We start from the raw sequence: 56189 nt of genomic DNA, 5'->3' as shown, positions 1-56189 counted from the left end.
CCGACTCGGGACGCGAGGACACGGCCCGCCTGCTCGACAAGGTCGTCGAGGTGGATCCGGCCTCCGGAACCGCCCGGCTGCGCAAGAACGTCGACAAGGCCGACGCGATCGAGCTCGACACCGGCTCGGTGCGTACCAGCAAGCTGCGCAAGAACGGGGAGGGCAGCTGATGGCGACCTGCCCCCAGGGCCACACGTCGGGCGACGACGAATACTGCGACGTCTGCGGCCTCCAGCTGGCCGCCTCCCCGCCACCGGTCACGTCGTCCGCCGCACCGGCCGCGCCCGTCGGCGCCGACGCCGCGGTGGAGAGCTGCCCCGTCTGCCAGACGCCGCGTGCCGGGCAGTTCTGCGAGGTGTGCGGCCACGATTACTCGGGTGCCGCGCCCACCATGGCGCCGCCGGTGGCCGGAGCGCGCTGGGAGGCGGTCACCGCCGCCGACCGCGCCTACTACGAGAAGGTGATCGCCGAGGGCGGCCCCGATGCCGACGCCGTCGCCTTCCCGCCGTACTGCCCCGAACGGTCCTTCGCTCTGTCCGGCGAGCAGGTGCGCATCGGCCGCCGCAGCCGGGGCCGCGACCTGCGGCCGGAGATCGACCTGACCGGGCCGCCCGAGGACCCCGGCGTGTCCCATCTGCACGCCGTGCTGCTCGCCGGGCACGACGGCTCCTGGACGCTCGTCGACCCGGGCTCCTCCAACGGCACCCAGGTCAACGGCAGGCCGGTCGCGGTCAACGTGCCGGTCCGGGTGGGCGCGGGCGACCGCATCCACGTCGGCGCCTGGACCGTCATCACGATCCGCGAAGGCACGCCATGACCGGCGAGGGGACCGTCATGACCGCCGTCATGACCGCCGTCATGACCAGCGAGAGGGCTGTCACGACCCGCGAGGGAGGACCATGACCATCGTCCAGGCCAGGCCGGCCGGCCAGGTCGGGCTGGCCCCGCCGGGGGCTCCGGCGCGCCGGAGTGTGCCGGGGAGGATCCGGGTCATCTCCGGCATCACCGTGGCCTCCCTGGCGCTGCTCTTCGCCGCGCTGGCGGCCGGGAGCGTGAGCGCGCGCGACGGGCTGACGGTGATCGGCCGCGACGCGGGCCCGCAGGTCGTCGCCACCGCCGGCCTGTATCTCGGGCTGAGCGACATGGACGCGCAGGTCGCCGACGCGCTGCTGATGGGCAAGGAGTACGCCCCGCAGCGCCAGGCCGCCATCGCCCAGTACGAGCGGCGGCGCTCCGAGGCCAACCAGGCGCTGCTGAAGGCGTTCGAGCTGTCCGGCGACAATCCCGCCGAGCGGCAGACCGTCCAGTCCGTGCTCGACGGCCTCGGCCGCTACGAGCGGCTGGCCGGGCAGGCCCTGCTGCTCGACACCCAGTCCGGCCACGCGGCCGGGCCGCCGCCGCAGAAGGTGGTCGAGGTGTATCGGCAGGCCACCGACCTGATGCGGCTGGTCCTGCTACCCCAGGCGTACAACCTGACGCTGGAGAGCGGCACGATCGTGCGGAGCACCTACGACGAGAAGAGCGTCATGGTGCCGATCGTACGGTTCGCGGTGATCGTGGCCGGGCTGCTGGCCCTGGCCTGCCTGATCTGGCTGCAGATCTTCCTGGCTCGGCGCTTCCGCCGGGTGTTCGGGCCGGCGCTGCTGGCCGCGACCGTCGTGACCGTCGTCGCGCTGCTCGCCGGGGTGAACGTGCTCGGCCGGGACACGCAAGAGCTGCGCACCGCCAAAGCCGACGGCTTCGACTCGGTGCTCACCCTGGCCAGGGCCCGCGCGATCAGCAACAGCCTGCACGGCGACCAGAGCCGGTTCCTGCTCGACAAGGGGCGGGCCGACACCTACGAGCACACCTTCCTCGACAAGTCCCAGTCGGTGATCTACCTGGAGGCCGGGAACCTCGACACCTACCAGGCCAAGGTGGCGCAGGGCGCCAAGCACTTCCTCGGCCTGCTGGGCACCGAGCTCGGCGGGAGCGACGGCGAGCGGGCGCTCGAGGCGTACACGCGCTTCCAGGACGCCGACGCCAAGTTCCGCGCGCTGGCGGCCAGCGGCCAGGCCAGCCAGGCCGTGTCGGCCAGGCTGGGGACGGTGCGCGAGTCCTTCGACGCCTACGACCAGGCGCTGCTGAAGCTCGCCGAGCAGCATGAGACGGTGTTCAAGCGGGCCACGGACGCCGGCGAGAGCGCGCTCGACAACCTGTGGCGGCTGCTCCCGTTCGCGATCGGCGGCCTCGGCCTGCTGGTCATCGCCGGGGTGTGGCCACGGCTCAAGGAGTACCGATGAAGCGGCTGCTACCGGCGGTGCTGGTCCTGACCGCGCTGCTGGCCGGGGCGTGCGGCATGGGCGGCCAGGAGTCGATCATGGACAAGGACACGATCGTCATCGGGGTCCGTCCCGACCTGCCGTCGGTCGGCGTGCGCAAGTCCGACGGCAGCTTCGAGGGCTTCGACGTGGACGTGGCCCGCTACATCGCCCAGAAGCTCGGCAAGGACTTCACCTTCATCCCGGTGCTGGCATCCGACCGGGAGAAGGTCCTGCTCGACGGCAAGGCCGACCTCGTGCTGGCGACGTACACGATCAGCCAGGACCGCAAGGCGAAGGTCCTGTTCGCCGGGCCGTACCACATCTCCTACCAGGACATCCTGGTACGGCCGGACGAGCCGTCGATCAAGAACGTCCGTGACCTCAAGGGCCGCAAGATCTGCCAGGTGAAGGGCTCGAACGCGACGCAGCGGGTCCTGGAGGAGCGCAAGGTGGCCGCGGAGGTGGTGCCGGTGGACGACTACGCGGCCTGCCTGGCGGCACTCAAGGACCGCCGGTTGGACGCGATCACCACCAACGACGTCATCCTGGCCGGTCTGGCCGTCCAGGACGGCAGCGGGCTGCGCCTGGTCAACGCCCAGTTCAACGAGCAGCGGACCGGGGTCGGCATGCACAAGGGCGACGTCGCGGGGTGCGAGGCGGTCAACCGGGCCATCACCACGATGTACCAGGACGGAACGGCCTCAAAACTGCTCCATAAATGGTTCGGCAAGGCCGGTCTGAACCTCAGCACCATCGCGGTCCCGCAGTTCGAGGGCTGTTCCTGACCGACCGCCGTTCATGAGCACGGCGGGCCCGGGGAGCACCCCGAGCCCGCCGGGCTACACCGCGCCGGTTGGTGCCGGTCGATGCCGGTTGGTGCCGGTCGGTGCCGGTCGATGCGCATCATCCGAGGTGGCGCGACGGACGGGATCAGTTGCCGGGCGGCGTTGGGAAGTCGACGATCTTGCAGGGTTCGATCGGCCCAGTCGTCAGCCGTCCGGTGAACGTCCAGACGACTCCTCTGGCCGAGGTCGGCTGCACCGGGGTCTGGGCGACCTCGATCATCGCGATCTGTCCGGGCTTGATGTAGCGGGGATAGATGGTGATTCCACGCCTCGGGCGGATCGCGCGGTAGGAGGCGCTGCGCTCGATTCGTTCGCGGAGATCCTCCTTGCCCGTGGAGGGTTCGCCTTCACCCGCGAGGAAGGGTGCGCGATCGCCTCCACACCCCTTGCCTAAGGGCAGGTAGGTGATGTCGGCGGTTACGCCCAGATCGGCCAGGTCGCTCTCGACCCGCTCGGGATCACGGAACTCGTTGATCTGGAGGGTGATCGACCCGTCGGGGTTCTTCGTCAGCGCGTATGCGGGCACTTCTGATCCGATCGCTACGGGTACGATCACGCTCGCCGCGATGGCCGCCCCTGCCAGGACGCCGCCCAGTGCGAGCCGTCGTCCGCCCAGTGCCGAGAGTCCCGGCATCCGAGCATGCCCCCGCTGTGCTCGGCCGGACAGAACAGATGACGTCCAGCGCCTCTTTCGCGGCGTGGCCGATTCCAGCAGCCGGAGTCGTTGCCGGGCCAACGACGGGGGCGGCTCGTGTTCCAGCTCTTTGATGAGAGTGGTCAGTTCATCCATTGGTGTGCTCCTTCAACGGGTTGATGCCGCCCATGGCTTCGCGCACCATGCGGCGGGCTCGGTTGAGCCGTGATTTGACCGTGCCGACCGGGATGTTGAGCGCCCGGGCCGTCTCCTGGTAGGTCATGTCGCTCCAGGCGATCAGGAGCAGCACGTCCCGGTCGCCTCGCGGCAGTCGCGAGAGCGCCTGCAGCAGGACGGGCCGCGACCCCTGGGCGGCGAGCACACGGGTGATCGCCTCCTCTGGCCCGTCCACGGCCTGGACGGGCGCTTGCCGTCGCAGGGCCCGGTAGCGGCTGACCTCGGCCCGGCGGTGCCGGATGATGAGCTTGGTGGCGATGCCGAGCAGCCAGGGCCGGGCATCGAGGTAGGAGACGTCATATGACCCACGCCGGCGAAATGCGATCAGGAACGTCTCTCCGACCAGATCCTCGGTGAGCTCGGAACCGAGCCTGAAGGAGATGTACCGATAGAGCATCGCGGCGTAGCGGTCGAACAGCGTGGCGAATTTCTCCGGGTCATCGAGAGAACTCGTGATGATGTCGGCGTCCACCAGCTGCGACGTGTCCGTCACCATAAATGATCATGTTTCGTCATGAAGACCCCTTCTCCGATGTCGTCCATGTCTTGCCACGACCGCGTCAAGTGTTCACGGGACGCCGTAGGACCGTCTGGTGCGCTCAGCAAGGGTCCACGATCTACAACGTGCAGGGGGGCGGTCGTTCACCGAGGGCGACTCCCGCAAGGGAATGATCGTGTTCGAGGTGCCGGAGCCGGCGAAGCCGGTCAAGTATCCGTGCACGCTGAACGGCGGCTTCGCCGATCAGAAGGGGGCTCGGCGGCAGGAGCCGGGCGAGCGGGTGGCACCTGTCCCGCGCCGGACGGCAAGCGTTAGGGCAGCAGGTGATCTGTCCGTGCCGACCCTGTCACGGATGCGCTCACCGCGTTTGGCCGGCAACCTCTTGCTGTGGTTTTCCGCAGGAGAAGTAGGCGGAGCACCTCATTCTGCCGCGGGTCGGCCTTCCATAGCGTTGGGCCCCATGATGCAGACGATGATGAACGTGCTGGTGGCGGTAACCGTCGCGACGGGTGGTCAGGGCGCCGGGATACGTTCCGAGCTGGAGAAGATCGTGGATGGCAAGGGGGCCACTGCCGCTTTGGCACGGGTCTCCGACCGCGACCGGACCTGGTCCGGCGCCGTAGGGATGCGCGACATCAAGCGCGGCGGGCAGCCCTCGCCCAGCGGGTACTTCCGGATCGGCAGCGTCACCAAGACGTTCGTCGCGACCGTGGTGCTCCAGCTCGTGGACGAGGGCGAGCTGCGGCTCGACGATCCCATTGATCAGTACTTGCCGGGGCTGGTACCGGGCGGAGAACGCATCACCGTCCGTCAACTCCTCAACCACACCAGCCATTTGTCCGACTACATGAGCGAGCCGGGATACTCGACCAACCGGTGGCGCGGCGACGCGCGGTTCCGCTCCTACCAGCCGCGAGAGCTGCTGAAGGTGGCTTTCGCCAAGAAACTGCCCGATGACGGGAAGTGGCACTACTCCAACACCAACTACGTGCTACTCGGGCTGCTGGTGGAGAAGCTGACCGGAAGGACCTACGGCGAGGAGGTCAGGCGCCGCATCCTGCGGCCGCTGGGACTGCGCCACACGGTGGTGCCGGGCGACCGGGCGGGAGTGCCATCGCCGCACGCCAAGGGGTACGAGCCGCTGCCCAACCTCGTGGATGCGACGCGGATGAACCCCTCACTCGACTGGGCGGCGGGCGAGATGATCTCGACCATGGCGGACCTGGAGCGGTTCATGTCCGCCCTGCTGGGCGGCAAACTGACCAGCGCCGAGTCGCTGCGGGCCATGCGTACGACCGTCGACACGAAGGCCGGATTCGCCTATGGGCTCGGCCTGCAGGCGTACACGCTGCCATGCGGCACGGTGTGGGGTCATAGCGGCGAGCTGATCGGATACCTGACGTTCGCGTTTCGCTCCGACTCGGGCAAGTCGCTGACCATGTCGTTCAACCCCTCTACCCGAAACCCGTCCACGCAAGAGGTCATGGGCATCGCCGTCAAGGTGTTCTGCGGGGGCGCGGGCTGAGGACCTCTTCAAGACCGGCCAACCACGACCAAGCAATTCCGCCACCCCCGCCACGGTGTAAGGGTTATAGTCCAATTTTATCGGTTACTAGGAAGAGGGTGAGGCATGCGGATCTCCATCACCGACTATGCCCTGGGGGCGGCTGTGGCCGGCGACCTGGCCAATACCTCACCCACCGTGCAGACCACGGCCGGGGAGGCTCTGCCGACCCCTGAAGCGTTGACGCGGTTCCTCACGGGGCACGGGCTTCGACTCGACGCCCTGGCGGATGGGCGACCGCCGACCGATGACGACGTCCGCGAGGTTCACCTGCTGCGCCGGGAGGCGCGTGGCGTCGTGGAGACCGAGACGGAGGACCAGGCCGTCGCCGGCGCTGCCGTGCTGGCCAGGCGGGCCGGTCTCAGCCCGGTGCTGGACCGCGATGCCGGCGGGCGGTGGCAGTGGCACGTCCCGACCGCACCAGGTGCCTCGCCGGCCGAGGAGTTGGCCGCGCTCATCGGTGTCGGGCTGCTCGGGGCCGTCCGCGCCCTGGGCCACGGCCGGTTCCGCGCCTGCGTCGCGCCGGGCTGCCGCGGTGTGTTCGTCGACACCAGCCGTGGGGGGCGCCGCATTTACTGCATGCCTGACTTGTGCGGCAACCGGCTCAACGTCGCCAATCACCGCGCACGGCACCGGCTGGGCAGCGCTGCCGGGTGAGAGACACTCTGACGGCATAAGGAGAACTCCATGCAAGACCCTAGGGACAGCACAGCAGCTGGCCCGGTCGGTGAGTCACCAAGCGAGCCACCGCTCGTCGGCCCGGTCGGTGGGCCACTGAGCGAGCCACCGCTCGTCGGCCCGGTCGGTGGGCCACTGAGCGAGCCACCGCTCGTCGGCCCGGTCGGTGGGCCACTGAGCGAGCCACCGCTCACAGCCGCCCTCCAGCTCCCGGACGGCTCTTGGATCCGCGGCCGCGGCCTGCGCCATCCGCTGCCGGAGGGGCCGGTGCCCGACTTCGGCCTGTACCTCGGCTCCGACCGGCTCCGCCGTCGCCACGAGAGCGAGCTGCGGTGGCCCCACGCGTGGATCCAGTGGCCCGACTTCCTGCTGCCTCGCGACCACGATCTGGCCGTGCGGCAAATCCGCGCGCTGCATGAGCGGGCGCGGGCGGGTGCCGCGGTGGAGGTCGCCTGCGGGGGCGGCGTCGGGCGCACCGGCACGGTCGTCGCCTGCCTCGCCGTCCTGGCCGGCCTCGACCCGGCCGAAGCTGTCGCCTGGACGCGCGAGCACCACCACCATCGGGCCATCGAGACCCCGTGGCAACGCCGCTGGGTACTACGCTTCCCACCGTCCCCTCGCGCCGCCTGACGTCGCCCCCGGGACCCTCTTATCCGCGCGACCAGGGTCCTGATCCTGAGACATCACCCTGAGCTTCGCCGGTCAGCAGGTGCGCCATCAGCTGCGAGAGGCGTTATCGCAGTCCGGCGGCATGTTGGTGGGAATTTCCGCATTGATACCGGGATCTCAGAAGGGCGAGTGGACGCTCCCGACGATGTCGAGCGGGCGTGAAAAGCGAGCTGGTGACCTACCGAATCGGCAGGTCACCAGCTCGATCGGTTGAACAGCTCAATCCAGATAGTCACGCAGCATCTGCGCCCGGGTCGGGTGACGGAGCTTGGCCAGCGTCTTCGACTCGATCTGCCGGATGCGCTCCCGGGTGACGCCGAATTCCCTGCCCACCTCCTCCAGCGTGCGCGGATGCCCGTCGGCCAGGCCGAAGCGGAGCTGGATGATGCGCTGCTCACGGTCCGACAGCGTCGCCAGGATGTCGTCGAGCTGGTCCTGCAGCATGATGAAGGCCGCCGCCTCCATGGGCACGACCGCGTCGGCGTCCTCGATGAAGTCGCCGAGGTCGGAGTCTTCCTCACCGATCGGCGACTGCAGTGACACCGGCTCCTGGGCGATGCGCTGGATCTCCACCACGCGATCGACCGGGAGATCCATCTCCTTGGCGATCTCCTCGGGCGCGGGCTCACGGCCGAGGTCCTGGTGGAGCTGCCGCTGCACTCTGACGAGCTTGTTGATCGTCTCCACCATGTGTACCGGAATGCGAATGGTGCGCGCCTGGTCGGCTATCGCACGGGTGATCGCCTGCCGGATCCACCAGGTGGCGTAAGTGGAGAACTTGTATCCCTTGGTGTAGTCGAACTTCTCCACCGCGCGGATGAGCCCGAGGTTGCCTTCCTGGATGAGATCGAGGAAGAGCATTCCACGGCCCACATAACGTTTGGCGATCGAGACGACGAGCCTGAGATTCGCCTCGATGAGGCGCTGTTTCGCCCGAGTGCCCTGCCAGACGAGCTCCCTGAACTCGGGAAAGGCCAGCCGTGATACTCCGCTGGCCAGCTTGTCCTCGGCGAACAGACCGGCTTCGATCGACTTGGCGAGCTCCACCTCCTCTTCGGCTGTCAGCAGCGGCACCCGGCCGATCTCCCGCAGGTAGATACGGACTAGATCGCTGGTCGGCGCCCGCTTGCCTACGTCTTCCTCGTCGGCGCGGGTGGTCTCTTCCTCTCCCTGGGGTTCGAGAACCTCCACGCCGTTCTCCGCGAGCATCCGCACGACGCGTTCCAACGCGTCGGACGGCAACTCTGAGCGGTCAAGCGCGGCTGCGACGTCATCGACGGTTACGCTTCCGCGCTCCCTTCCCTTCGCGACGAGGTCCGCCACTTGATCTACGGATGGCGGTCCACTTGGCAGTACCGATGCACCCACGGGACACAGTCTGCAGTATTGCTTCCGTAAAATGGCAGACCCATTTTTGTAACCGAAGGTAAGGCCGTGGCCCTTACCAAATTGAGATCGCTTAAAGGTTTAGCGGCAGTTTGATCAGGAAAGTAAAGTCAATTACGCGGTCGAGTAAGGAGTGTCCGGGGCGGGGTTGTCGCCGGACACCAGGCGCAGCCTGCCCGGATGCCTTCTGACACCGCTGTCTCGCACGGCCGGTGAAGGATTTCGCCACAGCCATCTGGATTCAACAAGTTCCCGACATCTTGTGCTCGACAACTCTCGAACGAGCCGTTACAGAGGCCATTCGCGGCTCATCATCCGCCGACTGGCGACGCCAAAGCGGATGCGCACGGGCCCGCCGAAACCCTGACCTGGTTGCCGCGGCTGCCCGTGAAAGCGTCCCCAAACCCCTCAGCTGCCCGCAGCCCGGTCCCGGAGCACTCTGCGCTGCTGCTCCAGCGCCACCAGCTCGCCGAACAGCCGGTTGTAGTCCTGCTGCTCATCCACCGGGTTGAGCCGCTGGATGCGCGACTTGACCTGAGCGATCGCCCGGTCGACCGCGATGGCCTCGATCGCCGCCAGCATGGCCGCCCCGTAGCGCTCCTCGGTGTGGGAGTCGGCCCGGATCGCCTCGACCGCGAACCGGGTCACCAGCGCCCGCGTCACGTCGTCGTGGCACTGCTCCAGCAGCCGGTCGACCCACTCCCGACCGCCGTGGCCCGCCGACGCGGCGCCGCCCGCCGCGGTGATCACCTGGTGCACCAGCACGTGGTCGGGCGCGGTGAACGCCCGCGGGTCGAGCGCGTCGAAGCGGGGACCGAGCAGCGCGGGCCGCTGGATGGCCAGCTTGAGCAGCTCGCCCTCGACCCGCACGTTGGGATCGACGGGCGCGGCCTGCGGCGCCCGTCGCGGGCGGCCCTGCTGAGCCCCGCCGACCTCGGCGATGCGCTGCATGACGAACCGCTCGTCCATGAAGCCGAGCCACCGGTCGAGGTCGATCGCGTAGCGCTTGCGCAGGCCGACGTCCTTGATCCCGGCCACGATCGGCGCCGCCGCGTCGAGCGCGGCGATCTTGCCCTCGTTGCTGCGCAGGTCGTAGCGGGAGATCGTGCTGCGGATGGCGAACTGGAACAGCGGCTCGCGGCTGGCGATCAGGTCGCGCACGGCCGCGTCGCCCTGCTTGACGCGCAGGTCGCACGGGTCGAGCCCGTCGGGCTGCACGGCCACGTAGGTCTGGGTGACGAACTTCTGCTCGTCGGCGAACGCCCGGAGCGCCGCCTTCTGCCCGGCCGCGTCGCCGTCGAAAGTGAAGATCACCTCGCCGCGGAACTCCGCCTGGTCGAGCAGGAAGCGCCGCAGGATCTTGATGTGCTCCTCGCCGAACGACGTGCCGCAGGTGGCGACCGCCGTCGGCACCCCGGCCAGGTGGCAGGACATGACGTCGGTGTAGCCCTCGACGATGACCGCCTGGGACCGCTTGGAGATCTCCCGCTTGGCCAGGTCGATGCCGTAGAGCACCTGGCTCTTCTTGTAGAGCGGGGAGTCGGGGGTGTTGAGGTATTTCGGGCCGTCGTCGGAGTCGAGCAGCTTGCGAGCCCCGAACCCGATCACGTCGCCCGTCGCGTCGCGGATCGGCCAGATCAGCCGCCCGCGGAAGCGGTCCATCGGCCCGCGCCGACCCTCCTTGGCCAGCCCGCCCTTGACGATCTCGTCGGCGGTGAAGCCGCGCCCCAGGAGATGCCGTGTCAGCCCCTCCCATTCGTTGGGCGCGTAACCCACGCCGAACATCTCAGCGTCGGCCCGCTCGAACCCCCGCTCCGACAGGAACCGCCGGCCGGGCGCGGCCTCCGGGCCGAGCAGCTTCTCGGCGTAGAACTCGGCGGCGGCCTTGTGCGCCTCGATCAGCCGGGCCCGCTCGCCGTGGTCGCGCCGCGGCACGTAGCCGCCCTGGTCGTATTGGAGCTGGATCCCGGCACGCTGCGCCAGCCGCTCGACCGCCTCGCCGAACGTCAGGTGCTCGATCTTCTCAACGAACGTGATGACGTCGCCGCCCTCGGTGCAGCCGAAGCAGAAATACATGCCGCGCTCGGGCGTGACGTTGAAGGATGGGCTCTTCTCATCATGGAACGGGCACAATCCCTTGAGGTTGCCGCCGCCCGCGTTGCGCAACTGGATGTGTTCGCCGATCACATCGGCGATGGGTGATCGCTCACGAACGAGCGCGATATCGACGTCACGGATCCTGCCAGCCACGCCGGTGAGTCTATTCCTGAGCTACGACAACCGTCCCCACCCGGGCTCATGACTGCCCTCCGTGAGGTGACGGTGACCTGGCGGTAAGAGGATGTCACCGTCGCGTCGCGAAAGGCGGAAATCTGTCGGGAGCACTTCCCCGGTCGGCTACAAAGGTAAATGTTTGCGGTGGACACGTCGACACGGGTGGAGATCATGCGAGCGGGGCATCTCGGATGTTGGGCGGCTTTAGCGGGCGCCGCGCTGCTGGCGAGCGCCTGCTCGCCACAAACCACCGGAGTGGCGGGCGTCAGCGCGCAGTCACCCACGCCCCCGGGAAGCGCGAGCCCGTCCGTCACCGCCACCATCCCCTCACAGACACCCCCCTCGCAGAACTCGACCGCCGATCCCCAGTCGGCCGAGACCCCGCCCAAGGGTGAGGACCCGGTCAAGATCCCGCCGCCGAAGCTGTCCAAGTACACCTACGCCTTCCCCGTCCAGGGCTGCCGGACGACCTACCAGCGCCAGCTGCTCGTGCTGCCGAAGACGGTGATCTGGGCGGGCAAGGGCTGCGCCTTCGTGGCGCCGGTGGACGGCGTGGTCGACGAGGTCAACACCCTGAACAAGTGGTCGCCCACCACCGACGTGGGCGCCTATCGCGAGGGCCGCTTCGTCACGATCATCGGTGACGACGGCGTCCGCTACCTCGGCGGGCATCTCGACGCCGTGGCCGACGGCCTCAAGCCGGGCGTACGGGTGAAGGTCGGACAGATGCTCGGCCGGGTCGGCAACTCGGGCAACGCCCGCGACACCGCCACCAACCTCTACTTCGCGATCTCCTGGAAGACCGGCCCCGCCTACTGGTGGGTGCGCCGGGGCATGGTGAACCCCTGGGACTACCTCGACGCCTGGCAGTCCGGCAACAAGACGCTGTCTCCGAAGGAGGAAACGCTGAAGATGCGCGGCCGGCTGGGCGAGACGCCGCGCTGCGCCGTTCAGTGCGCGTCGAAGACGGTGACGGAGCCCAAGAAGAAAAAGAAGACCCGCGTCAAGCCGACTCCTACGCCGATCATCGTCGACCCGACGTGAGTCTCAACCCTCGACCCGACGTGAGTCTCAACCCTCGACCCGACGTAAGTCTCAACCCTCGACCCGACGTGAGCCTCATCGCCGATCCGACGTCAGCTCCTTCGGGTCCACGGTCACTCCGGAGCGGATGAGCTGCTGGATCTCGCTGACGACGTCCCAGACGTTGACGTTCATGCCGGCGACGACCTTGCCCTCGCGCAGCCAGTAGGCGACGAACTCCAGGTCGGGTACCGAACCCCGGTAGACGACCTCGTCGTAGCCCTGGATGTCGCCGGAGAACTCCATGCCCAGGTCGTACTGGTCGGTATAGAAGTACGGCACGCGGTCGTAGGAGACCTCCTGGCCCAGCATGGACCTGGCCGCGGCGGGGCCGCCGTTCAGCGCGTTGGCCCAGTGCTCGACCCGGATGCGCCGGCCGTACAGGGGATGGAACGACTCGGCGACGTCGCCCGCGGCGAACACGTCGGGATGCGAGGTGCGCAGGGCGGCGTCCGTGAGGATGCCGCTGCCGACCTCCAGTCCGGCGTCCCGGGCCAGCCCGACCTCGGGCTCCGCGCCGATGCCGACGATGACGAGGTCGGCGGTCAGGCGCTCGCCGGAGCTGAGCCGCACGCCGGTCTCGGTGATCTCCGCGGCGCCGGTGCCGGTGCGCAGGTCGACGCCGTTGCGCCGGTGCAGCCCGGCGAAGACCTCGCCGAGTTCGGCCCCGAGCGGCCGATACAGCGGCGTGGGGTCGGGCTCGACGATCGTGACCTCACAGCCGGCCTTGCGGGCCGCCGCGGCGGTCTCCAGCCCGATCCAGCCCGCGCCGACCACGATCACCCGCTCGGCGTCGGCGAGGCGCGCCTTGAGCGCCTCGCTGTCCTCGACCGTGCGCAGGCAGAGGCCCGGTCCGGGCAGGCGCCGCGGCCTCGCCCCCGTCGCGATCAGCAGTTTGTGGTACGGCTGGCGCGAACCGTCGGAGAGCCGGACCGCGTGCTGGCCGAGCTCGAGGCGCGTGACCCGCAGGCCGGTCCTGAGGTCCACGCCGTTGTCGGCGTACCAGCCGGCGCCATGGACGAAGATCTTCTCCCGCTCGCTCTTGCCCAGCAGGTATTCCTTCGACAAGGGCGGTCTCTCGTAGGGGCGTTCGGACTCCGCGCCGATCAGCACGATCTCGTCGTCGGAGCCCTCTTCCCGCAACGTCTGCGCCGCCTTGGCCCCCGCCAGTCCCGCGCCGACGATCACATATGTAGCCATGGCCGCAGTATCCGCCCGCCGGGGGTCATCGGGAAAGACGCTTGTGCCAGGCGATGGCGGACGTGTCGGTGAGAGAGGCGATCTGGTCGATGACCACCCGGACGCGGGCGGCGTCGTCGGGCGCGCCGAGGTAGGTGGGCCGGAAGGCGGGCTCCAGGGTGGCGGGCGCGCCGAGCGTGATCAGCGAGGCCAGCTCGGTGATGAGGTCGCGCTGCCTGGCCTGGTTGGCGTGGTGGTCGTCGGTGGTCATCACGTAGTGGGCGGTGATGCCCTTGAGGATCGCGCACTCCAGCCGCGTGGCCGTGGGGACGACGAGCTCCGCGCGGTGCCGCGAGGCGTACGCGTCCTTGGTGGCGGTCTGGGCGGAGCGGCAGAAGCGGCCGATGAGGCCGCTCGTCAGCGCCTTGAGCCCGGCCAGGTCGGCGAAGGTGGCCTCGAAGCGGCGCGGCCAGAGCGGGGTGGCGATCAGTGCGGCGAAGACGGCCTCGAGCTCGCCGAGGTCGGCACTGGGCGCGTACCAGGTGCGGGCGATCTCACAGACCGCGCGGCGCTCGGCGGCCGACAGGAGCGCCTCGGGCGTCACGTGGCCGGAGTGCAGCGCGTCCTCCAGGTCGTGGACGGAGTAGGCGACGTCGTCGGCCCAGTCCATGATCTGCGCCTCGAAGCTCACCCGGCCGTCGGGGGCGCCGTCCCTGATCCACTCGAAGACCGGCAGGTCGTCGTCGTAGACCCCGAACTTCGGCGATTTATCGCAGGTCCACGGATATTTGATGGAGGCGTCGAGCGCGGCCCTGGTGAGGTTGAGCCCGGCGCTGCGGCCGTCCTCGGTGAGGACCTTGGCCTCCAGCCGGGTGAGCAGGCGCAGGCTCTGCGCGTTGCCCTCGAAGCCGCCGCACGAGGTGGACAGCTGGTTGAGCGCCACCTCACCGTTGTGACCGAAGGGCGGATGGCCCAGATCGTGCGCCAGGCAGGCGGTCTCCACCAGGTCGGGGTCGACGCCGAGCGTCGCGCCCATCTCCCGGCCGACCTGGGCGCATTCGAGCGAGTGGGTGAGCCGGGTGCGCGGGATGTGCTGGCCGCCGCCGAGCGTCTCGCCGGGCCCCACGACCTGCGTCTTCGCGGCCAGCCTACGCAGCGCGGAGCTGTGCAGGACCCTGGCGCGGTCGCGTTCGAATGCGCTGCGCTCCGGGTTGCCGGGAGGTTCCGGCACCCACCGTGCCTGGTCGTGTTCGTCGTAACGGGCCATAAGAGCTGTGATTTTATCCAGTTTCCGGTCTCCGCTAGTGTCGACCCTCGCGAGAACCCCATTCCCCGGGAGCCCCTCCTCCATGACCACAGCGTTCCGGGCCGTGCTGGCCTTCGCCCTGCTTGCCGGCTTCTACGTGCTGGTCGGCCTCGTGCTGGTCGCGGCTGTCTTCTTCGATGTGCTGCTGCTGGTCGACTTCCACGTCAACGGCCTCAAGTACGCGGTCATCCTGACTCTGGCGGGGGCCGCGCTCGTGCGCGCCCTGATCATGGTCAGCCGCCGCAAGGACGGCGAGCAGCCGGGCGTGCTGGTCGCCCGCGAGCACGAGCCCGCGCTCTGGCAGGTGGTCGACGACCTGTCCCAGCGCGTCCGTACGGCGCCGCCCGACGAGATCCGCCTGGTGCCCGAGGTCAACGCGGCCGTCGCGGAGGACACCCGCTTCCTCGGCATGAAGGCCACCCGGCGGCGCATGTACGTCGGGCTGCCGCTCCTGCAGACCCTCACGGTCGACGAGATGCGCGCGGTGCTCGGCCACGAGCTGGGCCACTACAGCGGCGCCCACACCCGCCTGGGCGCGCCGGTCTACCGGGGCCGGGAGGGGCTGATCGCGACCGTCGAGGGGCTCGCCGGCAACCCGTACGTCCAGCGGCTGTTCAAGTACTACGCCAAGCTCTACATGCTCGTCTCCCAGAGCGTGTCGCGCGGGCAGGAGCTGGAGGCCGACCGGTTCGCGGTGGCCATCGGCGGTCGCCAGGCGATGTCGGAGGCGCTGCGCAAGATCCACAGCACGGCGACCGCCTGGAAGATCTACGCCGAGGGCTACCTGTCGATGACCGGGGCGGGCGGCAACCGGCCCGCGGCGGTGTTCGGCGGGTTCCACGCGCTGATGAGCGACCCGGCCAGGCAGGCCGAGGTGGCCAAGCTCGGCGAGGAGCCGCGGGAGACCTCCCTCTACGACTCCCACCCGAGCCTCGCCGACCGGCTGGCCGCCATCGAGCTGCTTCCGGAGCCGGAGCACGTACCCGACCCGCGCTCGGCCCTCACGCTGCTGCGTGACGCCAACGTGGCGGTGCAGGCGGTCGAGCAGTCGATGTGGACGCCAGAGGCGCTCACATCGCTGCGGGCGGTGTCGTGGGAGGAGCTGGTGTCCCAGGGCATGTACGCGGCCCGCAACGCCGAGGCGCTCAACGACCTGGCGCTGGCCGGGCAGCGGGTGCTGGGCGCCACCCGGCCCTACCTCGACGCGGCCTTCGAGGTGATCGCCAGGGGGCGGCGGCCGGAGCTGGAGGAGAAGCTGCGCGAGCTGGGCTGGAACCCGTCGGAGACGCTGCTGGCCGGGGTGCTCGGGCAGGCGCTGGAGGCGGTGCTGATCCAGCACGGCCAGGCCCGGTGGACGCTGTCGTGGGCGGGGCCGGCGCGGCTGCTGTTCGACGACGGCGAGGAGGTGGCGCTGTCGGAGTACGCGGCCCAGGTCGCGGCCAACCCGTCCGCCGTTCCCGGGCTCCGGAAGTGGCTGGGCGACCTGGGCATGCGTCACGACTACGTGCCCGCCACGCTGGAGCAGGCGGAAGCGACCGTCTAGCCCGGTCGACCGCTATGCTCCCCGAGGTGACCCCCACAGGGACACCAGCCACAACGAACGGTCACGATCCCCGCCCCCACAGGAACACCAGCCACAACGGACCGTCTCCATCCCCTCCCCCGAAGGGGGCATCCCACCCAAGGGACCCCCACCACGACGGACCGTCACCACTCCCTCCCCCGAAAGGGGCATCCCACCCAAAAGACCCCACCACAACGGACCGTCACAGGGATCGAGGCGGTCGTGTGATCTCCCTTCGGGGGAGGAAGATCTGACCGGTCCGTCGTGGCTGGCGTCCCTTCGGGAGACCCCCTTCGGCTGGCTACCGAGTGTCGGAGTCGCATTCGGCGAAGGCCGCGCGGCCGGCCTCCAGGCGGGCGACCGGGATGCGGAACGGCGAGCACGAGACATAGTCGAGCCCGGCCTGGTGGCAGAAGTGCACCGAGTCGGGATCGCCCCCGTGCTCGCCGCAGATGCCGAGCTTGAGGTCGGGGCGGGCCGCGCGGCCCTCCTCGACGGCGATCGTGACCAGGCGGCCGACGCCATCGCGGTCAAGGGTCTCGAACGGCGAGACTCCGAACATGCCGAGCTCCAGGTAGCGGGAGAAGAACGCGGCCTCGACGTCGTCCCGCGAGAAGCCCCAGGTCATCTGGGTCAGGTCGTTGGTGCCGAAGGAGAAGAACTGGGCCGCCTCGGCGACCTGGCCCGCGGTGAGCGCCGCCCTGGGCGTCTCGATCATGGTGCCGATCAGGGCCTCGACGCCGAGCTCCGCGAGGATCCCGGCGGCCTCCTCGCGGACGGCCTCCAGCTCCTGTACGGCGGCCACGAGCGGGATCATGATCTCCGGTTTGGCTCCCGGCACCTCCTTGGCCGCCTGGGCGATGGCGCGTACCTGCATGGCGAACAGGCCGGGGATGACCAGGCCGAGCCGCACACCGCGCAGCCCGAGCATGGGGTTCTGCTCGTGCAGCCGCTTGACGGCGCCCAGCAGCTTGCGGTCCTTGTCCGTGCCGTCCCCGGTGGCCACCTTGACCGACAGGTCGGTGAGGTCCGGCAGGAACTCGTGCAACGGCGGGTCGATGAGCCGGACCGTGACCGGCTGACCCTCCATAGCCTGAAATATCCCGACGAAGTCGGCTTTCTGGAGGGGCTCCAGCGCGTCCAGCGCCGCCTGGCGCTCCTCGTCGCCCGAGGCCAGCACCAGGTCCTCGACGAGCTGCCGGCGCTCGCCCAGGAACATGTGCTCCGTACGGCACAGCCCGATCCCCTCACCGCCGAAGCGGCGCGCCCTGGCCGCGTCGTCGGGCGTGTCGGCGTTGGCCCGCACGCCCAGCCGGCGTACCTCGTCGGCCCGCCGCATGATCCGGTCCACGGCCCGGACCAGGTCGTCGTCGGGCTCCCGGCCCTCGAAGTACTCGACCACGGCCGAGTCCACCACGGGCACCTCGCCGAGGAAGACCTCGCCGGTCGTGCCGTCGATGGAGATGAGGTCGCCCTCGTTCACCACGATGTCGCCCGGCGCGGTGAACCTGCGCTCGCCGATCGACACCTCCAGCTCCTCGGCGCCGCAGACACAGGTCTTGCCCATGCCGCGGGCGACCACGGCGGCGTGTGAGGTCTTGCCGCCGCGGCTGGTCAGGATGCCGCGCGCGGCGATCATCCCGGACAGGTCGTCCGGGTTGGTCTCGCGGCGCACCAGGATGACGTCCTCGCCCCGGCCGGCCAGCTCGACGGCGCGCTCGGAGGAGAACACGACCTTGCCGACGGCGGCTCCCGGCGAGGCGTTCATGCCCTTGGCGATCTTCTTCTTCTCGGTGCCCGAATCGAAGCGCGGGAACATCAGCTGGGCCAGCTGGTCGCCCGTCACCCGCGTGACGGCCTCGTCGAGCGTGATGAGGCCTTGGTCGACGAGCTGGATGGCGATGCAGAACGCGGCGGCCGCGGTGCGCTTGCCGACCCTGGTCTGCAGCATCCAGAGCTTGCCGCGCTCGATCGTGAACTCGATGTCGCACAGGTCGCGGTAGTGGTTCTCCAGCGTCTCCATGATCCGTAGGAGCTCGTCGTACGAGCTCTTGTCGAGGCGTTCCAGCTCCTGGAGCGGGATCGTGTTGCGGATGCCGGCGACGACGTCCTCGCCCTGGGCGTTCTGCAGGTAGTCGCCGTAGATGCCCTGCTGGCCGGAGCCGGGGTCGCGGGTGAAGGCGACACCGGTGCCCGAGTCGTTGCCGACGTTGCCGAAGACCATGGCCACGATGTTGACCGCGGTGCCGAGGTCGGCGGGGATGCGTTCCTGGCGGCGGTAGAGGATGGCGCGCGGGGCGTTCCAGGAGTCGAAGACGGCCATGACGGCCAGGCGCATCTGCTCGCGGGGGTCGGCGGGGAAGTCCTTGCCCGTCTGGTCGCGCACGATGCCCTTGAACGTCTCGACCAGGCCCTGCAGCTCGGCCGCCCCGAGGTCGGTGTCCTGCCGGTCGCCCTTCAGCGATTCGAGCGCGTGCTCGAACAGCTCGCCGTCGATGTCGAGCACGGTCTTGCCGAACATCTGGATGAGCCTGCGGTAGGAGTCCCAGGCGAAGCGGTCGTTGCCGCCGGCCTGCTTGGCCAGGCCGTGCACGGACTCGTCGTTCAGCCCGATGTTGAGGACGGTCTCCATCATGCCGGGCATCGAGAACTTCGCGCCGGAGCGGACGCTGACGAGCAGCGGGTCGTCGGCCTGGCCGAGCGTCTTGCCCATCCGCTTCTCCATAGCGGTCAGGTGCTCGGCCACCTCCCGCTCCAGGCCGTCGGGGACCGCGCCCTCGGCCAGATAGTGGCGGCATGCCTCGGAGGTGATCGTGAACCCGGGAGGGACGGGCAGCCCGAGATTGGTCATTTCGGCGAGGTTTGCTCCCTTACCGCCGAGAAGATCCTTGAGATCCTTGTTGCCCTCGGTGAAGTCGTAAACGTACTTGGCCACCACAGCTCCAATCAACGCCTCTGGTTCGGACTCTACCGGCGATAATCATGATGAAACTGCACTCATCGGTTAAGTCAACGTTTCAGCTGGTGAAGGGCCTATCACCGGTCTAATCCAATTTATGTTCTGTTTGACCAAGAATTGGTTTATACCAATTGGTATAAACCAATTCTTGAAAGATCCAGAGGTAAGGTTCACAATCAGGAGTACCCCTAGCAGGAGGCGCCCGATGGCCACTCCTACCAAGCCCCAGCGTTCGGCCCGCCTGGTCGCCGGATCGGCCAAGGCCGCGCAGGGCTCCGCGCGCTACCTGGACGAGCGCCTCGGCCTGGCCGGCTGGCTCGGCCCGAACCTGCGCAAGCTCTTCCCGAGCCACTGGTCGTTCCTGCTCGGCGAGTTCGCCCTGTACTCGTTCGTCCTGCTCGTGCTGACGGGCACGTTCCTGGTCTTCTTCTACAAGCCCAACCCCGACGTGGCCTTCGCCTCGGTACGCGAGCTCAGCCTGGACATCAGGGGCGGCCTGCTGGTGCGCCAGATGCACCACTGGGCGGCGACGATCTTCGTGCTGTCGATCGTGGCCCACCTGTTCCGCGTCTTCTTCACCGCCGCCTTCCGCAAGCCGCGGGAGCTGAGCTGGATGACCGGCGTGCTGCTGTTCGGGCTGGTGCTGTTCGAGTCGTTCCTGGGCGTCTCACTGCCCGCCGACCAGCTCGCCATGACCGGCCTGCGGGAGGCGCAGGGCCTGCTGTTGTCGATCCCGCTCATCGGCGGCTACCTGTCGGCGTTCGTCTTCGACGGCGGCTTCCCCGGCCAGGTCATCCCGCGCCTGTTCGTGACGCACGTGCTGCTGGTGCCGGGCATCCTGCTGGCGCTCGTGCCGCTGCACGGGATCGTCCTGACCTGGCGGCAGAAGCACACCGAGCACCGCACCCCGGCGTCGGACGAGACGCGGGTCACGGGTGGCCCGTTCTTCCCGTACTTCGCCGTCAAGAACGGCGCCACCACGCTGTTCACGATGGCCGTCATCACGCTGCTGGCCACCTTCGTCCGGGTCAACCCGGTGTGGGAGCACGGGGCGTACCAGCCGGGCGGCTGGCCGCCCTCGGCCCAGCCGTTCTGGTATTCCGGCGTTCTGGAAGGCGCGTTACGCCTGACACCGCCCTGGGAGATCACCGTCGGCGGCTTCGTCCTACAGGTCGGCCTCTGGATCCCGATGCTGGTCCTGGCCGCCTTCTTCACGGTCCTGCTGTTCTATCCGTTCCTGGAGCGCCGTTTCACCGGGGACCGCCGCGTCCACAACCTCCTGGACCGCCCCTCGCACGCGCCCGTCCGCACGGCGCTCGGGGTGGCGGTGATCACGTTCTTCACGGTGCTGTGGGCCGGGACGTGGGTCTCGGAGACCCCGCCGGACCCGAAGGCTCCGACGCCGCTGCTCGCGGCACCGCACGAGACCTACCTCTGGATCGTGTACGGGCTGCGCGTCGCGGTCTTCGTCGTGCCCCCGATCGCGTACGCCATCACCCTGGCGGTATGCCGAAGCCGCGCCCGCCGCTGATGCTCCTGCCCCCGGACGGCGTTGACCCCGCCCACGGTCTAGGAAAGACCGCGAACGGGGTCAACAATGCGCACGTCGCGGCGGCCAGCCCCGTAAACCGCAGGAGCGTGCCCCTGGACAGGGCCCGGCCACGTATGGCGGGTGGGGCTGGCCACTGCCGGCCGTAAAAGAAAACTAGTCGTTCAGATGCTGACGGAGGTAGGAGTCGACGGCGTCGAGGGAGATGCGCTGCTGAGCCATCGTGTCGCGCTCGCGGATCGTGACCGCCTGGTCCTCGAGCGTGTCGAAGTCGACCGTGATGCAGAACGGCGTGCCGATCTCGTCCTGGCGCCGGTAGCGGCGGCCGATCGCGCCCGCGTCGTCGAACTCGACGTTCCACCGCCGGCGCAGCTGCGCGGCCAGGTCGCGGGCCTTCGGTGACAGGTCGGCGTTGCGCGACAGCGGCAGCACCGCGGCCTTGACCGGGGCGAGCCGGTGGTCGAGCCGCATGACCGTGCGCTTCTCCATGACCCCCTTGGCGTTGGGCGCCTCGTCCTCGCTGTAGGCGTCGAGCAGGAACGTCAGCGTGGCCCGGTCGACACCCGCCGCCGGCTCGATGACGTAGGGCACGTAGCGCTCGCCCGTGTCCTGCTCGAAGAAGCTCAGGTCGACGCCCGACGCCTTGGAGTGGGCGGTCAGGTCGAAGTCGGTGCGGTTGGCGATGCCCTCGAGCTCACCCCACTCACCGCCGGCGAAGTTGAAGCGGTATTCGACGTCGACCGTGCGCTTGCTGTAGTGGGACAGCTTCTCCTTGGGGTGCTCGTAGAGCCGGAGGTTGTCCTTGTTGATGCCCAGATCGGAGTACCAGCGGAAGCGCTCGTCGATCCAGTATTGGTGCCACTCCTCGTCGCTGCCCGGCTTGACGAAGAACTCCATCTCCATCTGCTCGAACTCGCGGGTGCGGAAGATGAAGTTGCCCGGCGTGATCTCGTTGCGGAAGGACTTGCCGACCTGGCCGATGCCGAACGGGATCTTCTTACGCGCCGACTGCTGCACGTTGAGGTAGTTGATGAAGATGCCCTGCGCGGTCTCCGGGCGCAGGTAGGCCAGACCCGACTCGTCCTCGATCGGGCCGAGGTAGGTCTTGAGCAGGCCGCTGAACTGCTTCGGGTCGGTGAAGGCGCCCTTGTTGCCGCAGTTGGGGCAGGTGATGTCGGCCAGGCCGTTCTCGGGCGCCTTGCCGTTCTTCTCCTCGTACGCCTCGAGGAGGTGATCGGCGCGATAGCGCTTGTGGCACGACTGGCACTCGGTCAGCGGGTCGGTGAAGGTCTCCACGTGACCGCTGGCCTGCCAGACCTCGCGGGCCAGGATGACGCAGGAGTCGAGGCCCACCACGTCGTCGCGCGACTGGACCATCGACAGCCACCACTGCCGCTTGACGTTGTTCTTCAGCTCGACGCCCAGGGGACCGTAGTCCCACGACGCGCGCAGTCCGCCGTAGATCTCGCTCGACGGGTAAACGAGCCCGCGGCGTTTGGCGAGGCTGACGATCGTGTCCATGACGTCTGTGCGTCGTGCCATTTTGGTTGCGTCTCTTTCCAACTGGAGGTCGGCGAAGGGAATGGGTGAGCTCCCAGCTTAGGGGACGCTCACGAGCCCTCGCGCGCGAGTATTTCTACTCGCCGTCTTGAAGATAGACGTCCTCGAACGCGCTTGGTTCGTTGACCATGAGGATCATCAGGGGATACATCGCCATCCGCGCCGCGGACAGGGCCCTGCGGTAGAACCCGGCGCCCTCCCACTCACTGACCAGCGCCCACAGGTTGGGCTCATCAACCGAGCGGGCCAACCGGCCACGCAGGAATCCGGGCTGGTCGGCCAGTGTCTGAAGGATGACATGGGCTTGCTTGACGAAGTCTTGGGACTGGGACTCTGGGACGGTGTAACGGATAACGGCGAGCACGCACACCAGGATGTCAGACGATTACGTACCGCTGGGCGATTCCAGTCCTGACCTGCCCGCACCCACTGACCGATTCGGGCGCTCCGACCGCCCCGCCCGCCGACCGGCCCCCGTGCCGTGACCGCTCGGCCCCCGCGCAGTGACCGCCCCACCTGCTGTCCGATGGGGACGGGGCTAGGCTCGGGCCGTGGCCACCAATGACAACCGCCGCGGGAACGCCCGGCCGCTTCCCGCCGGCGAGCAGTTCTTCACACCCGGCGCGACCGGCCTGCGCAAGGCGGTCGAGGAGCGCAGCGCGACCCCGATGACGTTCCTGTTCACGCAGGTGCCCAAGTGGGCGGCGCCCGCCGTGCTGGTGGTGCTGCTGCTGACCGGGTTCGCCGTGGACAGCTGGCTGGGCGGCGTGGCGGTGCTGCCGGTGCTGGGGTTCGTGGGCTGGCTGGCGTACCTGTCCTGGCCGTCGCTGGGGCTCGGCGGGCGGCTGTTGCGGGTCGTGATGCTGGTCTTCCTGCTGGTCCTCGCGGCCGACCGCTTCGGAGTGTTTTAGCCGGAGATTTTGACAATCATTTTCATTTTCCCCATAATCGGGGGCGTGATGTCCCGAACGCCCCTAATCGGTGCTGCCATCCTCGCGACCACTCTGACGACCGCCGCGTGCTCCAACACCGGCGCGGCCGAGACTGCGGCGCCCGGCAAGCCCGCCGTGATCGCCGCCTTCTACCCGCTCCAGTGGCTCACCGAGCAGGTCGGCGGCCCCGACGTGAGCGTGTCGGTCCTGACCGCCCCCGGTGTCGAACCGCACGACCTGGAGCTGGGCGCGCACCAGGTGGCCGAGCTCGAGGACGCGACCCTGACCGTCTACATCAAGGGCGTCCAGCCCGCCGTGGACGACGCGGTCGACCAGGACAAGAGCTTCGACGCCGCGACCGCGGTCAAGACGCTGCCCGCCGGCGAGCACGCGGAGGGTCACGACATCGGCTACGACCCGCATCTCTGGCTGGACCCGTCCCGCCTGGCCACCGTCGCCGCCAAACTCGGCGAGCGGCTGGCCGCCGCCGACCCCGCGCACGCCCAGGGCTACCGGGACCGCGCGGTCAAGACGGCCGGCGCCCTGGGGACCCTCGACCAGGAGTACGCCAAGGCCCTGACAACCTGCGGGACCAAGACGCTGGTCACCGCCCATGAGGCGTTCGGCTATCTGGCCGACCGCTATCACCTCAAGCAGATCGGCGTCACCCTGGACCCGGAGACGGAGCCCTCCCCCGCCCGCATCGCCGAGGTCGCCAAGCTGGCCAAGGACGAGAAGGTGACCACGATCTTCACCGAGGCCCTGGTCAGCCCCAAGGTCTCCGAGGTGCTGGCCAAGGAGGTCGGCGCGCGGACGGCGGTGCTCGACCCGCTGGAGAGCAAGCCGTCGGGCGACTACCTGTCGGGAATGCGCGACAACCTGAAGACCTTGCAGACCGCATTGGGGTGTACGGCATGACCGGCGCATTGGGGTGTACGAGATGAGCGGCACATTGGGGTGTACGACATGAGCGAGACCGCCTTCGCCATGACCGGCGGCCGGGTGAGCCTGGACCGGCGCGACATCCTGCGCGGCATCGATCTCACGGTCTGCCCCGGCGAGGTCGTGGCCCTCATGGGCGCCAACGGCTCCGGCAAGTCCACGCTGGTGCGCGCCCTGCTGGGCCTCACTCCGCTCTCGGGCGGCCAGACCCTCCTGTACGGCTCACCGCCCGCGAAATTCCGCGAGTGGTGGCGCATCGGCTATGTGCCGCAGCGCCTGGCCGTCGGCGGCGGGGTGCCCGCCACGGTCCGCGAGGTCGTGACCTCCGGCCGCGTGGCCAGGCAGAGCCGGCTGCGCCGTACCAGCCCCGCGGACAAGGCGGCGGCGGCGAGCGCGCTCGAGGCCGTCGGGCTGGCGGACCGGGCGGGCGACCCGGTGCAGTCACTGTCCGGCGGCCAGCAGCAGCGGGTGCTCATCGCCCGCGCGCTGGCCGGCGAACCCGACACCTACGTCATGGACGAGCCCACCGCGGGTGTCGATGCCGACACTCAGCAACTGCTCGCCGATACGCTGGCCACGCTGGTGCTGAACGGCAAGACCATCGTGCTCGTCGCCCACGAGCTCGGCCCGCTCGAGCCGCTCATCACCCGCGGCGTGGTGGTCCGTGAGGGCCGGATCGCGCACGACGGCAGACCACCACGGCCCGAGGGCGACTGCGCCCGGCCGGGACACGAGCACGTGCACCCGCACGCCACCGAGGCGAGCGCGGGACCGCTTTCCGGATGGCGGGGAGAGCCATGATCGAGTTGTTGGGCAAGCAGTTCTTCCAGCTGGCGCTGATCGCGGCGCTGCTGGTGGGGCTCTGCGCGCCCGCCGTCGGCACGTTCATCGTCCAGCGCAGGCTCGCGCTGCTCGGTGACGGCATCGGGCATGTGGCGCTGACCGGCGTCGCGCTGGGCTTCCTGACGGGCACCGCGCCCGTACTCACCGCCGTGGCCGTGGCCGTCATCGGCGCCGTGACCATCGAACTGGTCAGGGCGCGCGGGCGTACCAGCGGCGACGTGGCGCTGGCGCTGCTGTTCTACGGCGGCATCGCGGGTGGCGTCATGCTCATGGGCATCGCGCCGGGTGGCAGCAACGCCAAGCTGAACTCCTACCTCTTCGGCGCCATCGCGAGCGTCACCACCGAGGACATCTGGATCATCGGCGCGCTGGCCGTCGCGGTGATCGCGGTGGTGGTGATCTTCGGCAGGGAGCTGTTCGTGCTCTGCCAGGACGAGGAGATGGCCAGGGCCAGCGGCCTGCCGGTACGCTTCCTCAGCCTGCTGATCGCCGTCACGGCCGCGCTGACCGTCGTCATCGCCATGCGCGTGGTCGGATTGCTGCTGGTCAGCGCGCTGATGGTAATCCCGGTGGCGACCGGTCAGCAGCTCACCAGGGGGTTCCGCTCGACGATGACGCTGGCCATGCTGTTCGGCGTCATCGCGGCGGTGGGCGGGCTGCTCGCCTCGACTCTGTCCGCCAGGGTGCCGCCGGGCGCCGCGATCGTGCTTCTTGCCCTCTGCGGCTTCGTCCTGGCCCTCGGTGTCGGTAAGTTCGTACGGCGAGGCAGACCCCAGGAGTCCACAGTGAGCGAGCGATCCACCATGCGCGTCGAGGAGGTCGCACGATGATGTCCACGAGACGCGACGCCGTGCACGACACCCTCCGCCAGAGCAAGAGCTTCCGCAGCGCCCAGGACGTCTACGCCGAGATGCGCGCCCATGGCGCCAAGATCGGCCTGACCACGGTCTACCGGGCGCTGCAGGCGCTGGCCGACGGCGGTCACGTCGACGTGCTGCGCACCGACGACGGCGAGTCCGTCTACCGCGCGTGCGCCAGCGGCGACCACCATCACCACCTGGTGTGCCGCCGCTGCGGCCGGACCGTCGAGGTGGCCGGTCCCGCCGTCGAACGCTGGGCGGAGACGGTCGGCTCCGAGCACGGCTTCACCGAGATCACTCACACGGTCGAGGTGTTCGGCACCTGCTCCGGCTGCTCGGCCTCGGTGCGGGCGGGCTGAGCGCGCCGCGAGCCGTACAGGACGCCCAAGACGATCACCCCGCACCCGGCGAGCTGGAGCGGCGACGGGTGCTCGCCGAGCAGCACCGCCGACAGCCCGACCGTCGTCATCGGCTGGACGAGCAGGAGCAGCGCGGTGAGCGCGGCGGGCTGCCTGGGCAGCGAGTACGCGATCAGCGACCAGCCGACCACCTGCGGCCCGAGCGCGAGCAGCAGCAGCCAGTCGTGCGCCGGCCAACTCGGGACGAAGTCGGCGCCCCCGAACACCGGGCTCAACGCGGCCATCCCGACCGTCGCCACGGCGGTGGCGTGCGTTAACGGCCTGACAGTACGCCCCGAGCCGCCCTTCAACACCAGCAGGAACCCCGCGTACGAGATCGAGGTTGCCACGCCCGTCACGACCCCGAGCAGCGGGTTCGCCCCATAGGCCGCGCTGTCGAACACCCCCGAGATCAGCACCACCCCGGCGAACACCACCGGGGTGGCCATCATCAGCCGGTTCGACGGCCGCTCACGAAACAGCGCCCACGCCGCGAAGGCCACGATGAAGACCTGCAGATTGCCCAGTACGGTCGCCAGCCCCGCGCCCACGTACTTGATAGCGTGGTGCCAGAACAGCAGGTCGAACGCGAACAGCACGCCCGCCAGCCACGCCAGATTGCGGCTGCGGGCCGGGAGGGGCCCCAGCCTCCGCCGTTCGAGCCAGGCCAGCACCAGCATCGGCGGCAGCGCGTACGCGCACCGGAAGAACGCCGAGGTCGCCGGCGAGACCCCCGACAACCGGACCAGCGGCGCGGAGGTGGAGATGATCAGCGCACCCGCGATCGCAATCAGCACGATACGACGATGTGCACCCACAGAAACCCCCGAGCTCCTTGGAGCGAGATACGCTGCGACCACGCTAGAGCCGGTCGTCGACAGGAGTCAACATGCCGTTTGGCCATGACATGGTGCATTCGCTGGCCACGGTGGTAGAGCTGGTCAACACGTCCCCGTCGACCGGCGGAGAAGACGGCCTGGCCGAGCTGGCCGACCTGCACGCCTTCGTCGAGTCGCGGCAGGTCAGCGGCATCGGCGCGCTCACGGCCCGCGACCTGGGGCAGGTACGGCTGGTGCGGGAGGCCTTCCACCGCGTCTTCACCGCCCCTGACCAGCCGACGGCCGTACGACTGCTCAACGCGCTCCTATCCGAGACCCGCATCACGCCCCGGCTGACGGAGCACGACGGGCATCCGCTGCACATGCACTACTTCGCCCCGGACGCGACACTTTCCGAGCACCTGGCGGCGGACTGTGGGGTGGCACTGGCGCACCTGGTGGTGGACGAGGAGTGGGAACGGCTGCGAACGTGTTCGGCACCTGATTGCGACCGGGTGTTCGTGGACGAGTCCCGCAACCGATCCCGTGTCTACTGCGACAGCCGTACGTGCGGAAACCGGATGCACGTGGCCGCTTATCGGGCTCGGCGGCGGGCCTGACAAAGCTCGGTCATCACGATCGGGGCGCGCTACGCGCGAATGACGCTCAGGCATGCTTCCCAGGGGGCTCCGTCACGGCCTTGCGGCCTGGAGCGACTCATTTTTGCTCCGGCCGCCCGCCGATGTCGGTGCCTTCTGGAGAGCTCCAGCGCGAGCTGGAAACGGCTGCGTGCGCCGTACCGGTCCATGAGAACGCGCACGGTCGCCGTGGCGGCTTGACCTCAGTTGATGTAGCGAAAGTCAGCGTGGGTCTGGTGACATTTGCAGCTGTTGGCTGACGCGCTCCCCGGACATGATGGGCGCCACAACTGATCGACGGAGGAAGCGGAGTGCTTGACATGGCCAAGCTCATTGTCTGCAACATCATGTCTCTTGACGGCTTCTACGCGGCGGCGGACGGCAACCCGCTCGTGCTGCCAATGGACGCCGCGTTCGACGCCTACAACCTGGAGCGGATCCAGGCCGCCGGCTCACTGCTGCTCGGCGCCGACTCGTACCAGATGTTCATGGGGTTCTGGCCCGCCCAAGCGGACAACCCTGAGGCGTCCACGGTGAACCAGCAGTTCGGCGCGATCTACGGGCGGATCGAGGTCAGCGTCGTCTCCGACTCGCTCACGGACTCGGACATCGCATCGTGGGCGGACCGGACGACCGTGGTCAAGCGCGCCAACGCCGAGGGGTGGGTCAAGGAGCTCAAGCAACGCACCAGCGGCGACATCGTCACCTTCGGCAGCCGGATCACCTGGAACGCCCTGCTCCGCGCCGGGCTCGTCGACGAGCTGCACCTGATCGTCGGGGCGAAGGCGCTCGGCGAGGGGACGCCGATCTTCACTCAGCCGGTCGAGGGGCTCACCATCACGGAGGTCCGCAGTCTCGACGGCTCCGACAACGTCCTGCTGCGCTACGCCACGACCGGCTGAGCCGGCGAAGATGTCGGGTCGTCCGAGGGAGATCTTCCGGGCGACCCGGCTTCTGATCGTGTGTCTCACCCGCCCACTGATCGTGTGGCCCGCCCGCCCACCGTGACGCCACTGCCTCGACGTCCCGAATGCCTCGACGCCGGAGACATCGTGTCGATTCGCATCACCCCTCTTATTGACCCGAGCTCACCTCATCCAGCCGGCGCCTCGCCTGGCTGGCCACCCGATCCACCGGCGTTCCCGTCGGGTCGGCTTTTCTGCGCCTGTTCACCCCGGCGGGCCAGGATCATCTGGCCGATCTCGATCTCCATGTCCACCCGGCTGAACAGCGCACCGGTGTTGGTTCTCTCCTCCTGACGACCGCGCTGGCCGCGGCCCGCGATGAGGGCCGACGCTCCGTCATCGCGGAAGCAGAGCCTGGCTCGCCGGGAGCGGCCTTCCTGTCGGCACACGGCTTCCGCAAAGTGCTGACCCTGACGTACACGCGGCTGCCACTGGCGCAGGTCGACCTCGCCGGCCTTCGGGAGATCGTCAGCAGCCCGCACCTCGGGTACCGGTTGGTCGCGTGGGACGGGATGGTGCCCGACGAACTGGCCGAGACGTTCGCCGCGGCCCGCCGCGCCATGGACGACATGCCGATGGACGACACCGACTACGGCAGCGTGCATTGGGACGTCGACCGCGTACGGGAGGCGGTGCGGACGATCGAGAACCGAGGCGACCTGCTTCACACCGTGGGCGCCGTCGCCGAGTCGGACGGTTCCATCGTCGGCTTCACCGAATTGGTCGTCCCGGGAGACGGCAAGGGCGATGCCCAGCACTACGGCACCGGCGTGCTGCCGGAACATCGCGGGCACGGCCTGGCCCGCTGGATGAAGGCCGAGGCCATCCGGCAGGCCCGCGAGCGCTACCCGTACCTCGATGCCCTGCTGACCGACACGGCCGACAGCAACCGTCCGATGCGCGCCATCAATGACGCGCTCGGCTACCTGCCGACCCATCAGAAGGTGACACTCCAACTCGCCCTGTAGCAGCGGTTGAAGCGGCTGTTCGCCGCTGTTGTGGCGGGCGCGCCGGCTTGCGCCGTCTGGTGAGGTGAGCCGGCCGCGTCCTGAGTCGCACACTGGGGTGCCCGTCTTGCCGTTGTCGTCGACCGGCATCGACGTAAGGTGCGCAGCCGCTGATAGCACCCCCGCGACCGTGACGGAACGGACGATCCGGTGAGCGGAAGTGAAGGAGAAGTTTTCCGGAAGCCTTGGCTGCGACGCTTTTCGGCGTACTCGAGGGAAGGCAAGTTTCTCCATGCGGAACAACCACATCCCGGGTTCGCCACGGCCGCGTGTCGGGTCGGATCGGGGCGCCCTGTCGTGACTACTTCCGGTGGATTTCCCGGATCACCCACCGCACCCGACTCAGTACAGCTGCCTCCGGCTTCATCCCACCGCTAAGGCAGCGGGGAGACGGGCGGTCTTTCACCTCTATTCGGCCGAACAGCGCCTCGTGGCGCACTGGCCAACGTGGCACCAGCCGCCAAACAGGATCTGAGCTGGGTGATCGGCTTCCTGGGCTCGGAGCCCACCGCGTCAGGGCGTGATTTGGCCGGTCGTTGAGTACGGCTTCGGGCTCCGCCGATTCTGGGGACAAGATTGAGAACGCGCATGCCCGGCTCTTCCAGGCTGGTCGTTGCGGGCCCGGCCGTGATCGCCATGGCCCTGGGACTGTGGCGGATCGACGGACCCTCCTACTGGGCCGACGAAGGGGTGTCGGTGGCGATCGCCAGCCGCTCGCTGGCCGACCTGCCCACCATCTTGGCCCACATGGACCTGGCTCACGGTCTCTACTACGTGCTGCTCCATTTCGTCGCCGCAGTGGCGGGCACGAGTGAGCTCGCGATGCGTCTTCCCTCGGCGCTCGCCACCGCCGCGGCAACGGCCGTCCTGGGTATGCTCGGCCGCCGTCTGGTCTCCCCGGCGACCGGCCTGTTCGCCGGGCTGATCTACGCGCTGCTACCCGTCGTCAGCCGGTACGCCCAGGAGGCCCGGCAGTACGCGCTGGTCACCGCGCTGATGGTCGGTGCCACCTATCTCCTCGTGGTGACGATCGACGCAGGCCGGGATCGACGGTACCGGTGGCGGCCGTGGGCGGCCTACACGATCATGCTGGCGGTCGCCGGGTGGCTGCACTTATACGCGCTGTTCATCCTGCCCGCCCACGCGGTCATGCTGCTGTGGAGGAGGCCGCCGGCTCCCGGGTGGCGGGAGTGGATCGTCTCGGCTGGAGTCGCGGGCGTGCTGGTGGCGCCGCTGGCCCTGGCGGCCCGTGCCCAGTTCGGGCTGGTGTCCTGGATTCCCCGACCGGATCTCGGCACCGTCCGGCACCTGGGATGGCTCGTCTTCGGGGGAAATCCCGTAGCGATCGTCACAGCCCTCGCGCTCGCCGTCGTGGGGCTGTCCCGGCGTCGGCACGGCGACGGCCTGGCGACACAGTGGGCGGTCCGCAGCGGCACGGCCGGTCCGCCGACGCCGGATATCGTGCCGGGTTCTCGCCTGCCGAGGGTGGCGACACTCGACGTCGCCACCCTCGAGGTCGCGCTGACGCCGCGCGAGTCGGCCCGGCTGACCGTCCGGACGGTGGCCCTGCCGTGGCTGCTGGTTCCCGGCGGCCTCATGGTCGCCATCTCCCTGATCGGTCCGCCCATCTTCTACCCGCGTTACGTGCTGCACAGTGTCGCGGCCCTGGCCCTGGCGGCCGGCGCCGGCATCGCGTACGTCGTCGCCTGGGCGGCTTCCCGAATGCCCCACGCCCGCCTGGTGATCCCCGCGGCGGCACTGGCCGTGCTCATCGTGTTCACCGGACCGGCCCAGGTAGCCATCCGGCAGCCGTTCAGCAGGCCGGACAATCTCCGGGCCCTGGCCCACACACTGCGAGACAACGCCCGGCCCGGTGACGCCGTGCTCTACGTCCCTGCCGGGAACTGGATGTCCACGCTGCCCTACCCAGACTCCATCGCCCGGCTCGACACCCGGAGTCTGAACGCCGACGGATTCTTCGGCGAGTTGTCACCTGAACAACTGCACCGGGCCGCGGGGCGGCTGTCCCGCATCTGGGTGGTGGAGGGCGCGACAAGCTACGGCAATGGCGTACAGATGCGGGACGATCTCCGATTCCGGCGGATCGGCTACTGGTCGTTCCGCACCAGACAACTGTCCTTGTACGAACGCGTGCCGCGCTGAACGAGAACGGTCGATTGACGGTCACGCGCGGCGGTGGTGTGGACAAGGTGATCTTCCACTCGGACCGCGGTTCAGAATGGGCGCGATCGGCGCGCTGCGGCCTCGGCCGACGGCGACCGCCCGAATCGCCGCCTTATCGAGGTTTCGAGCCGTGATGTGCTCAGCGGTGGTGCACTGATGCGACGGCGTACAGGTGCGGGTCGAATCCGTCCGCCAGGGCGGCGGCCTGGCGCATGTGCACCTGAGCGGCCGGGGTGTCGAGCATGGCCCGGAAGGCGTCGGCGCTCTCCCACTGGGCGTAGTTGACCACTCTGGTGCCGTCGTCGCTGGCGTGGATGTTGGCGGCGACGAATCCGGGGAGGTGCCGCATGACCTCCTCGGTGGCGGTGACCAGCAGGTCGACGAGCTCGCGCTGACGGTCGGCCTGGACAGTGAAGACATTGATCAGGGTCGCCACGGGGGCGTCGACGGTGATGGTGGTGGTCGCGGGCATGGCTTCTCCTCATGTCAGGTTCCTTACAAGGAGGATTATGTGTAAGGTTCCTGTCATGAGTCAAATGGATGTCCGTCAGCGCGTCGGCTATCTGGTCAAGCAGGTGAGCCAGGCCTTCCGCAGCGCGTGCGAGGAGCGTCTGCGCGAGCTGGGCCTGTCCATGTCCCAGTACGCGGTGCTGCGGGCACTGGCCGACGCGCCCGGCGCCCCGGCCGCCGAACTGGCCCGCCGCACCTTTGTCACCCGGCAGTCACTGCGGGACGTGCTCGCCGGGCTCACCCGGGCAGGGCTGGTCTCCGTCGCCACGCAGCCGACCTCAGGCCGAGCCCTGCCGGTCACCATCACCGACGCGGGTCAAGCCATGCTCGACCAGGCCCACAGCGTGGTGCTCGACGTGGAGGAACGCATGATCACCGACCTTCCGCCAGGCGAGGTGGAACAGCTGGCCTCCCTGCTCACCGCCTGCGCCCGAAACCTGGCCTGACACCGGCACCGGCAAAGCGCAAATTGGCCTGTGCATTCATGTCGCATCAGTGGTGAGCAGCGCCCTGATTCCACCCTGGCGCTCGCGCGGCCCTCCTTGCGACACCGTGCGAGTCCGTCGAGCTTTGCGCCTGCCGACTACGCTCGGGAGATCATCCGTGCGGCGCTGATGGCCCTTTCCCCGCCCGCCGAGGTCCTACGGCGGGTCGAGGTCCGCATGACCCGACAGTTGCTCCTCCTGCAAGAGGACAGTCCGCTTCGCTTCTGGACCATCATCAACGAGTCGGTGCTCCATCAGCAGGTGGGCAGTCCGGAGGTGATGGCCGCCCAGTGTGCCAAACTCGCGGAACTCTCCGAGCGCGACAATGTCACCATCCAAGTACTTCCATCCACCAAAGCGGCGCATCCAGCGACGGCTGGGCAATTCGCCATCCATAGCGACCGTGGACGCTCGGCTTTTCCCCGTCGATAAGGCACAGACTGTCGATCGACTGTTCCTCATGCGTGATTCCAAAGACCCCGACGGCCCCGTCCTCTCTTTCACCCCGGATGAATGGCGCGCCTTCACCGCGGGCGTCAAGGATGGCGAGTTCGACGAGCTGAGCTGAACCGCAAAGTAAGCTGATCAAGCGCCCGATCGCCTGGCGGCCGGGCGCTTCCCGCGCTAACGATCTTCAGAGAAAGAGTCGAAGGATGGCTCCTCAAGAGCCCGCATCCGCCCCGTGATGTCCCTCGGTCGGCGCAAAAGTCCCTTGGCGTGGCGCGGAGCATCCTCTGAAGAGCTGCCCTGAGGCTGCTGCTGCTCGGATTCATATGAGGATACGACCGGTCCAGATCCGCGGTAGCGACCGACAGTCCTCCCTATCCTGTCAGGCTGTTCAATAGGTGTTTGGCCCTCCAGGGCTTCCATGAGGGTTGAGATCCGCAGGACCTCGGCGAGGACTTCCGCTCGCTCCCGCAAGCCAAAGTAATGCGCCGCCTCGAAGGCGGCCCGGATCTCGGCAGAGGTCCAGACGTCGAACGCGTGCAAGATGCCACCGTTGTACACCAGGCCGTTGAACATCAGCAGAGCTGACAGGTGCCGATCACCCGGATACGCCGCGGCCTCCAAGGGGACATCGACGTGCGAACCGCCCTTTCAGAAGGCAGCGGGGACAGCCGGTACGTCCTCGGCCTGGCGGTAGTGGTCGAATTGGGTCACTCCGTTGTAGCCGTAGCTCTCGGGGTGCAGTTCGTGCAGCGCGACGCCGCACCGGGGGAGCGGGCCAAGGCTGTCCGACAGTAGATCACCGACCTGGGCGATGAAGGCGGCCTTCTCTGCGGCGCTGTTCGTGCCCACGGTGATGCTGGCTTCCACGTGCGCGTCGCGGATGCCCGTCAGGGGCCGGCCGTCGATGTAATAGCTGCTGGCCGGAACCAGGTTGATGTGGACGATGGTTCTCGCGCTGGACTTGTGCAGGACCGAGACCGCCAGCCGGGTCAGATCTTCGGCAAGGGTGCGCTGAATGTCGATGGGCAGATCAGGGTCGGTGATGGTGATCCGGAAGTACGGCATGGCTCTCCTCAGTATGGGCTGGTCAGCCGGGGTTGGCGGCCCGGAGCAAGTGTCACTCATCTGGCAAAATAGATCCAACGCATAGATTTCATGGATATATGAGGCAAACACATGACCGTGAATCTTCCCCAGCTGAGGGCTTTCCTCGCCGTCGTCGATGCGGGCGGCTTCAGCGCGGCCGCCGCCGAGTTGGGCATGAGCCAATCGGCGGTGTCGCACGCCGTCGCCTCTCTGGAACGCGAGCTGACCGCCCCGCTGCTGGTCCGTGTCACCCCGGTGCGGACCACCGCGCTGGGGGAACAGATCCTGCCGTACGCCCGGACCGCGCTGTCGGCGGCCCGGTCCGTGGAGCAGATCGCGGCTGATGCCACCGAGACCATGACCGGCACCGTGCGGCTGGCCTGCACACCAACGGTCTGTCAAGGGCTGATCCCTGCTCTGCTCCTGCATTGGCGCGAGGCACAGCCGCGCATCACCGTGCGGCTCTTCGAGGGTGACAGCAGCGAAGTCTCAGCCTGGCTGGAGGCCGGGACAGCCGATGCCGCCATCCTGATCGACCCGCCGCCCGGCCCTGGCGTCCATCTCGCCATAGACCACTACCGGGCCCTGCTGCCCCGAGACCACCCCTTGGCGAGCGAGCCGCTCATCGACATCCGTGACCTGGAGGACGACCAGTTCCTGATCTCACCCAACGGCTGCGAAGCCAGAATCCGTGCGATCCACAACCTGGCCGGCCTGAGCTTCACCCCCGCTCACCGAGTCCGGGACCTGGCCACCTTGATCAGCATGGTGCAGGCCGGGATCGGCGTGACCGTCCTATCCGAGGTCTCCCGCTCTCTGATTTCCCCTGACTTGGTCCTGCTGCCGCTGGAGCCCCCAATCACACGCCGCCTCGTCCTGACCGGACCAAGTGCCCTCCCGTGGCACCCAGCAGTCCGCACCTTGGCAGAGTCAGCCGCCAGCCATCTAGCCCAAACCGTTTTCCGGTCGTCCACGTCAGCGGAAGGACTCGCATAGATCGCCGCAGCACATGCCATGAACCGCAATGGAGATGGACAGCGCCTGAGCATCAAGCTTGGCGAACCGACGGAATCACCCGTCTGCTACTACGGGTCATGGCGACGCACTTGCCACTGCCCAGCGGGTATCCCTTGCCGCCATCGTTGCCCAGGGTGACCAGACCAGTAGGAGTGCCTCGACTCCCACCTGAACAGTACCCATGACAGCCCTCTGCGAGCACGCGACCTCGATACGCTCCCACGGCAGCCTGATGCTCACCCGGACACTGCTGAACGCCGGCCTGATCGACACCATCGAGGTGACGGTCTTCCCCGTGATCTCCGGGAAGACTGGCGTGGACCGGATCTTCGACGGTGCGGACGACTTCGACCTCGAACTGCTCCAGGCCCGGACCTTCGACGGCCACACGCAGGTGCTGACCTACCGGCCGACCCGACACAGCTGATCGGCGACCGGGCGTCGTTGAGCCATGCCGGGATCGTCATCCCCGCCGCGTGCGTGATGTACGGCGCTGGGCTCCTGACGTCGGCATGTTGACTATGAGCGAAAAACGTACCCGGCGAATGGGACAGAATCGGTGCCGTGCAGTTCGGGATCCTTGGGCCGCTTGAGGTGCGGACGGCCGCCGGTGAAGCGGTCGCCGTAGGTGGGCCGCGCCCTCGGGCGCTGCTCGCGTTGCTGCTGCTCGACGCCGGGCGGCTGGTCAGCGTGGAGCGGCTCATCGACGGTCAGTACGGCGACGATCCGCCCGCCGGGGCGGCCAACGCCATCCAGGCCCACGTCTCCCGGCTGCGCCGGAATCTGCCGGCCGGGTTGGTGGAGTTCCATGGTGCCGGTTACCGGCTGGCGGTGGAGACGGAGGACATCGACGCGCACCGGTTCGAGCGGCTGGCCCGGGACGGGCGGGGGCTGCTGGCCGCGGGGCAGCACGAGCCGGCCGCGCGGGTGCTGAGGGAAGCACTGGGCCTGTGGCGTGGGCCCGCGCTAGCCGATGTGGCCGACGCGCCGTTCGCCGCGCCGCAGGTGGCGCGGCTGGAGGAGGCGCGGCTCGCGGCCAGGGAGGATCTGGCGGAGGCCGAGCTGGCCCTGCCTGGCGGGACCTCGGTCGCCGAGTTGCGCGAGCTGGTGGCGGCCCATCCGCTGCGTGAGCGGCCGCGCGGTCAGCTCATGCGGGCGCTGCACGCCTCCGGACAGCAGGCCGCCGCGTTGGCGGTCTACGACGAGGTACGGCGGCTGCTGGCCGACGAGCTGGGGGCCGATCCGGCTCCTGAGCTGGCGGCCCTGCACCTGGCGATCCTGCGTGGCGAGGAGCGGCGGGAGCAGGCTCCCCGGCGACGGGTGCCCGTACCGCTCAACCGGCTCGTCGGCCGGGAGGAGGAGCTGGCCAGGATCGCCGCGCTCGGCGAGGCCCGGCTGATCACCATCGTCGGCCCCGGGGGCATGGGCAAGACGCGGCTCGCCGTCGAGGCCGTCCACCGGGCGGGTCCGGGCCGGGAGGCGGGGTTCGTCGATCTGTCGTCGGTCGACGACGGGCTTCAGGTGGCCCCGGCCGTGCTGGGCGCGCTCGGGCTGCGCGAGGCCGGGTTGCAGGTGCCCGCGCTGGACCGTCCCGACCCGGTGGACCGGCTCGTCGCCGCCCTCGCCGACCAGCCGTCGCTGCTCGTGCTCGACAACTGCGAGCATGTGGTGGCCGCCGCCGCCGAGCTGGTCCGGCGGTTGCTGGACGCCTGCCCCGGCGTCGCGATCATGGCGACCAGCCGGGAGCCACTCGGGCTCACCGGCGAGATGCTGGTCCCCCTCGCGCCGCTCGCCGTGCCGCCGCCGGGCATCGCTCCCGCCGAGGCCCTTACCTACCCGGCCGTACGGCTGTTCGCCGAACGGGCCGCCGCCGTCCGGCCCGGGTTCACCGCCCGTCCGGAGGCCATGTCCGAGGTCATGGAGGTCTGCGCCGGGATCTGCGCCACGCTGGACGGCCTGCCGCTGGCCATCGAGCTGGCGGCGGCGCGGCTGCGTACGTTCACCCCGGCGGAGATCGCCGATCGCCTGAACGAGCACGGCCGCTTCAAGCTGCTGTCCCGCGGCGACCGTACGGCGGCGGCCAGGCACCGCACCCTCCACGCGGTGGTCGAGTGGAGCTGGAGCCTGCTCACCCCGCAGGAGCAGGAGGTGGCCAGGCGGTTCTCGGTGTTCGCGGGGGGAGCGTCGCTGGAGGCGGCCGAGTCCGTCTGCGGTGACGGCGACGTGCTGGCCGACCTGGTCGACAAGTCGCTCATCGAGGCCGACGGCGGGCGCTACAGGATGCTGGACACGATCCGCCTGTTCTGCGCCGAGCGGCTGGCCGAGGCGGGAGAGCAGCGGCGGGCCCGCGACGCGCACGCCGCCTGGTTCCTGGATCTGGCCCGGCGGGCCGACCCGTGGCTGCGGCGGGCCGAACAGCTCGACTGGCTGGCCCGGCTCTCCGCCGAGTACGACAACCTGTGGGCCGCGCTCCGGCACACCGTCGAGGAGGATCCGGAAACGGCGTCGCGGCTGGTCGCGGCCCTGTCGGTGTACTCGTGGCTGAGCGGGCGGCGCGAACAGGTCGCCTCGTCCGCGATGCGGCTGCTCCATCTGATGGGTGGCGAGCCGGTCGCGGGGCTGGAAGAGGAGTACGTCATGTGCGTGCTGCAGGCCGTACCGGAGGTGTCCCCCGAGCGGTGGGCGCGGGCTGCGGACATCATGACGACGCTGGACGGCGAGCTGCGGCACCCGTTCCTGGCCGTGCTGTGGGGCATGACGGCGGGCCCGGCAGACGCGGTGTCCACCCGGCGCCGCGGGCGGCTGCTCGGCTCCGACCCGTGGAGCCGGGCCGTGTCCATGCTGGGAGAGGGGCTGATTCACCTGCACGGCGGCCAGGTGGCCGAGGGTGAGCGGCGGCTGGAGGAGACGCTGACCCAATTTCGCGCCCTCGGCGAGCGCTGGGGGATGGCGCAGAGCCACGAATGGCTGGCGATGATCGCGAGCCGGCGCGGCGACTGGGCGGCCGCCAGGCGGCTCTGGGGCCAGGCGGTGGACCTGAACGGGCAGCTCGGCGCGGCCGACGAACTGGTGGACCTGCTGTGCCGCCGGGCGGCGGGGCTGATGCGGGAAGGCGACCTGGACGGGGCCCGCGCGGATCTCGAACGCGCCACCGAGCTGGCCCGCCGGACCGGCATGTCGCGCGGGCTGCCGTTGCTGAACATGGCGTGGGGCGACCTGGCGCGATTCTCGGGTCAGTACGACGAGGCGCGGGCCCGCTACACCGCCATACTGGACGCCGCCGTTCCCGGCTCGTACGCGACCGAGGGCATGAGGCCATTCGCCTGTACCGCGCTCGGCCGGCTGGCCGCGGCCGAGGGAGATCTCACCGAGGCCAGGCGCAGGCACGGGGAGGCGCTGGAGCTGGCGCGCACGGTGGTGCCGACGGACGCGGCCGAGATCGCCGAGGGCCAGGCGGGGCTGGCGCTGCTCGACGGGGCGGCTGAGCGGGCGGCGTACCTGCTGGGCGTGGGGGTGGCGCTGCGCGGTACGACCGTCGCGGGTGATCGGGACGTCGCCATGGTCGCCGCGGCGGCGACCGAGCGGCTGGGCGCGGACGTGTTCGCCGCCCACTTCGCCACGGGAGCCGCGCTGAGCGCCGACGAGGCGCTCTCCGCCCTCGTCGGCGGCTGAGGAATCGGCTGAGGAATCGGCTGAGCGGTGACAAGGCGCTGTCAGCCGGCGTCGGTCGAGAGGCCGCACTGTCAGCCGGTTGTCCTCAGGGTGTCAGCGCGCCCCGCGAGAGTCGTGGACATGCAGAACACCAACGTCCTCATCTCCGGTGCCAGCGTCGGCGGCCCCGCCCTCGGCTACTGGCTCGCCCGCTACGGCTTCCGCGTCACGATCGTCGAGAAGGCCCCCGGCCTGCGCCCCGGCGGCCAGGCCGTCGACTTCAAGGGAGACGTCCACATGACGGTCCTGCGCCGCATGGGCATCCTGGACGACGTGCGCCGCCTGCAGACCGGCGGCACCGACCAGGCCTTCGTCGACGCGCGCGGGCGGGCGCTCGCGGTGATGCCCGGCGAGTTCAGCGGCGGCGAGCTGGAGATCCACCGCGGCGACCTGGCTCGCCTGCTCTACGACAGGAGTGTCGAAGCCGGCTGCGAGTACGTCTTCGGCGACTCGATCACCTCGCTCACCGAGACCCCCGGCGGGGTGCACGCCACCTTCGAGCGCTCCGCGCCACGCACGTTCGACCTGGTGATCGGGGCCGACGGCATCCACTCGAACGTCCGGCGCATGGTCTTCGGCCCCGAGTCGGACTACGTCGAGTTCCTCGGCCACTACTACGCCCTGGCCGAGGTGCCCGAGCGGTTCGGCGCGGACGCGCAGATGTACAACGAACCGGGCAGGATGGTCGCCGCCGGCGGTCCCAAGGCGTCGGCCTTCTTCGTCTTCGCCTCCCCGCGCCTCGACTACGACCGCTATGACACCGAGGCGATGAAGCGGGTCGTCCTCGACGCCTACTCCGGGATGGGGTGGCGGACGCCCGAGATCCTGGACGCGGTGCGCCGCACCGGCGACTTCTACCTCGACTCGATCAGCCGGGTGAAGATCGATCGGTACTCCCAGGGGCGGGTGGCGCTGCTGGGCGACGCGGCCTACGCCAACACGCTGGGCGGGTTCGGGTCAGGGCTGGCACTGGTGGGGGCGTACGTGCTGGCGGGTGAGCTGGCGGCGGCCAACGGCGACCACCAGGTGGCGTTCCGGCGGTATGAGGAGGGCTTCCGCGAGTACGCCAAGGTATCGGAGAAGGGGAACGCCGGTCCGTGGCTGGCGCCTCCGTCGAAGGGGCGGATCAGGATGCGCAACTGGATGTTCAAGGTGGGCTTCCTGCTCAAGCTCATGATGAAGATGACGGACGACTTCGCCGAGAACATCACCCTGAAGGACTACCCGTCGCTGGTCCGCGACCTGGCCAGGTGAGCGGCGGCCCGGCAAGATCGCCGTCGGCCACGGCAGGGCCCCGTCGGGGGCCCCAGCCGTGGCGTCCGTCAGCAGCCGGACTGGTCCGTCGCCGTGCCCTTCTCGCAGGCCGACTTCTGGGCCCGGCCGCGGAGCTGCGCCAGCGGGGAGTCCCCGGCGGACTTGAGCTGCGCCTGCCGGCCGTCGGTCCCCAGGAGCTGGGCGGCGCGGTTCTCGTCCGTGAGGGGGGCGACGAGCGCCGCCCCCGGCTTCTCCTCGACGAACACCCCCTGGCCGATCGGGAGGTGCACGGACGCCTGGTACGCCTGCGCCTGCGGCGACGCGGCCCGCCGCTTGACCCGGTCCAGGGCGTTGTCCACGTAGAACAGGCCGCGGCCCGCCGTGCCGATCGACTGGCGCAGGCCGTCGAGCGTCGTGCCGGTGGGCTGCTCGACCCGGAGCCGGATCTGTCCCCCGGTGTACCCGCGGCCGAGCTTGCCGGCGAGGACCTTGTCCACCTTGACCACGACGCTGGCCCAGCGCATCGCGGCCTCCTGGCTCTCGTAGGGCACGACCCGCGGCGTCGGCGAGTCGTCGTCCGAGGCGTACGCGATGCCCGGCTCTACGCCGACGACCGTGCCCTCGACCAGCGCGGCGGCCGGGCGGAAGGCGCCGGACGGCCGGGCGCCGGGGGTGATGTCCTCCAGGGAGTCGAAGAGGTACTGGCCTGTCCCACCCGCGTCCGTGTGGAGCTGGGACCAGAACGAGCGCTGCGGCTGCTGACCGGCCTGCGGGGCGGCCTGCTGCGCAGCCTGCGGGGCGCATCCGGTGAGCACGGCGGTGGCGCAGGCGGCGACGGCCGTGAGGAGTTTGAGGTTTCGCATCGCCGGTCTCCTAGTAGCGGCCGTTGATGTGGGCGACATCATGCGCGCTGTATTTGATGATCTTGTGCGCTCCGGTCTTCAGGCACGACGTCGACTCGGTGGAGTGGTCGAGCCCGACCGTGTGCCCGACCTCGTGACACGCCAGGGCCTGGCGCTGGGTCGCGGTCATCCAGTCGATGTCGGCCAGATCGTAGCGGACCTCGTACTGGTCGCAACGCCACGGCTGGCTGCTGTCGGCCGGGGCGACGGTCTTGACGCACTTCGAGTACGCGAACAGGTTGTAGCCCGTGCTGGAGCCGTCCCAGTCGAGGCCCCAGTGGTCGACGTAGTACTGGTCGAAGGACTCGACGTCGGTGCTCGGGTCCGGGGTGCTGTCGGCGGCCACGGTCATGTCGGTCTGGGAGTCCAGGTTGAGCAGAGCGGCTTTCACGGCGGTCCTGGTACGGGTCTCCAGGGACGCGTAGTTGTACCAGTGCTTGCCGTTGTCGGCGAAGGGGCAGCAGCCGTTGGCGCTGCCGAAGCCGTTGGCGCTGGCCGGAGGCGCGGCGGTGATGGTGACCGCGGCCGCGAGGATGATCGCTGGCAGGAGCTTTCGGTATGACATGTCATCCGTAAATTGAGGGTAAAGGACGTCCGGATATCCTGCCGGGTGCTTAAGTGGGGATCAACTCGGGTCATCCCCTTCGCCGCACAGCACCGGCTGAATGGCTGGTGGGACTCAGCGGCCGAATTTCCAGCCCGGCGGGAAGATGAGCGCCCGCAGGCCGTGTCCCTCCAGCTTGCTCGCCCACTCCTCCGGCGTCGTCATGATCTCGCCGTCGCCGTCCAGGGCGCTCTTGACCGGCGTGTAGCCGAACCCCGAGCCGAACAGCCGCGCCACCAGCTCGCCGCCCCGCGTGGCGGGACCGGGCAGGCCCAGCTTGGCCACGTCGTAGCCGAGGATGTAGCCGGTGTTCCCGGCGACGATCCCGCCGAACTCACCGGCGTTCTGGCCCGCCGACCTCGTCGGCCGGCCGTGGGCGGCGTCGCTCGCCGCGTCCAGCGTGAGCGCACCGGCGGCGTAGGCGGGGCCGTCGATGGCGGCGTAGTTGAGCGTGGTCAGCACGTACTTCGGCAGGCAGATCTGCAGGATCCGGCCGACGTTGACGCCGAAGACGGCCTTGACCGTCTGGGCCAGCTTCACCAGCCGCGCCATCTGGGCGGCGGCCATCGCCTGCGCCACGCCGTACAACATGGTCGTGAACGGCTGAAAGCAGACCAGCCACAGAAGCTGCACGATCGCCTTGTCCAGCTCGGCGAGTTGCTTGCGCACCCCCTCCGCCAGGTCGGCGTACGCGTCGCAGCCGGCGGCGAGCACCCGGCAGTCCTTGGCGAACGCGGCGGGGAAGCCCATGATCCGCAGGATGTAGAGCTGGGCGAAGGCGTCCACCCCCTGGCCGCCGTTGTTGTTCCACACCGAGGCGGCGGCGCTGTCGGCCATCCCGGCGACGCCGCCGGTGTGGCCGTGCGGGGGAGGCTGCTCCGGGCCGTTCAGGTCGTCGGCCAGCTCGCGGAAGGCGGCGGCCGCCTTGCGCAGCTCCGCCGGGTCGATCTCCGGCGCGGTGACCCCGGCGTAGATGCGCAGGGCGACCATCGTCCCGGCGGAGGCCAGCAGCAGGGTCGTCATCAGGGTGGCGGGCGACAGGACCCTGGCCCCGCTCAGGGCCGTCGGCGACAGCATCGGCCTGATGGGGATCACGGAGTGTCCTCCACCGGCCAGCTGTAGACCGGCACATCCGCGATCTTGATGTCGTCGGCTATGCCCCAGTCGACGGTGGCCACGTTGCGGCGCATGGTCAGGATGCCTTCGGCGATGTCCCCGTACACGGCCGCGAAGTCCTCGATCATGCTGAGCATCTCGTCGCGCTTCGGCTTATACCACTCGACGAACGCCTTGTCGGCCGCCTCGTTCACCGGCCAGCCGCCCAGTGCTCCCAGCGCGTCGGCGGCCTTCCCGACGGCCCGCCGCACCGCCGCGGACGCGTCGTCGAAGGCGGGCGCCGCGTGCTTCCTGAGCTGATCGTGATCGATGTCGAGGGGCGGCCGTGACGGCCCGTCAGGAGAGGCTTCTGCCATCGGTCACCGTTAATCGTGAGGACGGGATCGTCATGCGATCATGCTCACGGTCGGATATGTCCGATGTGTCTCTCTGTCATTACGATCATATCTACACATTTCCGACATCCGGCGTTCACCGGGTGTTCGCCCGGGAACGCCGTGTCAGAACTCATATCAAGGGGTCTCAACGGCGGTGAACCGGGCCCCGACCCAGGCGAGGATGTCGGGCATGGCGCCGTCGTCGATGCCCATCGCGGTGCCGTACGTGTCATGTTCGAGACCGTCGTACACGCGGTAGGTGATGTGCGAGCCTGTGGCGCGGAGGCGGGCGGCGACCTGGGCATTGATCGGCTCAGGGGTGACGGTGTCGGCACCGCCTTGCAGGAACAGCACCGGGCCGGCGACGCGCTTCCAGCCGAGGCTGTTGTCGCGCAGGTATTGGGTGAAGCGCGGGTCGCTGGAGTAGCCCGGCTGGACCAGTGCCGGGCCGGTCAGATCTCCGTATACCGCGGTGGCCACGCCCAGGCAACCGTTCCGGGCGGCGTCCAGGCGGGACAGGGCGGCGGGGGTCAGGAGACGTCCGATGTCGATCTTCGGATCGCTGTAGGCGGCACCCTGCGCGAGCAGCGGGGCGAACCCGCCGTACGGGACGGTCGTGGCGACGTGGGCGGCCAGCGCGGGCAGGTCGGCGGCGGGCGAGGTGACGACCACGCCCCGGTAGCCCGGCTCGGGGCGCGTCACCTGGCGTTCGGCGAAGCCGAGTGCGGCGCCGCCGCCCTGGGAGTGGCCCCACAGCACCCAGTCGCCCGACAGGTCCGGAACCGCCTGGCGCGCGGACCGCACCGCCCCGGCGATGTCCTCCGCCTCAGCGGTCTTGTTCACCAGTTCCGGACGGCCGGTCGTGCCCAGGCCCGCGTAGTCCGGGGCGACGATCGCGTACCCCTGCTCCAGGAAGCGGACCATCTGGTTGCCGTGGTACAGGTCGCGCATCAGCGACGGCGCGCAGTCCGCGGCGATGCCGCTGGCGCCGTGCGCGTCCACGACCACCTTCCAGCCGCCCGCCGGGCGCGGGCGGTCCTGCGGCACCAGGACGACACCGGAGACCGCCACGTCCCGGCCCCGGGAGGTACGGGAGTGGTACAGCACGCGGACGGCCTTGACCGGCTTGTTCTCCACCACGTAGTCGGAGGTGGCCGCCGCGCGGATCAGGGTTCCGCTCGGCGCCCACGGCAGTGGGTCGGGGGCGTCGTAGAAGGGGGTGCGAGGCAGGGCGTTCTGCCGCTGGGCGGTCCAGGCCCAGTCGATCTGGCAGGCCTGGTCGCAGGTGTCGGCGTTCGCTCGCGGGCCCGTGGCGGGCGCGGTGGCCAGGACGGCGCCGACCGCGATGACCGCCGAGAGCCGGTGAGCTCCGGCCAGGAAGGCATGACGAATAGACCTCATGGGAGGCTCCTGTTTCAAAAGGGGTGGCTCAGCCGCCGATCCGGCCCGGCGTCGCGCTTATCCGACGGGGCGGCCGTCGACCAGCTTTCCGCTGGGTCCGTAGACGAAGTCGGTGGTGGTGTCCATGATGAACTCCATCGGGAAGCCCAGGTCGATCGAGGAGGCCTGCTCCAGCCGCTGCACCGCCTCTTCGGGCAGTTCCAGGTCGATGGCGGCGAGGTTGTCGGTCAGCTGGTCCAGGGTGCGGGCGCCGAGGATCGGGTGGATCCAGGGCCGGTGCGCCCGCGTCCACGCGATGGCGACCTGCGACGAGGAGACACCGAGCTCGTCGGCGACGGCGTCCACCGTGCGCGCAATGCTCAGGTCACGTTCGGAGATGGTGGCGCGGTCGACCCGGGACGGACCATCGGCACCGGACCGGGTGAACTTGCCGGACAGGACGCCGCCGGCCAGGGGCGACCATGCGGCCACCGACAGCTCCAGAGCGGCGGCCATGGGCAGCAACTCGCGCTCGATATCGCGTTTGACCAGGCTGTAGGGCAGCTGGAGGCCGGCGAACGGCGTCCACCCGCGGAACTCGGCGATGGTGTTCGCGCGGGAGATCAGCCAGGCGGGCGCGTCGGAGATTCCGACATACAGCACCTTCCCGGCCCGTACGAGATCGTCCAGAGCCCGCATGGTCTCCTCGATGGGCGTGCTGGGGTCCCAGATGTGCACCCACAGCAGGTCGATGTAGTCGGTGCCCAGCCGGCGCAGGCTGGCCTCGACCGAACGGACCAGGTTCTTGCGGTGGTTGCCGCCGGCGTTGGGGTCGGTGCCGTCCATGGTCAGGGTGTACTTCGTGGACAGCACGAAGCGGTCGCGGTCGGTGCCGAGCAGTTCCCCGACGATCTGCTCGCTGCTGCCCTCGGTGTAGCGGTTGGCGGTGTCGATCACGTTCCCGCCGGCTTCGGCATAGGCGGCGAACATCTTGCGGCACTCCTCGATGGAGGCGCCCCATCCCCAGTCCTGCCCGAAGGTCATCGTGCCAAGGAACGCCTCAGACACCCTCAAACCGGTGCGACCAAGCAGTCGGTACCGCATCACATAATCTCCTTCACATTCGCGCCAAGTTGGCGACGCGAAGGAACCTATCGACCGTGATCGGCATCCGTATTGCACGTTCTTGCCCCGCCAGGATCAGCGCGAGGTCCAGGTCGTGCCTCGATAGGTCGACTGATATATGGCCGGGGTCATCCCATAGGCTCGGGCGAACACCCGGGTCAGGTGGGGTTGGTCGTGGAATCCCGTCTCGTACGCGACCTCGGCGATCCCCGTGCCGCGCCGGAGCAGTTCCCTGGCCCGATCCAGCCGCAGACGCAGATGCAGCTTGTGCGGCGGCAGACCGAAGCGCGCCGTGCACGCGCGGACGAGCCGATACTTGCTGAGGTCCGCGATCGCGCTGAGCTCGTCCAGCGTCACGTTGCGGGAGAGGTTCGCCCGCAGATACTCACGTACGAGTTCGGGGGCCCGCTGCCTGGTGTCCCTCCCGCCCTCGGGATCGTAGGCGTGCCGAGCCAGCGCGGCGACGAACTCCAGCACCCCCGTCTCCTGCCGCAGCGCCGAACCGGCTTGCCCCGGCGGCAGGTAGAGAGAGCTGTGTACGGACCGGAAGCGGTCGGCCAGCCCGCCATCCCGGATCACCGGGTCCCCATAGCGCACGGCGTCAGGCGCGGCGACCTCGGCGATCAAGGACGGCGACACGCACATGATCTGCCAGTGCGCCGACCCGGGATCGTCCGGCTGCCCGGAATGGGCGTCGTCCGGATGGAGAGCGAGCAATTGGCCGGGAGCGGCGTGGAATGTCGTGCCACGTCTCCGGACGGTGAATCCGGAGTCGAGCACGAGAACCACTTTGAGCTCTTCATGGACATTGCCGCTGTAGGACTGCGCCTGCCCATCCACGACCACGACGTCCGGCACGTCCTCGGACACCCGTGGAACCTCTAACTGAGCCACACCTGACACGGCCACAACCTTAGCCAACGGCACTTTGATCGCAGGATCCTCAGGTTTCTGGATCTCATCGCATACTGGAAGAATCTCCCTGACAGGCGACGGACCGGAGGACTGATGGCCGAACGACCCGGTGGGGCACGTGCGGAGGAGCCTGCGGTCAAGCGCAGGAGGCCCCGTGCGGGTAGCGGGGAGTCGCTCGGCGACCAGGCGTACGAGCACATACGCGCCGCGATCCTCCAGGGTAAATACCGGCCCAACCAGCGGCTTCCGGAAGACGAGGTGGCGGCGCGGCTCAACAGCAGCCGCACTCCCGTACGCGTCGCGCTGATGCGGCTGGTCGATCAGGGGCTGGTCGTCCGGGAGCGGCAGGGCTGGGTGGTACGCGAGCACACGCCGGACGAGATCCGCGAGATCTACGAGGTGCGGTGCGCCCTTGAGTCGATGGCCACCGGGCTGGCCGCCGTACGCGCGTCCGAGGAGCAACTGGACACGATCGCCGCGTTCTACGACGGGCCGATGGAGGACTTCATCCAGCGCCCGCGGGCCGAGCTGGGGCGGATGAACCGCGACTTTCACGAGGCCATCGTGCGGGCCTCGGGCAACGGCCGGCTGCTGGACGAATGGCTACGCAACCGCGACTTCGGCATCACGTACAACATGGCCGTCCTCTTCACCCCGGACGAGGTGGTCACCTGCGTCGCGGGCCATCAGCGCATCGTCGAGGCGCTGACGAACCGCGACCGTGAGGGCGCGGAGCGGCAGGCACGGATCCATGTCGAGGACGTCCAGGCCGCGGCCAGCCGCCGGCTCGACGCTCTGCGGACGTCCGCCGGGCTGTACCTGTCCTGAAGGGCCGGCCCGGTCACGGCGAAGAGCGGAGATGGGTGCGCTCTCCGTCGTGCTCCAGGATGGTCAGGATCTCGGCCGGGCCGTCGTGGGCGCCGAAGGCGTGGGGGATCATGGTCGAGAACTCCGCCGCCTGACCGGCCTCGACCACGATGGTCCGCTCCCCCAGCAGGAGTACGACGGCTCCCGACAGAACGGTGAACCAGTCCCTGCCAGGGTGGACCTTCAGCTCGGCGGGGTCGCGCGGGGGCGGCTTGGTGAGGCGCATCTTGGCCACGGTCATGCCGTTCGGCCCCGGCTCCCGGCTCAGCGTCCAGATGGTCATCCCCCGCGCCTCGTTGCGCTGGGGCCTGATCACCACATCGTCGTCGGTGACCGACTCCACGAGGTGGTCGAGGGTGGTCTCCAGGGCGCGGGCGATCGCGGTCAGCTGGTCGAGGCTGATGCGCCGGTGGCCCGTCTCGATCCGGCTCAGGGTGGACGGGCTGAGGTAGCAGCGGGCCGCCAGGTCGTCGAGTGACCAGCCGCGGGCCGTACGCAGTCCCCTGATCCGCTTGCGGACCAAGCCGTCGAGATCTCCGTCTTGCTTCATACGCAAGACCTTATGCCAGAGGGGCAAGGCGGACATAGTCTCCGAACATGGCAACCCACCACGACCACTCCACGGCCGGATCCGACGACGCCGTGATGACCGAACTCCTGGATCTCGACGCGGAGGTGCTGCACGCGTACCTGTCCGAGGTGACCGCCTGGGTCCACCAGCTCGCCGGCGACCCGGCCCCCAGCCATCTCCTCGACCTCGGCAGCGGAACCGGCACCGGCACCTTCGCCCTGCTGGAACGCTTCGAGAAGGCCGAGGTGACGGCGCTGGACATGTCCGCGCCCTATCTGCGCCACCTCCGGAACAAGGCTGATGAACGGGGCGTGGCCCACCGTGTCCGCACCGTTCAGGCGGATCTGGACGCGGCCTGGCCCGATCTCGACCCCGTCGACCTGGTGTGGGCGGCCTCGTCCTTGCACCACATGGCGGACCCGGTCCGCACCCTCACCGACGTCCGCGCGGCGCTCCGCCCCGGCGGACTGCTGGTGGCGGTCGAGCTCGACTCCTTCCCGCGCTTTCTGCCCGACGACCTCGGCATCGGCCGCCCCGGACTCGAAGCCCGCTACCACGCCGCAATGGCCGAGGAACGCAGCGCCAGACTCCCGCATATGGGCGCCGACTGGGGCCCACTCCTGACCCGGGCCGGGTTCACCGTCGAGACCGAACGGATCTTCACCGTCGACCTGACGCCACCTCTGCCCGCCTCCACCGGCCGCTACGCCCAGTTGTCCCTGCGACGCCTGCGAACCGGGCTGGGCGAGCGGCTGGGCGCCGACGACCTGGCCGCACTCGACGCCCTTCTCGACGACGAAAGGCCCGACGGCATCCTGCGGCGGGGCGACCTCCACGTCCGCACCACGAGGACCGCCTGGGCGGCACGACGCCTATAGCTGGTTGACCTGACACGCTCCCGGACAGGCCGGGAGCGTGTTCGTGGGCCATCACGCTGATGAAACACCCTCTTGAGCAATTGGATCCAAGTTTGTACCCTATGTTGCATGCAATCTTCGAAGCGCTCCTCGTCGGTCGGCCCGCGGACTGAGGCGATCACCACGACGGAGCCCGGCGATGCCGCCCGTGGCGCGGTGCTCCTGCCGTCACTGCCCGGCAAGCCCGAATTGACCCCCGAAGCAGCCCAGGTGATCGAGGAGGTACCGGCCTATCTGGGCGTACCGTTCGTCAGCCCGATCTTCCAGGCGCTCGCGAACTACCCCGACTACCTCGTCCCGGCCTGGAACCGGTTCAAGCCGATCATCGGGTCACCCGAGTTCAAGCAGGCCGCGGCGGGGCTGGGCGTGCCGGCCGGGCTGCTGCCCGCACCGGAGGAGTCGTTGACGGCCGATGACATCCGCCGTTACACGATCACGTTCCACCGGCTGCTGCCCGAGATCCTCCTGCTGGCCTCGTGCTGGTACCGAGGGCTGGCCGTGGGTGCCTCCACGGCCCTCGCGCTCGACGGCACCACCCCCGATCCGGGCCCGCGTGGTGTCGCCCCGGAAGCGGTCAACATCGTGCCGGACGGCACTCCGCCCGGCGAGGAACTGGCGCGGGTGTACGAGGAGATCCGCGCCGTGCACGATCATCCCCGGGTGCTGAGCTACTACCGCGCGATCGGCGGTTTCATGCCGCAGGTGTGGCGGCGGCTGGAGCCGATCGCCCGCAGCGCGGAGTACGCCGCGGCGCGCGAGCAGGTGCTGGCCGACGCCGCCGCCGCTGCCGCCCGCCTGCCCGTCCCGGTGATCGACACGGCTCACGCGGACGAGGTGGCGGCCATACTCGCGGTGTTCCGGGTCCGGCTGATCCCGTCGCTACTGCTCGACACGGCGGTCGTTCTCGCGCTTCTGGGGGAGAACGCGGCGATCGTCACCACCTGACCATCAGGCCGTGTCTCCGAGAGCACCAGCCGACCCGGGCCGCCGGCCAGGCCCGGGACGCCGACCAGACCCGGGCTCGGGGCACTGGCCGGGGCTCGGGATAATCGTTCGCCCTGACCGAAACGCCGCTGACAGGATCCACGCCATGCCTGCCTTCTCCGCGCCTGACGGAACCACCCTGGCCTACCACGTGTTCGGAGCGGGCTCCCCGCTGATCTGCCTGCCGGGCGGCCCGATGCAGGACGCCGACTACCTCGGCGAGCTCGGCGGCCTGTCGGCGCATCGACAGCTGATCATGGTGGACCCTCGGGGCACCGGCCGGTCCGCGACACCGGAGGACGCCACCTCCTACCGCTGTGACCGGCTGGTCGACGACGTCGAGGCACTGCGCGAGCACCTCGGTCTTGACCGGATCGACCTGCTCGCGCACTGCGCCGGCGCGAACCTCGCGGCCCTGTACGCGGGCCGGCATCCGCGACACGTCGGCAAGCTCGCGCTGATCACGCCGAGCCCTTTCGCCGTCGGCCTCGCGGCCACCGGTGAGGACCGGCTGGAGGTCGCGCGGCTGCGCGAGGACGAGCCCTGGTTCGCGGCCGCCTTCGCGGCCCTTGAGGCGATCATGGGCGGCAAGGCCACCGGCGACAGCTGGACGGCTATCGACCCGTTCTTCTACGGCCGGTGGGACGCGGCCGCGCAGGCCCACCACGCCGCTCAGGAGGGTCATCGAAACGACGAGGCCGCCGCCGCCTTCGGCGCCGAGGGCGTCTACGACCCGGCCGCCACCCGCGCGGCGCTGGCCGCGTTCGACGCGCCGGTGCTGCTGCTGGCCGGCGAGGTCGACCTGAACACGCCTCCGAGCGTCGTGGCCGAGTACGCCGGGCTGTTCCCCGACGCCGAGTTCGTCGTTCAACCGCGAGCGGGCCACTTCCCGTGGGTCGACGACGCCGACCGGTTCGTGACGACGACCGCGACGTTCCTGAGCTGACGATCCTGGGCTGAAAACCGCGGCGTCGCCCGCCGCCCCTCTGATGATCAGTCAGGCGCCGACAGCCCCTGTCAGCGAAAAGCAAGGCCCGTCGGCCACCCTCCTATGGAGCGGCGCCAGACTTCGGGAGGTAGTGCCATGGGGGCGGACGCGACCATTCTGCGCGACCTCGTGACCGACGAGCTGGCCCGGTCCGGCGAGGGCGGCTGGGCGATCGAGGCGGCCGATTTCTGGTGCCGGGTCACTCCCGACGGCTATCCGATGCCCGATCAGGGATGGAAGCTGCACGTCTCCGCCACGATGCTGTCGGCCCCCTTCGTGCTGGCCCAGGTCGCCCGGGTGCTCATCGAGGCGGGTTGCGCCTTCAAGTTCCCCGACCGGCTCGGCGACTACTGGGAGCTGCTCGCCCCGCACTGCGCGCGGGCGCAGGCGGGCAAGTTCGTGACCGCCTACCCGACCGGCGACGCCGAATCTGTACGCCTGGCCGCCCTCCTCGACGAGGCCACCAGAGGGCTACCGGGCCCGGCGATCCTCTCCGACCGGCCCTACCGCGTGGGCGGCCTCGTCCACTACCGCTATGGCGCCTTCTCCGGGCACCGGACACTGGGCAACGACGGGTTCTACGAGGTACGGCTGCGCGCGCCGGGAGGACAGCTGGTCCGCGACGAACGGGCGGCCTCCTTCACCCCGCCGAGCTTCGCGGCCTGCCCTTTCCCTGAACCAGCGAAAAGGACCGCAAAAGGGACGTCCGCGGTCATGCTCAACGACCGGTTCGTGGTGCGGGAGGCGATCAGACACGCCAACAGGGGCGGCGTGTACATCGCCGAAGACACGAAGACCGGCCGCGAGGTCGTCATCAAGGAGGGTCGCCCGCATGCCTCCTCCGACCTCAGCGGCCGGGACGCCAAGGACCGGCTGGCTCTCGAACGTTCGGCTCTCGACGACCTCGCCACCACCGGCGGCGTGCCGGCCGTCGTGGACTCCTTCGAACAGGGCGGCCACGCCTTCCTCGCGGAGGAGCTGGTGCCGGGCCACACCGCGCACCGATGGACGGAGGCGCACGCGACGCCACTCGGCCGGGACGGCTTCGGCTGCCCGACCGAGCAGGTCGTACCGGTCGTCGCACGCCTGGTCGCCCTGCTGCGGAAGGTGCACGACCAGGGCTACGTCTTCCGGGACCTCTCCCCCGGCAACGTCATGATCCTGCCCGCCGGCCAGATCCGGCTCGTCGACCTGGAGTACGCGGCCAAGCGGGACAGCACCGTCATGATCGGCGGCACCCCCGGCTATCTCGCGCCGGAGCTGGCGCCGTACTCCGGAGCCTTCCGCCAGGCGCCCACGGCGGCGGCGGATCTCTACAGCCTCGGCGCGCTGGTGTACTTCCTCGCGGTCGGCGCCGAGCTCGGCCTGGCGGAGGACGAGGAGACCGGCCCGGCTTGGGGCGCCCGCGCCGGCGACCTCCTGGCCAGGGTCGCCGAGGGCAACCCCGCTCTGGCGGTGCTCCGGCCCATGGTGGCGGGCCTGCTCGCCGAGCCCGAGGACCGCTGGACGCTCGACGCCTGCGCACGCTTCCTGGCCAAGCTCCAAGAGCCCCTCGCGCGACGCGTTCTTCCGTCCCGTGTGAGCGCGGACGACCTGGTCGCCGACGGGCTCGCCTGGCTGGCCGAGACCATGGACGACCGCCCCGACAGCCCGTCCCCCTGGCCCAACATCACCTATGGGCTCGAAGCCGACCCCTGCGCGGTGAGCGCCGGCGCGGCCGGCATCCTCCCGGTCCTCCCGCCCGAACAGGCCGACACCGTCTCGCGCTGGCTCCGCCGCCGCCTCGCCGAGGAGGACGTCTGGCCGTCCGGCCTCTACGCCGGGCGATCCGGCGCCCTCTGGGCGTTGTACGAGTCGGCGCGGGACACTGAGTCGAGGGACTTCGCGGTGCGGGCCGCGTACCGGCTGCCGACCGACCATCCCAGCCCCGACATGACCCACGGCCTGGCCGGGTGCGCGATGGCCACCCTGCGCCTGGCCATCCGCGCGGACGACGCCGCGCTGCGCGAGCGGGCCGCGCGGATGCTCCAGAACCTGCACGACGCGCGGTCCTCCCTTGACGGGCGCCCGCAATGGCTGACACCGGCCTCCCATGACTCCAGCCTCGCCGGCACCAACCACTTCGGATTCGCCCACGGCCTGGCGGGGATCGGCACCGCCCTGCTCTACGGGGGCGTCGCCTTCGGCCAGGCGGAGTGGCTGGAGACCGTGCGCGAGGTGGCCCACACGTTCTACGCGCACGCCGATGTCGAACGGGATGCGGCCTGGTGGCCGTACCGGCGTGACGAGCCCGAGTCCGTACGGCCGCGCCGCCCCCACTGGTGCAGCGGATCGTCGGGCGTCGGCTCATTCCTCATCCGCTACTGGCACGCCACGGGCGACCCGATCGCGCTGGAACTCGCCGAACAGGCGGCGGTCGCCGCGCACCGGACCCGGTGGCAGTCGGGCTCGGTGCTGTGCCACGGCCTGCCGGGCGAAGGGGACTTCCTACTCGACATGGCCGAATTCACCGGAGACGAGCGATACCACCGATGGGCGGAGGATCTGGCCGCCTGCCTGACGGCGCGGGCCGTCAGGCGCGTGGGGCGGCTGCACGTGCCCGACCGCCTGGGCCGGATCCTGCCGACCTACCTGGGCGGGACCGCGGGCGTCCTCGCCTTCCTGCTGCGCCTGCGTCACGGACATCCGCGCCTGTGGATGCTCGACGACGTCATCGGGCGCCCAGCCCATGAGCTCACCGCGCTTCGAGCGCGGTGATACCCGAAGGAACGGAACCAGAGAGAGGGGGAGAACATGTCTTTCGACGTTCAGGACCTGCAGAACCTGCAGGAGCGTGAGCCGAGCACCTCGGAGTCGGCGCTGCTGAGCAACTGCATCAAGCACCCGGGTTGCACCGACACCAACTGACCGGCACCAAGTGATAGCGAGAGCGGCGTGCGGCTTGGCATCGGCCGCACGCCGTTTCCAGATCTCCGAGAGGGCAGGCGTCGTGACGACCCGCAGGATCATCCGGCTGTTCGCGCCCTACCGTCGTGCCGTCCTGCTCGTCGTGCTGCTGGTCGCGATCTTCTCCGCGCTGAACGCGGCCGTCCCGCTGCTCACCCAGGTCGTCTTCGACCGTGCCCTGTTCGGCGCGGGCGGCCCGCGGCCGGGTCTGCTGGCCCTGATCGCCGCTGTCGCGGCGGTCGTCGCGGCCGGGGCGGCGGGCGTCGATCTGGCCCAGGCGTGGATCTCGGCCCGCATGGCCCAGCGGGTCATCCACTCCTTGCGTACGCGGCTGTTCGGCCACCTGCAGCGGATGCCGCTGGGCTTCTTCGCCGCCGCCCGGAGCGGTGAGATCCAGTCGAGGCTGGCCAACGACACCGACCAGATCGAGGACGCGATCAAGGACACGCTGCCCAGCCTGCTCGGCAGCCTGCTGGGGTTCCTGTTCGCGCTGGGGGCGATGTTCTCGCTGTCGTGGCGGCTCGCGGCGGTCACCCTCTGCCTGGCGCCGGCCATCCTGTGGGTCACCGCCCGTTCGGGACGCGCGCTCAAGATCCTCTCCGCCGCCGGCCAGCGCGCCCGCGCGGAGATCGCCTCCATCGCCGCCGAACGCCTCTCCCTGGGCGGCATCACGCTCGCCCGGGTGCACGGGCGCGACGGCCACGAGGCCGAGGTGTTCGCCGCGGAGAGCGAACGGCTGGCCGGGCTGGGCGTCCGCGCGAGCCTGGCCGCTCAGTCGGTGCTGAGCGCGGGGCACATCTTCTTCGTCCTGACTCCGTACATCGTGTTCGTCGCAGCGGGGCTCATGGACGGGATCACGCCCGGCACGCTCATGGCGTTCGTGGTCCTGCAGTCGAGGCTCTACCAGCCGCTCTGGCAGATCCTGCACATCTCGACGGAGTTCCGCACCGCCCAGGCGGCCTTCGAGCGGGTCTTCGAGTACCTGGACCTGCCGCCGGGATCGCCTCCGCCCGTGGGTGGAGCAGGGGCGGGTGAGGTGTGCGTCGCGGGCGCCTCGTACGCCTACGCGGGGCCGGAGGGCGAGACCCGGTGGGCGCTCCGCGAGGTGACCCTCGACCTGCCCGCCGCCTCCGCCACCCTGATCGTCGGCCCGAACGGATCGGGCAAGACGACGCTCGGCCACCTGCTCGCCGGACTGTACGAACCGGCGGAAGGCTCGGTACGGACCGGCGGGCGCGTCTGCCTGGCCCCGCAGGAGGCGCTGCTCTTCCAGGGCTCCATCGCCGACAACCTCCGCTACGCCGCCCCCGACGCCGGCCTGGACGACCTGGTCGCGGCCTGCACGACCACCAGCATGCACGAGCGGATCATGGCCCTGCCCGACGGCTACGACTCCGTGGTCGGCGAGCGCGGGGCGCTGTTCTCCGGCGGTGAGCGCCAGCGCCTCGCCCTCGCCCGCGCGCTCCTGAGCGACGCGCCCGTCCTGGTCCTGGACGAGGCGACGTCCGCGCTCGACCCGCTGGCCGAACGCGAGGTCGTCCACGCGGTTCTGCGGCGCCGCAGGGGGCTGACGACGGTGATGATCACCCATCGGTTCGGAGGTCTGGACGCGTTCGACACGGTCGTCGTACTGGACAGCGGACGCGTGGCCGAGTCGGGCACGCCTCCGGAACTGCTCGGCGACCGGCACGGCCTGTACGCGCGGATGGTCCGCGCCCAAGCCGTCCAGCGGCGCGCGGAGATCGCCGCTAGCATGCGCTGATGCGGGTAAAGCTGCTGTCGTCCCTCAGACGGCTGGCCGCGATGAACCCTTTCATCGTCGACCTGGCTTTCGGCGCGGCGGTCGCCGCCATCACCTTGACGTTCCTGTTCTCCGTGGGCGGGACCGAGGCGGGTTACGCGGAGCGTCCCCTGGACGCCGTCGGCGTGGGATTGACGCTGGTGGCCAACCTCGTACTGGCCTGGCGGCGGCGCGCATCCCTCACCGTGCTGGCGATCTCCTGCGCCGCGGCGTTCGTCTTCCACCTGGCCGGTTACGACTCCAGGTTCAACGAAGTGGCGCCGCTGCTGGCGCTGTACACCGTGGCCAGCCGGTGGCGACCGGCCGT

At 69.6% G+C, this 56189-nt stretch carries 54 protein-coding genes and 1 pseudogene (2 of these 55 cut by a window edge); 34 read left to right on the top strand and 21 right to left on the bottom strand.

Translation table 11 applies throughout. The features are described 5' to 3' along the window. From AB0L53_RS05690 to AB0L53_RS05675, 4 genes are all read left to right on the top strand, one after another. Nucleotides 1–170: the end of a VWA domain-containing protein gene (locus tag AB0L53_RS05690; protein ID WP_363990810.1), read on the top strand. 1123 nt of this gene lie to the left of the window's left edge; 170 of the gene's 1293 nt are visible here — the last part of the coding sequence; its start codon lies off the left edge, out of view; the stop codon is at nucleotides 168–170. Next, complete coding sequence (locus tag AB0L53_RS05685) at nucleotides 170–817, top strand: FHA domain-containing protein (RefSeq protein ID WP_363990807.1); 648 nt, start codon at nucleotides 170–172, stop codon at nucleotides 815–817. The genes AB0L53_RS05690 and AB0L53_RS05685 overlap by 1 nt, the downstream gene beginning before the upstream one ends. An 82-nt stretch (nucleotides 818–899) precedes the next feature. Further along, entirely contained in the window at nucleotides 900–2282 is a 1383-nt protein-coding gene (locus AB0L53_RS05680) for a hypothetical protein (protein WP_363990804.1), read from the top strand. Further along, a complete protein-coding gene (locus AB0L53_RS05675) occupies nucleotides 2279–3088 on the top strand; it encodes a transporter substrate-binding domain-containing protein (protein ID WP_363990801.1) in 810 nt (269 codons plus the stop codon). The genes AB0L53_RS05680 and AB0L53_RS05675 overlap by 4 nt, the downstream gene beginning before the upstream one ends. Before the next feature lie 145 nt (nucleotides 3089–3233). Here the strand turns inward: AB0L53_RS05675 and AB0L53_RS05670 are convergent, their stop codons facing one another. Beyond that, the gene (locus tag AB0L53_RS05670) at nucleotides 3234–3938 is read right to left on the bottom strand and encodes a hypothetical protein (protein ID WP_363990798.1); all 705 of its coding nucleotides are present in this window, start codon (nucleotides 3936–3938) and stop codon (nucleotides 3234–3236) included. Further along, complete coding sequence (locus tag AB0L53_RS05665; protein ID WP_363990795.1) at nucleotides 3931–4515, bottom strand: sigma-70 family RNA polymerase sigma factor; 585 nt, start codon at nucleotides 4513–4515, stop codon at nucleotides 3931–3933. The genes AB0L53_RS05670 and AB0L53_RS05665 overlap by 8 nt, the downstream gene beginning before the upstream one ends. A 463-nt stretch (nucleotides 4516–4978) precedes the next feature. Between AB0L53_RS05665 and AB0L53_RS05660 the strand changes: the two genes are divergently transcribed. The 3 genes from AB0L53_RS05660 to AB0L53_RS05650 all read left to right on the top strand — a co-directional run bounded on the left by AB0L53_RS05660 (nucleotide 4979) and on the right by AB0L53_RS05650 (nucleotide 7390). After that, nucleotides 4979–6043: a serine hydrolase domain-containing protein gene (locus AB0L53_RS05660; protein WP_363990792.1), complete on the top strand. Its 1065-nt coding sequence runs from the start codon at nucleotides 4979–4981 to the stop codon at nucleotides 6041–6043. Nucleotides 6044–6148: 105 nt separating this feature from the next. After that, a complete protein-coding gene (locus AB0L53_RS05655) occupies nucleotides 6149–6739 on the top strand; it encodes a CGNR zinc finger domain-containing protein (RefSeq protein WP_363990789.1) in 591 nt (196 codons plus the stop codon). Nucleotides 6740–6934: 195 nt separating this feature from the next. Then, nucleotides 6935–7390, top strand: coding sequence for a protein-tyrosine phosphatase family protein (locus AB0L53_RS05650; RefSeq protein ID WP_363991929.1), 456 nt, complete (start codon nucleotides 6935–6937; stop codon nucleotides 7388–7390). 258 nt (nucleotides 7391–7648) lie between these two features. On the opposite strand, the gene rpoD is transcribed toward AB0L53_RS05650, so the two are convergent. Next, nucleotides 7649–8752 (bottom strand): RNA polymerase sigma factor RpoD, encoded by a 1104-nt coding sequence (gene rpoD, locus AB0L53_RS05645; protein WP_214638280.1) that lies wholly within the window; start codon nucleotides 8750–8752, stop codon nucleotides 7649–7651. Nucleotides 8753–9223: 471 nt separating this feature from the next. Next, nucleotides 9224–11065, bottom strand: a complete 1842-nt coding sequence (gene dnaG, locus AB0L53_RS05640; protein WP_363990785.1) for a DNA primase — start codon at nucleotides 11063–11065, stop codon at nucleotides 9224–9226. A gap of 168 nt (nucleotides 11066–11233) precedes the next feature. Here dnaG and AB0L53_RS05635 point away from each other — a divergent pair, with 168 nt between their 5' ends. Then, nucleotides 11234–12133 (top strand): M23 family metallopeptidase, encoded by a 900-nt coding sequence (locus AB0L53_RS05635; RefSeq protein WP_363990781.1) that lies wholly within the window; start codon nucleotides 11234–11236, stop codon nucleotides 12131–12133. A 75-nt stretch (nucleotides 12134–12208) separates the two neighbouring features. On the opposite strand, the gene AB0L53_RS05630 is transcribed toward AB0L53_RS05635, so the two are convergent. Continuing rightward, entirely contained in the window at nucleotides 12209–13372 is a 1164-nt protein-coding gene (locus AB0L53_RS05630) for an FAD-dependent oxidoreductase (RefSeq protein ID WP_358535815.1), read from the bottom strand. A gap of 25 nt (nucleotides 13373–13397) precedes the next feature. Continuing rightward, the gene (locus AB0L53_RS05625; protein ID WP_363990777.1) at nucleotides 13398–14618 is read right to left on the bottom strand and encodes a deoxyguanosinetriphosphate triphosphohydrolase; all 1221 of its coding nucleotides are present in this window, start codon (nucleotides 14616–14618) and stop codon (nucleotides 13398–13400) included. An 82-nt stretch (nucleotides 14619–14700) separates the two neighbouring features. Here AB0L53_RS05625 and AB0L53_RS05620 point away from each other — a divergent pair, with 82 nt between their 5' ends. Then, a complete protein-coding gene (locus AB0L53_RS05620; protein WP_363990774.1) occupies nucleotides 14701–16200 on the top strand; it encodes a M48 family metallopeptidase in 1500 nt (499 codons plus the stop codon). 322 nt (nucleotides 16201–16522) lie between these two features. Here the strand turns inward: AB0L53_RS05620 and ppdK are convergent, their stop codons facing one another. Then, nucleotides 16523–19156 carry a pyruvate, phosphate dikinase gene (gene ppdK, locus AB0L53_RS05615; protein ID WP_363990771.1) on the bottom strand — a complete coding sequence of 878 codons (2634 nt, stop codon included), beginning with the start codon at nucleotides 19154–19156 and terminating at the stop codon, nucleotides 16523–16525. A gap of 229 nt (nucleotides 19157–19385) precedes the next feature. On the opposite strand from ppdK, the gene AB0L53_RS05610 reads away from it, so the two are divergent. Beyond that, nucleotides 19386–20711, top strand: coding sequence for a cytochrome b N-terminal domain-containing protein (locus AB0L53_RS05610; protein ID WP_363990768.1), 1326 nt, complete (start codon nucleotides 19386–19388; stop codon nucleotides 20709–20711). 174 nt (nucleotides 20712–20885) lie between these two features. On the opposite strand, the gene AB0L53_RS05605 is transcribed toward AB0L53_RS05610, so the two are convergent. Next, nucleotides 20886–22271: a glycine--tRNA ligase gene (locus tag AB0L53_RS05605; RefSeq protein WP_357947638.1), complete on the bottom strand. Its 1386-nt coding sequence runs from the start codon at nucleotides 22269–22271 to the stop codon at nucleotides 20886–20888. Between the two features lie 94 nt (nucleotides 22272–22365). After that, nucleotides 22366–22653, bottom strand: a complete 288-nt coding sequence (locus tag AB0L53_RS05600; protein ID WP_357947635.1) for an antibiotic biosynthesis monooxygenase family protein — start codon at nucleotides 22651–22653, stop codon at nucleotides 22366–22368. Nucleotides 22654–22840: 187 nt separating this feature from the next. Between AB0L53_RS05600 and AB0L53_RS05595 the strand changes: the two genes are divergently transcribed. Genes AB0L53_RS05595 through AB0L53_RS05575 form a run of 5 tightly spaced genes read left to right on the top strand, consistent with a single transcriptional unit; the run spans nucleotide 22841 to nucleotide 26225 of the window. Continuing rightward, on the top strand, nucleotides 22841–23200 hold the full coding sequence (locus AB0L53_RS05595) for a DUF6703 family protein (RefSeq protein WP_363990764.1): 360 nt from the start codon (nucleotides 22841–22843) through the stop codon (nucleotides 23198–23200). A 48-nt stretch (nucleotides 23201–23248) separates the two neighbouring features. Beyond that, nucleotides 23249–24139: a metal ABC transporter substrate-binding protein gene (locus AB0L53_RS05590; RefSeq protein ID WP_363990761.1), complete on the top strand. Its 891-nt coding sequence runs from the start codon at nucleotides 23249–23251 to the stop codon at nucleotides 24137–24139. A 48-nt stretch (nucleotides 24140–24187) separates the two neighbouring features. After that, entirely contained in the window at nucleotides 24188–24964 is a 777-nt protein-coding gene (locus tag AB0L53_RS05585) for a metal ABC transporter ATP-binding protein (protein WP_363990757.1), read from the top strand. Then, on the top strand, nucleotides 24961–25836 hold the full coding sequence (locus tag AB0L53_RS05580; protein WP_363990754.1) for a metal ABC transporter permease: 876 nt from the start codon (nucleotides 24961–24963) through the stop codon (nucleotides 25834–25836). The genes AB0L53_RS05585 and AB0L53_RS05580 overlap by 4 nt, the downstream gene beginning before the upstream one ends. After that, entirely contained in the window at nucleotides 25836–26225 is a 390-nt protein-coding gene (locus AB0L53_RS05575; protein WP_357948142.1) for a transcriptional repressor, read from the top strand. The genes AB0L53_RS05580 and AB0L53_RS05575 overlap by 1 nt, the downstream gene beginning before the upstream one ends. Here AB0L53_RS05575 and AB0L53_RS05570 read toward each other — a convergent pair. Continuing rightward, nucleotides 26165–27061 (bottom strand): DMT family transporter, encoded by an 897-nt coding sequence (locus tag AB0L53_RS05570; protein WP_363990752.1) that lies wholly within the window; start codon nucleotides 27059–27061, stop codon nucleotides 26165–26167. The two genes, AB0L53_RS05575 and AB0L53_RS05570, sit on opposite strands and share 61 nt — an antisense overlap. Before the next feature lie 92 nt (nucleotides 27062–27153). Between AB0L53_RS05570 and AB0L53_RS05565 the strand changes: the two genes are divergently transcribed. The 5 genes and pseudogenes from AB0L53_RS05565 to AB0L53_RS05545 all read left to right on the top strand — a co-directional run bounded on the left by AB0L53_RS05565 (nucleotide 27154) and on the right by AB0L53_RS05545 (nucleotide 31855). Further along, the gene (locus tag AB0L53_RS05565) at nucleotides 27154–27702 is read left to right on the top strand and encodes a CGNR zinc finger domain-containing protein (protein ID WP_363990748.1); all 549 of its coding nucleotides are present in this window, start codon (nucleotides 27154–27156) and stop codon (nucleotides 27700–27702) included. 338 nt (nucleotides 27703–28040) lie between these two features. Beyond that, nucleotides 28041–28622 carry a dihydrofolate reductase family protein gene (locus AB0L53_RS05560; RefSeq protein ID WP_363990746.1) on the top strand — a complete coding sequence of 194 codons (582 nt, stop codon included), beginning with the start codon at nucleotides 28041–28043 and terminating at the stop codon, nucleotides 28620–28622. 257 nt (nucleotides 28623–28879) lie between these two features. Further along, nucleotides 28880–29023 (top strand): annotated as a pseudogene (locus AB0L53_RS05555) (GNAT family N-acetyltransferase); the annotation flags it as partial. Nucleotides 29024–29086: 63 nt separating this feature from the next. After that, nucleotides 29087–29653 carry a GNAT family N-acetyltransferase gene (locus tag AB0L53_RS05550; protein WP_363990743.1) on the top strand — a complete coding sequence of 189 codons (567 nt, stop codon included), beginning with the start codon at nucleotides 29087–29089 and terminating at the stop codon, nucleotides 29651–29653. Between the two features lie 627 nt (nucleotides 29654–30280). Beyond that, entirely contained in the window at nucleotides 30281–31855 is a 1575-nt protein-coding gene (locus AB0L53_RS05545; protein WP_363990740.1) for a glycosyltransferase family 39 protein, read from the top strand. A gap of 160 nt (nucleotides 31856–32015) precedes the next feature. On the opposite strand, the gene AB0L53_RS05540 is transcribed toward AB0L53_RS05545, so the two are convergent. After that, nucleotides 32016–32348, bottom strand: coding sequence for an antibiotic biosynthesis monooxygenase family protein (locus AB0L53_RS05540; protein ID WP_363990737.1), 333 nt, complete (start codon nucleotides 32346–32348; stop codon nucleotides 32016–32018). Nucleotides 32349–32403: 55 nt separating this feature from the next. Here AB0L53_RS05540 and AB0L53_RS05535 point away from each other — a divergent pair, with 55 nt between their 5' ends. The 3 genes from AB0L53_RS05535 (at nucleotide 32404) to AB0L53_RS05525 (ending at nucleotide 33439) form a co-directional block, all read left to right on the top strand. Further along, nucleotides 32404–32832, top strand: a complete 429-nt coding sequence (locus AB0L53_RS05535; RefSeq protein WP_363990734.1) for a MarR family transcriptional regulator — start codon at nucleotides 32404–32406, stop codon at nucleotides 32830–32832. A 168-nt stretch (nucleotides 32833–33000) separates the two neighbouring features. Next, on the top strand, nucleotides 33001–33303 hold the full coding sequence (locus AB0L53_RS05530) for a Scr1 family TA system antitoxin-like transcriptional regulator (RefSeq protein WP_363990731.1): 303 nt from the start codon (nucleotides 33001–33003) through the stop codon (nucleotides 33301–33303). Next, on the top strand, nucleotides 33275–33439 hold the full coding sequence (locus AB0L53_RS05525) for a DUF397 domain-containing protein (protein WP_363990728.1): 165 nt from the start codon (nucleotides 33275–33277) through the stop codon (nucleotides 33437–33439). The genes AB0L53_RS05530 and AB0L53_RS05525 overlap by 29 nt, the downstream gene beginning before the upstream one ends. Nucleotides 33440–33495: 56 nt before the next feature. On the opposite strand, the gene AB0L53_RS05520 is transcribed toward AB0L53_RS05525, so the two are convergent. Next, nucleotides 33496–33894: a hypothetical protein gene (locus AB0L53_RS05520; protein ID WP_363990725.1), complete on the bottom strand. Its 399-nt coding sequence runs from the start codon at nucleotides 33892–33894 to the stop codon at nucleotides 33496–33498. A 75-nt stretch (nucleotides 33895–33969) separates the two neighbouring features. Further along, a complete protein-coding gene (locus tag AB0L53_RS05515; protein WP_363990722.1) occupies nucleotides 33970–34386 on the bottom strand; it encodes a hypothetical protein in 417 nt (138 codons plus the stop codon). A 111-nt stretch (nucleotides 34387–34497) separates the two neighbouring features. Here AB0L53_RS05515 and AB0L53_RS05510 point away from each other — a divergent pair, with 111 nt between their 5' ends. The 4 genes from AB0L53_RS05510 (at nucleotide 34498) to AB0L53_RS05495 (ending at nucleotide 40389) form a co-directional block, all read left to right on the top strand. Then, nucleotides 34498–35403: a LysR family transcriptional regulator gene (locus AB0L53_RS05510; RefSeq protein ID WP_363990719.1), complete on the top strand. Its 906-nt coding sequence runs from the start codon at nucleotides 34498–34500 to the stop codon at nucleotides 35401–35403. A gap of 202 nt (nucleotides 35404–35605) precedes the next feature. Continuing rightward, the gene (locus tag AB0L53_RS05505; RefSeq protein ID WP_363990716.1) at nucleotides 35606–35851 is read left to right on the top strand and encodes a dihydrofolate reductase family protein; all 246 of its coding nucleotides are present in this window, start codon (nucleotides 35606–35608) and stop codon (nucleotides 35849–35851) included. 137 nt (nucleotides 35852–35988) lie between these two features. Then, complete coding sequence (locus tag AB0L53_RS05500; protein ID WP_363990713.1) at nucleotides 35989–39096, top strand: BTAD domain-containing putative transcriptional regulator; 3108 nt, start codon at nucleotides 35989–35991, stop codon at nucleotides 39094–39096. A 120-nt stretch (nucleotides 39097–39216) separates the two neighbouring features. Beyond that, a complete protein-coding gene (locus AB0L53_RS05495) occupies nucleotides 39217–40389 on the top strand; it encodes an FAD-dependent monooxygenase (protein WP_363990710.1) in 1173 nt (390 codons plus the stop codon). Nucleotides 40390–40457: 68 nt separating this feature from the next. Here the strand turns inward: AB0L53_RS05495 and AB0L53_RS05490 are convergent, their stop codons facing one another. The 7 genes from AB0L53_RS05490 to AB0L53_RS05460 form a co-directional block, all read right to left on the bottom strand. Then, nucleotides 40458–41252, bottom strand: a complete 795-nt coding sequence (locus AB0L53_RS05490; RefSeq protein WP_363990707.1) for a hypothetical protein — start codon at nucleotides 41250–41252, stop codon at nucleotides 40458–40460. A 10-nt stretch (nucleotides 41253–41262) separates the two neighbouring features. Then, a complete protein-coding gene (locus tag AB0L53_RS05485; protein WP_363990704.1) occupies nucleotides 41263–41856 on the bottom strand; it encodes a matrixin family metalloprotease in 594 nt (197 codons plus the stop codon). A gap of 114 nt (nucleotides 41857–41970) precedes the next feature. Continuing rightward, on the bottom strand, nucleotides 41971–42990 hold the full coding sequence (locus tag AB0L53_RS05480) for a hypothetical protein (protein WP_363990700.1): 1020 nt from the start codon (nucleotides 42988–42990) through the stop codon (nucleotides 41971–41973). Further along, nucleotides 42987–43367, bottom strand: coding sequence for a hypothetical protein (locus tag AB0L53_RS05475; RefSeq protein WP_363990697.1), 381 nt, complete (start codon nucleotides 43365–43367; stop codon nucleotides 42987–42989). Before AB0L53_RS05475 ends, AB0L53_RS05480 begins: the two co-directional genes overlap by 4 nt. Before the next feature lie 156 nt (nucleotides 43368–43523). Beyond that, a complete protein-coding gene (locus AB0L53_RS05470; RefSeq protein WP_363990694.1) occupies nucleotides 43524–44789 on the bottom strand; it encodes a lipase family protein in 1266 nt (421 codons plus the stop codon). A gap of 57 nt (nucleotides 44790–44846) precedes the next feature. Then, a complete protein-coding gene (locus AB0L53_RS05465; protein ID WP_363990691.1) occupies nucleotides 44847–45812 on the bottom strand; it encodes an aldo/keto reductase in 966 nt (321 codons plus the stop codon). Between the two features lie 156 nt (nucleotides 45813–45968). Then, entirely contained in the window at nucleotides 45969–46763 is a 795-nt protein-coding gene (locus AB0L53_RS05460; protein WP_363990689.1) for an AraC family transcriptional regulator, read from the bottom strand. 138 nt (nucleotides 46764–46901) lie between these two features. Between AB0L53_RS05460 and AB0L53_RS05455 the strand changes: the two genes are divergently transcribed. Then, nucleotides 46902–47636, top strand: coding sequence for a GntR family transcriptional regulator (locus AB0L53_RS05455; RefSeq protein ID WP_358429602.1), 735 nt, complete (start codon nucleotides 46902–46904; stop codon nucleotides 47634–47636). A gap of 13 nt (nucleotides 47637–47649) precedes the next feature. On the opposite strand, the gene AB0L53_RS05450 is transcribed toward AB0L53_RS05455, so the two are convergent. Next, nucleotides 47650–48225: an XRE family transcriptional regulator gene (locus tag AB0L53_RS05450; RefSeq protein ID WP_357947562.1), complete on the bottom strand. Its 576-nt coding sequence runs from the start codon at nucleotides 48223–48225 to the stop codon at nucleotides 47650–47652. Nucleotides 48226–48272: 47 nt separating this feature from the next. Here AB0L53_RS05450 and AB0L53_RS05445 point away from each other — a divergent pair, with 47 nt between their 5' ends. From AB0L53_RS05445 to AB0L53_RS05420, 6 genes are all read left to right on the top strand, one after another. Beyond that, nucleotides 48273–49124, top strand: a complete 852-nt coding sequence (locus AB0L53_RS05445) for a class I SAM-dependent methyltransferase (protein WP_363990685.1) — start codon at nucleotides 48273–48275, stop codon at nucleotides 49122–49124. A gap of 108 nt (nucleotides 49125–49232) precedes the next feature. Beyond that, complete coding sequence (locus AB0L53_RS05440) at nucleotides 49233–50108, top strand: hypothetical protein (RefSeq protein ID WP_363990682.1); 876 nt, start codon at nucleotides 49233–49235, stop codon at nucleotides 50106–50108. 145 nt (nucleotides 50109–50253) lie between these two features. Further along, nucleotides 50254–51093 (top strand): alpha/beta hydrolase, encoded by an 840-nt coding sequence (locus AB0L53_RS05435; protein WP_363990679.1) that lies wholly within the window; start codon nucleotides 50254–50256, stop codon nucleotides 51091–51093. A 138-nt stretch (nucleotides 51094–51231) separates the two neighbouring features. After that, on the top strand, nucleotides 51232–53892 hold the full coding sequence (gene lanL, locus AB0L53_RS05430; protein WP_363990677.1) for a class IV lanthionine synthetase LanL: 2661 nt from the start codon (nucleotides 51232–51234) through the stop codon (nucleotides 53890–53892). A gap of 232 nt (nucleotides 53893–54124) precedes the next feature. After that, on the top strand, nucleotides 54125–55843 hold the full coding sequence (locus AB0L53_RS05425; RefSeq protein WP_363990674.1) for an ABC transporter ATP-binding protein: 1719 nt from the start codon (nucleotides 54125–54127) through the stop codon (nucleotides 55841–55843). After that, nucleotides 55843–56189, top strand: the 5' end (the start) of a protein-coding gene (locus tag AB0L53_RS05420) for a sensor histidine kinase (protein WP_363990671.1). It continues 862 nt past the right edge of the window; 347 of the gene's 1209 nt are visible here — the first part of the coding sequence; it begins with the start codon at nucleotides 55843–55845; its stop codon lies off the right edge, out of view. The genes AB0L53_RS05425 and AB0L53_RS05420 overlap by 1 nt, the downstream gene beginning before the upstream one ends.

This window comes from Nonomuraea sp. NPDC052129 (assembly GCF_040680095.1).
GTDB lineage: Bacteria > Actinomycetota > Actinomycetes > Streptosporangiales > Streptosporangiaceae > Nonomuraea.
Note: the sequence above shows the minus strand (reverse complement) of the source record. Positions and strands in the feature narration are given on the sequence as shown.

Bases quoted from the DNA above. Each gene is read 5' to 3' on its own strand.
- AB0L53_RS05685 (WP_363990807.1), top strand. From the start codon at position 170: ATGGCGACCTGCCCCCAGGGCCACACGTCGGGCGACGACGAATACTGC.
- AB0L53_RS05680 (WP_363990804.1), top strand. From the start codon at position 900: ATGACCATCGTCCAGGCCAGGCCGGCCGGCCAGGTCGGGCTGGCCCCG.
- AB0L53_RS05675 (WP_363990801.1), top strand. From the start codon at position 2,279: ATGAAGCGGCTGCTACCGGCGGTGCTGGTCCTGACCGCGCTGCTGGCC.
- AB0L53_RS05670 (WP_363990798.1), bottom strand. From the start codon at position 3,938: ATGGATGAACTGACCACTCTCATCAAAGAGCTGGAACACGAGCCGCCC.
- AB0L53_RS05665 (WP_363990795.1), bottom strand. From the start codon at position 4,515: ATGGTGACGGACACGTCGCAGCTGGTGGACGCCGACATCATCACGAGT.
- AB0L53_RS05660 (WP_363990792.1), top strand. From the start codon at position 4,979: ATGATGCAGACGATGATGAACGTGCTGGTGGCGGTAACCGTCGCGACG.
- AB0L53_RS05655 (WP_363990789.1), top strand. From the start codon at position 6,149: ATGCGGATCTCCATCACCGACTATGCCCTGGGGGCGGCTGTGGCCGGC.
- AB0L53_RS05630 (WP_358535815.1), bottom strand. From the start codon at position 13,372: ATGGCTACATATGTGATCGTCGGCGCGGGACTGGCGGGGGCCAAGGCG.
- AB0L53_RS05625 (WP_363990777.1), bottom strand. From the start codon at position 14,618: ATGGCCCGTTACGACGAACACGACCAGGCACGGTGGGTGCCGGAACCT.
- AB0L53_RS05620 (WP_363990774.1), top strand. From the start codon at position 14,701: ATGACCACAGCGTTCCGGGCCGTGCTGGCCTTCGCCCTGCTTGCCGGC.
- AB0L53_RS05610 (WP_363990768.1), top strand. From the start codon at position 19,386: ATGGCCACTCCTACCAAGCCCCAGCGTTCGGCCCGCCTGGTCGCCGGA.
- AB0L53_RS05605 (WP_357947638.1), bottom strand. From the start codon at position 22,271: ATGGCACGACGCACAGACGTCATGGACACGATCGTCAGCCTCGCCAAA.
- AB0L53_RS05590 (WP_363990761.1), top strand. From the start codon at position 23,249: ATGTCCCGAACGCCCCTAATCGGTGCTGCCATCCTCGCGACCACTCTG.
- AB0L53_RS05585 (WP_363990757.1), top strand. From the start codon at position 24,188: ATGAGCGAGACCGCCTTCGCCATGACCGGCGGCCGGGTGAGCCTGGAC.
- AB0L53_RS05580 (WP_363990754.1), top strand. From the start codon at position 24,961: ATGATCGAGTTGTTGGGCAAGCAGTTCTTCCAGCTGGCGCTGATCGCG.
- AB0L53_RS05575 (WP_357948142.1), top strand. From the start codon at position 25,836: ATGTCCACGAGACGCGACGCCGTGCACGACACCCTCCGCCAGAGCAAG.
- AB0L53_RS05565 (WP_363990748.1), top strand. From the start codon at position 27,154: ATGCCGTTTGGCCATGACATGGTGCATTCGCTGGCCACGGTGGTAGAG.
- AB0L53_RS05560 (WP_363990746.1), top strand. From the start codon at position 28,041: ATGGCCAAGCTCATTGTCTGCAACATCATGTCTCTTGACGGCTTCTAC.
- AB0L53_RS05545 (WP_363990740.1), top strand. From the start codon at position 30,281: ATGCCCGGCTCTTCCAGGCTGGTCGTTGCGGGCCCGGCCGTGATCGCC.
- AB0L53_RS05540 (WP_363990737.1), bottom strand. From the start codon at position 32,348: ATGCCCGCGACCACCACCATCACCGTCGACGCCCCCGTGGCGACCCTG.
- AB0L53_RS05535 (WP_363990734.1), top strand. From the start codon at position 32,404: ATGAGTCAAATGGATGTCCGTCAGCGCGTCGGCTATCTGGTCAAGCAG.
- AB0L53_RS05530 (WP_363990731.1), top strand. From the start codon at position 33,001: ATGGCCCTTTCCCCGCCCGCCGAGGTCCTACGGCGGGTCGAGGTCCGC.
- AB0L53_RS05520 (WP_363990725.1), bottom strand. From the start codon at position 33,894: ATGTTCAACGGCCTGGTGTACAACGGTGGCATCTTGCACGCGTTCGAC.
- AB0L53_RS05515 (WP_363990722.1), bottom strand. From the start codon at position 34,386: ATGCCGTACTTCCGGATCACCATCACCGACCCTGATCTGCCCATCGAC.
- AB0L53_RS05510 (WP_363990719.1), top strand. From the start codon at position 34,498: ATGACCGTGAATCTTCCCCAGCTGAGGGCTTTCCTCGCCGTCGTCGAT.
- AB0L53_RS05505 (WP_363990716.1), top strand. From the start codon at position 35,606: ATGACAGCCCTCTGCGAGCACGCGACCTCGATACGCTCCCACGGCAGC.
- AB0L53_RS05495 (WP_363990710.1), top strand. From the start codon at position 39,217: ATGCAGAACACCAACGTCCTCATCTCCGGTGCCAGCGTCGGCGGCCCC.
- AB0L53_RS05490 (WP_363990707.1), bottom strand. From the start codon at position 41,252: ATGCGAAACCTCAAACTCCTCACGGCCGTCGCCGCCTGCGCCACCGCC.
- AB0L53_RS05485 (WP_363990704.1), bottom strand. From the start codon at position 41,856: ATGTCATACCGAAAGCTCCTGCCAGCGATCATCCTCGCGGCCGCGGTC.
- AB0L53_RS05475 (WP_363990697.1), bottom strand. From the start codon at position 43,367: ATGGCAGAAGCCTCTCCTGACGGGCCGTCACGGCCGCCCCTCGACATC.
- AB0L53_RS05470 (WP_363990694.1), bottom strand. From the start codon at position 44,789: ATGAGGTCTATTCGTCATGCCTTCCTGGCCGGAGCTCACCGGCTCTCG.
- AB0L53_RS05465 (WP_363990691.1), bottom strand. From the start codon at position 45,812: ATGACCTTCGGGCAGGACTGGGGATGGGGCGCCTCCATCGAGGAGTGC.
- AB0L53_RS05455 (WP_358429602.1), top strand. From the start codon at position 46,902: ATGGCCGAACGACCCGGTGGGGCACGTGCGGAGGAGCCTGCGGTCAAG.
- AB0L53_RS05450 (WP_357947562.1), bottom strand. From the start codon at position 48,225: ATGAAGCAAGACGGAGATCTCGACGGCTTGGTCCGCAAGCGGATCAGG.
- AB0L53_RS05445 (WP_363990685.1), top strand. From the start codon at position 48,273: ATGGCAACCCACCACGACCACTCCACGGCCGGATCCGACGACGCCGTG.
- AB0L53_RS05440 (WP_363990682.1), top strand. From the start codon at position 49,233: ATGCAATCTTCGAAGCGCTCCTCGTCGGTCGGCCCGCGGACTGAGGCG.
- AB0L53_RS05435 (WP_363990679.1), top strand. From the start codon at position 50,254: ATGCCTGCCTTCTCCGCGCCTGACGGAACCACCCTGGCCTACCACGTG.
- lanL (WP_363990677.1), top strand. From the start codon at position 51,232: ATGGGGGCGGACGCGACCATTCTGCGCGACCTCGTGACCGACGAGCTG.